We start from the raw sequence: 57,671 nt of genomic DNA, 5'->3' as shown, positions 1-57,671 counted from the left end.
TGAAGTGCAAGACTTTCCTCGCCCAATTCCGCCATATTACCTAAAATCAGCCAGCGTTGACCTGGGAAAGCGGCCAATAAATCAACTGCCGCTTTCATGGCTGGCACGCTCGCGTTGTAGCTGTCGTCAATCAATTTTATCTTTTCGCTCAGCGCTTCAACCTCGACGCGACCTTTCACTTTGTTCAAATGTTTAAGGCCAGCACGAACCTCTTCTAATGTGGCGCCCATTTGTAACGCAATAATAGAAGCAGCGATCGCATTCGCAACGTTGTGTTGACCTATAATACCCAGAGACAGTTCAATTTCTTGTGAGCTTGCTGCGATATGTAAGTCAAAGCTTGCTTCACCTGCGGCGTTCAATACGATGTTAGAAGCGAAGAAGTCTGCATCAGTATTACTTTGTGAAAAAGTAATGACTTTCTTATCTGCTAACACTTCATCCCACTTGGCTTCACCATTGCTGTCTAGGTTAACAATCGCAATACCACCAGCTGAAAGGCCTTGGTAGATTTCACCTTTGGCTTGTTTCACGCCATCGATAGAACCAAAGCCTTCAAGGTGAGCGGCGGCTACATTGTTCACTAACGCGATATCTGGTTTTACTAACTGAGTCGTGTAAGCAATTTCACCGATATGGTTAGCACCAAGCTCAATCACGGCATAATCATCATCCTGCTGTGAGCGCAATAATGTCAACGGAACACCAATATCATTATTGAAGTTACCCGCCGTGAATAACACTTTGCCTTTCAATTGCAGGATACTCGCAACCATTTCTTTTACGGTCGTTTTACCGCAACTTCCGGTGATGGCAACGGTAGGTGTTTTGCATGCTTGATGCACCCAAGAAGCAAACTCACCCAATGCAAGCTTGGTATCCGACACCACAATTTGCGGCACATTCACATCTAAGCGTTTTTCTACGAGTAAAGCACCGGCACCTGCATCTACCGCTTGTTGGCAAAAGTTGTGCGCATCAAAGCGCTCCCCAACTAACGCGACGAATAAAGCCCCACGCTCAATCGCTCGTGTATCAGTAGAAACCGCGTCGATAAGTAGATCGTCGCCGAATCGCTCGCCACGTGTGATGTCTGCAATTTGAGATAACGTTACTTTGATCATGAGGTCAATCCTAAAAGTTGCATTGCGGACTCGCGGTCGGAGTAATGAATCGTTTCGCCATTACGAATCTGATAATCTTCATGACCCTTCCCAGCTAACAAGATAATGTCGTTTGGCGAAGCATTTTCAATGGCATAAGACAGTGCTTTGAAGCGGTCATGCTGAACAATCGCTTCAGCAGGTTTTGACAGCCCAGCTAACATGTCTTTCACAATCTGAACCGGGTCTTCGCTGCGTGGGTTATCGTCAGTCAACACCACTCTGTCGCCTAGACGCTCTGCAATTTCCGCCATCATTGGGCGCTTACCTGCATCGCGATCGCCACCGCAGCCAAAAATAGCCCACAGCTGGCCTTCACAATGAACTCGTAAAGCTTGCAGCGCTTTTTCTAAAGCATCAGGAGTATGGGCATAATCAACCACGACTTTGGCACGATCCTCAGTTTGGAATAACTCCATTCGGCCGAGTACAGGTTGCAGTTGACCTGCGGTTTCGAGTAACGCTTGTTTCTCTTTACCTAAGCTTAATAAGGTCGCAAAAGCGAGCATTAAGTTGGTTGCATTAAACTCACCAATCAATGGCGCGTGCAATTCACCTGAGCCAAATTTACCATCGAACTTAATAGTAATCCCTGACTCCGCGTAACTGACTTCCGTCGCCCAAATTGCGCTTTCAAATTCAGTGTTCGGCTTGAGCGAAACAGCGATCGCATTACTTAACTGCGACGCCCATTGATGACCTACTTCATCATCAACATTGATAATGGAACGTTCACATTGGTGTTGCGTGAACAACCCAAGCTTTGCATTGGCATACTCTTCCATCGTGCCATGATAATCTAAGTGGTCACGACTTAAGTTAGTAAACACGCCCGCCGCAAATGATAATGCTTTGACACGACCTTGCGTCAGGCCATGAGAAGATACTTCTAGCGCGGTGTATGTGGCTTGTTGATTTGCGAGAGAGGAGAGCGTTTTCTGAATTTCAACGGCATTCCCCGTTGTATTCGCAGCTTGTTGCAAGTTATTGAGGAAGCCATTTCCTGTTGTTCCCATTACCGCCGCTTTATGGTCAAGCAGTTCTAGCCATTGCGCTATTAACTGGGTAATGGTGGTTTTGCCGTTGGTGCCAGTGACACCAATCAAATCCATATTAGGGTAAGCATAGAGCTTTCCAGCAATTGCGGATAAACGTTGGTCCAACCTATCGATGTAAATGACGGGAACATCATCAATGATTTCCACCGTACCATGTGTTTTGACATCGCAGGCTTGCGCCAGGGCTGCATTTGCACCTTGCTCAATTGCAGAAGCAATGAATTTACGCCCATCCACAACATGGCCAATCACTGCTACAAACGTGGTTCCAGGTTGAACTCTTCGGCTGTCGAGCTCCAATTCAGAAACAAGAACGGACGATAAGCTAGGGCAATCCACCCAAGGGGAAAGCAGCACGTCCATACTGATGGCTTTAGTCATATTTGTTCTCCGAGCTTTGGCTCAGGTTTTCTTAATTTTGTTTGCTCAGTAAACCACAGGGCTTACTGTTGGAATTTGTTTTCGTCAGGTGCAACATTGAGTATTTGTAGCGCGCCTTTCATGATTTCAGAGAAGACAGGAGACGCTACCGAACCACCATAGTAGTCATCGCCTTGAGGCTCATTTACGATCACCACCAAAGCAATTCGCGGATCGCTAACCGGAGCAAGCCCAGCCGTGTAGGTGATGTACTCATCGCTGTACCCACCAGCAGAAGCTTTACGTGATGTACCCGTTTTCGCTCCCACTCGATAACCAGGAACTGCCGCTCTGCGAGCCGAGCCCCCTTTTTGAGTTACGGTTTCCAACATGTCTAATACTTGACGCGCATACTTCGCACTCACCACTTGGCGTGACATGTCATGATCATTGCTTTCGATAATATGAATAGGCTCGTATTTGCCAAGGTTTCCAAGCGTCGCATAAGCATGGGCTAGCTGGATTGGTGTAATCGATAGACCATAACCAAACGCAATCGTGGCGCGCTCAATTGGCGACCAACGAGTTCGTGTAGGAAAAATACCCGTCACTTCCCCAACTAGGTTTAGGCCAGAAAGCTCACCAAAACCCACTGAACTGTACAGCCCAAGAAGCGCCTCTACCGGCATTTGCATTGCTAGCTTCGTCACACCGATATTACTCGACTTTTTAAGGATCGTGGTCAAGCTCGCTTTGCCTACGCGAGAGACATCTCTGACTCGACTACCACCTAAACGTAGGACACCATTACCGGTATCTACGATGGTATCTTTATCGGCTATCCCATTTTCTAAGGCGGCTAAAATAACGAAAGGCTTAATGGTCGAACCGGGCTCCATTGAGTCCGTGATCACTCGGTTACGCATTTGATAGCTTTGCCAATCGCTACGATTGTTAGGGTTGTAAGAAGGAGCATTAACCATGGCCAATACGGCGCCCGTTTTTACATCCAACATGACAACGGAACCTGAAGTGGCGCGGTGGTCCGCAACGGCTTGCTTAATCGCACGATACGCAATCGCCTGTAGGCGCTGATCGATGGTTAACTGAAGTGATTTACCTTCTTGCTTGTCTTGCCAAGCAATGTTTTCCACAACACGACCATAACGGTCTTTACGAATAGTTTTCTTACCCGCCGCGCCAGTGAGCCACTCATCGTAGCTACGCTCCACACCTTCTAGGCCATGCCCGTCAATGCCTGTCACACCGACTAAGTGAGCACTGACCTCACCTGCAGGATAATAACGACGAGATTCCGACTTAAGGCCAACACCTGGCAGCTTTAGCTCACGAATATAGTTCGCCATGGCCGGACTGACCTGGCGCTGCAAGTAGATAAAGCGGCGTTTTTCATTGCGCTTGATTTTGTCTATTAACCCTTGTCGGTCAATACCAAGAACATCCGCTAATGCATGCCAACTTTTGGTCTGGCTTAACGCGTTTTCTTTAAATATCGTGGCAGGATCTGCCCAAACCGCCTCAACCGGTACACTGACAGCAAGCGGCTCACCATTTCGATCCGAAATAATACCGCGAGCAGAAGGAATGGATTTAACACGAACCGAACGTAGGTCACCTTGTTTAATCAGGTTATCTGGCTCAATGATTTGGATGTAGGCTACGCGTGCCACCAAAAGGGCAAATGCACAAAAAACAAAAAACAGTAATAGATGGAAGCGCCAACGAATCAAGAAAGATTCTTCGACCGCCACTTTCACTGCTTTGTTATCGTTTTTCTTTTCCCCCGTAGCCGCTTTCTCTTTTGCTACAGGTTTACGCTTATTGGCTTGTTTCGTGTTGGATTTTTTTCTAATCATTTGAGCGTGACAACCACTTCTTTATCGCCATCAGGTCGTTTCATTTCAAGTTCTTTTTTGGCAAGGTCTTGAACACGACTGTGTTCCGCGAGGGCAGTTTCTTCCAACATTAAGTTACGCCATTCGCTATCTAATCGTTCTCGTTCAACCAACGTATGGTCTTTCTCGGTGATCGCTTGACGCGCATGGTGGGTAGCAAATACCACTCCCATTGCCGATGCCACGATCAATAGCAACAACAGTAATGGCCAGCGACCAACAGTGAGGAGATCTGTTGCAATCAACTTAGCAAGATTAGGAGTGGATTTCGTCATAATAATTAAAGCTTTTCCGCAATTCTTAACACAGAGCTGCGCGAGCGAGGGTTCATTTCAATTTCTTGTTTGCTTGGCTTAATCGCTTTGCTCACCGCTTTCATATTCGCACTACCAAGAGCACGAATTTGCTCTTCCGTCATTGGAATACCGTGTGGCACTTCAGGCCCTTTGCTCTCTTTACGGATAAAACGTTTGACCATACGGTCTTCCAGAGAGTGGAAGCTAATCACAGATAAACGGCCTTCAGGAGCCAGAATGCTCGCCGCGCCTTTAAGTGCCGTATCAATTTCTTCTAACTCACTGTTGATGTAAATACGAAAAGCCTGGAAAGCACGAGTCGCAGGGTGTTTTTTCTCTTTAAAACTTTTCGGTGCGGCATCTGAAATCAATTTTGCCAGCTGACCAGTGCGAACCATTGGCTCATTTTCTTCGTCTTCACGGTAGGCAACAATCGCTTTTGCAATACGGCGCGCATGTTTATCTTCCCCAAACTCGCGAATGACCCAAGTGATATCATCGAGGTCTGCTTCCATCAACCATTGAGATACTGGAACACCTGATGTCGGGTCCATACGCATATCTAGCGGACCGTCTTTCATAAAGCTAAAGCCACGCTCTGCGTCGTCTAACTGAGGAGAAGAAACGCCTAAATCCAGCAGAACACCATCCACTTTTCCAACTAGTCCATACTCTTCAGCATACTCAGCAATACCAGAAAATGGACCATGAATAATGGTGAAGCGAGGGTCATTGATTTTGCCTGCCTCAGCGATCGCTTGAGGGTCACGGTCGATACTGTACAGTCGGCCATTTTCACCGAGTTTAGATAGAATTATCCGGCTGTGACCGCCACGGCCAAATGTTCCATCAATATAGACGCCGTCTGGTTTGATAGCTAAGCCATCAATGGATTCATTTAATAACACGGAAATATGTTGGAAGGTTTCGGTCATAGCTTTCTCGTTGAATGATCTTGAAGCGATTCTTTAGTGTACTGATTTCCTACATCATCGCCACCACAAGTCTAAAGTTAGACGTGATTTACGCCAAGTTTATTGGTAATGACATAGTTTGCGTCAATTAAATGCAAAAAACCCATCACTACCGAAGTAGAGATGGGTCTCGAATAGGTGGAGCCGACACATAAGCCGGGTTCTGTTCCGCTTGCGCGGCGGTAGCCATTCGTCTAGGCCAGCAATCACTCACTGGCTCGAGCAACCTACCCGCCTCCTTACGCGAGCAACGCAATGTGGAGGCCTATTTGGTCTTGCTTCAGGTGGAGTTTACCCTGCTACGAACTATTGCTAGTCGTCCGGTGCGCTCTTACCGCACCCTTTCACCCTTACCTGTACCCTTACGGGCCATCGGCGGTCTTCTCTCTGCTGCACTTGTCGTAGGCTTGCGCCCCCCAGGCGTTACCTGGCACCTTGCTCTATGAAGCCCGGACTTTCCTCCCCTTTGTCAGTCTCCCGAAGGACGTCAACGTCAGTCTCCCAAAGGGACTTCGACGTCAGTCTCCCGAAGGACATCAACAAAGCAGCGACTACCCAGTCAGCTCCGAGGGCGGATTGTATAGAGTTCTAACTTCAGAGTCTAGTTAGATCACAGATATGATGAAATGAATGCACTAAGTGATGACTTTTTAGTCAAGGTGCCAAAAATAGATAATAAAAAGGCCGATGCCTAAACATCAGCCCTCATTGACCATTTATCTCGCTAGCGGCACTTAGTCTAAGTTTTCTAAGCCCCATTTATATAACGCATTCTTCTTCAAGTTATGTATTTCTGCCACCAAAGCAGCTGCTTTTTTCAAAGGCAGCTCTTTGGTCAAAATGCCTAACGTGCGTAAAGCATCTTCAGGTAGTGAGTCGTCTGTTGTTTCACGATGGCCATGTACCAACAATACCATTTCACCACGCTGTTGGTTATCGTCACTTTTCACCCATTCAATCAGCTCACCTAACGGCATGCCTTGAATGGTTTCAAAGGTTTTTGTTAGCTCTCTTGCCAACACAACTTCTCTATCTGGGCCAAGAACGTCTAACATGTCTTGTAGAGAGTCTAAAATACGGTGCGGTGACTCGTAAAAAATACACGTACGCTCTACCGAAGCAATCTCTAGGAATTTATCCTTACGACCTTTGCTTTTCGGTGGTAAAAAACCTTCGAAGCTAAAGCGATCCGATGGCAAGCCAGAGGCACTTAACGCCGTAATGACCGCACAAGCACCTGGAAGAGGCACAACTCTAACGCCCGCTTGACGACATTTTGTCACCAAATGGTATCCTGGGTCGCTGATAAGTGGCGTACCAGCGTCAGAAACTAATGCGATAGACTGACCGGAAAGCAGCTTTTCTACCAAAACTTGTGCTTTTTGCTGCTCATTGTGGTCATGTAGAGCAAAAGTTTTGGTTTGAATATTGAAGTGAGACAGTAATTTGCCCGTATGTCGAGTATCCTCAGCGGCAATGATGTCCACAGTCGACAGAATTTCGATAGCACGTTGGGTGATATCCGCTAAATTTCCGATTGGAGTCGGTACGATATAGAGAGTTGGCCCCTCATTCGGCAACTTATTTTTATCTGTCATTTGTTTACCATCACTTCAACGATTAATATAGAGACAATTTTGTACAAAATTATAGAGAACTCACGGCAATGATTAACCATAAGAGACTCAGTGTACCACGCATACTTACTCCTGTTGCACTAGCAATTACGCTCGCCGCCTGTTCTTCAGGTCCAAGACAGCCTGATGGCGTTGATGTAACACTTGAGCCTACTCAGTCTGTTCAGAACTATATGATCCAAGCTGATAGCACGGAAGGCAGTTTACAAAATGACTGGTTGATCATGGCAACCAAAGCCGCGATTCAAGCAAACCAGTTTGATCAAGCAGAAATGTTGATCAAGCGCCTGGCTCGTCAACAGTTAACCGAAGTTCAGCAAGCAGAGTGGCAACTAGCGCGTGCGACCATACAGCAAAAACAGGGTAATTACTCTCAGTTGCTGCAATTGTTGAATTTTAAACCTTGGTGGAAGTTGCCAAATGAGCAATGGAAAGACTATTACTTGATGCGTGCCGACGCTTATCAAGGTCTTAACCAAGCGTTTGAGGCAAACCGCCAACTGGTTGCATTTGGTCAATATGCATCGTCCGCGGAGCAGAGAGAGATTTCTAGCCGTATTTGGATGAACTTTGGCAGCTACTCCGAGTACGAACTGACCTCATTAGAAACAGAGCCAAATGAAGATGTTTTAGATGGTTGGCTACAACTCGCTATTTATGCGAAAACGCTGTCGGGCAACTTATCCCAACTAAAAAATACCCTAGAACGCTGGTTAAACGAGAACCCATCTCACCCAGCCGCTATCTACACACCAGAAGAGATTCAAAACATTCTCTCTCTAGACATTGTTAAACCAAACAACACCGCTTTGTTACTGCCGCTTACTGGTAAATTCTCGCCACAAGCGCAATTAATTCGTGATGGTTTTGTGTTTGCGATGATGAATGATCGTAACCGTGATCCAAGCGCTACCCTCACGGTAATAGACACTAATGCGTATAACGCCGACCAAATTAAACAACGTTTGATCAATGAAAACATCGATTTTGTTGTTGGTCCTCTAGAAAAAGAGAACGTTGAGCTATTGCACACAACCATGGATGGCTCAGAAAATGGTCCTACGATTCCAGCCCTTGCGCTAAATATTCCCGAAGATGTGCAACCAGATAGCAATATTTGCTACTTGGCATTATCACCGGAACAAGAAGCCGCACAAGCAGCGAAACACTTGTTCAGCGAAGGCTATAACTTCCCTCTGATTCTGGCACCAAAGGGCAGCTTTGGTGAACGTGTAACTGAAGCGTTCAACAAAGAGTGGCGCAAGTACAGCTCTAATAAAGTCGCAGCAAGTTATTTTGGTGACAAGCGCCAACTTCAAAAAGACATCAATGAAGTATTTGGTCTGCAAGAAAGCAAACAACGTATTGCTCAGATGCAATCACTAATGCGTATCAAGCTTGAAACACAGCCACGTAGCCGTCGTGATGTCGATGCGGTTTATATTGTTGCTAGAAGCACGGAACTGACTTTGATTAAGCCGTTTATTGAGGTAGCGATTAATCCAGACGCCAAAGCGCCACAAATTTTCTCTAGCTCGCGTAGCAACAGTGGCGGCGCGACTTACGAAGATCTAACAGGCATCATCTACAGCGATATTCCATTGCTGATTGACCCAGACCCTAGCGTGACCGCTGAAATGAACGAGTTGTGGTCAGAGCAATCTAACATGGAAAAACGTTTGAAAGCACTGGGTATGGATGCGTATAAATTGATTGGGGAGCTGCCACAAATGAAGGTCGTTCCGGGCTACTCAGTTGGCGGCCAAACCGGTATTTTAAGTATCGACAATAATTGTGTTGTACAGCGTGAGCTAAGCTGGGCTGAGCGTGGGGCTCTTTAGCAAGCGCCAAATCGGAAATCAATATGAAGCTCTGGCGAAGCAGTATTTACAACGCCAGGGCTTAAACTTTATTGAACAAAATTTTCTGACTAAGGTCGGTGAGATTGATTTAATCTTCCAACAAGGTGAAACTATTGTGTTTGTTGAAGTCAAATACCGTAAGAACAATCACTTTGGCTCGGCAGCAGAAATGGTGACGCACGCTAAAATGCGCAAGCTAGTCAAAACCGCACAAGTTTGGCTTAGCCAACAAAAGCGCTTAAAACACAATATCGATTATCGATTTGATGTCATCGCCATTCATGATAATGGTCGAGATATCAACTGGATAGAAAACGCAATCTCTGAAGGATAAGCGATGCTAGACAGCATTAAAGACAGCTTTACAGAAAGTATTCAAATTCAAATCGCAGCAGCAGAGGCGCTGCCTGATGCCATTACTCATGCAGCTCAAGCGATGGTGTCGAGCCTGCTTAATGGCAATAAAATTTTATGTTGTGGTAATGGCGGCAGTGCTTCAAACGCTCAACAATTTGTTTCTTGTCTTTTAAACCGTTTTGAAACTGAGCGCCCTAGCCTACCAGCAATGGCCTTAACCGCCGATAATACCACCCTAACCGCAGTGGCCAACGATTACCACTACCAGGAAATCTTCTCAAAACAGGTACGAGCGTTTGGTCAACCAGGCGACATTTTGCTTGCCATGTCGACTAGCGGTAACAGTAAAAATATTATCAAAGCGATGGAAGCAGCCGTAACTCGAGACATGACGATTATCGCGCTAACAGGAAAAGATGGCGGAGAGATGGCAGGACTGCTCGGTGAGAACGACGTCGAAATTCGTATTCCATCACACCGCACTGCACGTATTCACGAAGTACATATGGTAACACTCCATTGCCTTTGTGATCTTATTGACCAGGTGCTTTTCCCTGCTCACGAAGAGTAACCAAGACTGAGAGTCAGAATTATGATACGTAGCCTTGTTATCTTATTAACAGCATTGAGTTTAAGTGGTTGCGCAGGTTTGTTTATCGCAGGTGCAGCAACCACAGCGAATATTGTCACGGACACACGCACGACAAAACAAATCTGGCAGGACAATAACATTGAATTCGAAGTTGCGGCGATCGGCAATAAAGCACCGTTTAAAGGTGAAGTACGTGTCGTTGCCAGTTCATATAATGGGACTGTAGTCCTTATGGGACAAGCTCCGACACAAGACCTTATCCTTGCTTTAGAGCGAAGGGCTCGAGAAGTTAGTGGTGTAAAAGTCATACACAATCAAATCAAACAAAAAGAGCCACTCACTGTTACCCAGATTAGCAATGACAGCTGGATCACAACCAAAGTAAAGTCAGCTTTGCTTACTGATTCTGAGCTTAATGGTGTTAAGGTTAAAGTGATCACCGAAGATGGCGACGTTTTTCTGTTTGGTTATGTCACGCCAGAGCAAGGCGATCGAGCGACAGAAATCGCGCGTAATATCTCAGGCGTAAAACAAGTCATTAAAGGGTTCCAATACGGCGAAATGGAGCCTGTTGAAGTAGACTTACCGAGTGACGGTGTACAAACAATAGAAAGTGAGGCAAGTACAGAAAGTGAAGAGAACGTCGAAGTCTTTACGATTAGTGAGTAATTTCCAAAGTCTGGCTTGAAATCATCTTCAACAAGTTAAAAAGAAAAAAGCAGCGTTACGCTGCTTTTTTATTATTTAATCACTCTTAAGCTTGGTTTGCCTTTTGGTCGAGGAGCATCGTCCTCTTCGGCATCTGAATCAGAAACTAACTCAGAAGGCTCATCGCTAACCGTTGTGAACGATGGGGATGATTCTTCCTCGGTCATCGCTTCTTCTTCGATGTGAGTGTACGCTTCTTCTGGTTCAAACATAGTACCAGCACCATTCTCACGTGCATAAATAGCTTGAACAGCATACACAGGCACGATCACTGAGTGCGGACGACCGCTAAAGCGAGCATGGAAGGTAATCGCATCATTACCTAACTCAAGATTACCCACTGCACGTGGCGCAATATTCAAAATAATTTGACCATCTTGAATAAATTCAACCGGGACACGCACCCCTGGCATTGTTGCATCCACAACCAAGTGAGGAGTCAAGTCATTGTCTACTAACCAATCGTAAAATGCGCGAAGCATATACGGGCGGCGAGCAGTCATTTTTGCAATATCCATAACGTGTTTTAAATCGCTTAGCGAACTAGGCGCATTTCACGTTCAGCTTCAGTCAAAGAAGCAAGGAACGAATCACGTTCAAATACGCGGTTCATGTATACCTTGATTTCTTTTGAACCAGGGCCAACAAGATCGATACCAAGTTGAGGCAAACGCCACAATAGTGGTGCTAGGTAACAATCGATCAAGCTGAATTCTTCGCTCATGAAGTACTCATATTCAGCAAAAATTGGCGCTAACGTCAGAAGATCATTACGCAGCTTTGTGCGTGCTTTTTCTGATTCTTCCGCATTACCTTTCATCACTTTTTCAGCGAGTGAATACCAGTTGCGTTCGATACGGTACATCATCAAGCGGCTGTTGCCACGAGCAACAGGGTAAACCGGCATTAGAGGTGGATGAGGGAAGCGCTCGTCCAAGTACTCCATGATGATTTTTGAATCGTAAAGAGCTAGCTCACGGTCAACAAGAGTTGGCACTGATTTATATGGGTTTAGCTCAACAAGCTCAGCAGGAAGGTTTGCTTCGTCAACAAGCTCAACTTCAACACTTACGCCTTTTTCAGCTAGTACAATGCGAACCTGATGGCTATACAAATCTGATGCACTTGAGAAAAGAGTCATCACAGAACGTTTATTGGCAGCTACAGCCATGGAGCCCTCCAGTACACTTACAAATAAAAACAATGGAGGCTAAGCCTCCATTGTACATCAATTAAAATTGGGAATTAGCACGGTATTTTAGCACAATTAATGCACATCGCGCCAATACTCTTTCTTGAGCATCACAACAACGATGGTTAGAAGCACTAAGAAGCCCATTACCCACCAGCCTAGAGCATGACGCTCAAGCTGCACTGGGTCACCTGAATAAACTAAGAAGTTAACGAGATCGCCAACCGCTTTGTCATATTCGCCTTCACTCAGCTCACCGGTGCCATCGGTTTCAGTACCAACAACAACTTGTACTTCTTCGCCATCTACGATTTTCGTATCGTAAATCGGCGTCGGGATGCCCTGTAGCTCTTCAAGCACATGCGGCATACCAACACTCGGGAAGACGATGTTGTTCACGCCGAATGGACGAGATGGATCAACATAGAAAGAGCGTAAGTAAGTGTATAACCAATCAGCACCACGAACTCGTGCAACCAACGTAAGATCTGGTGGTGGAGCACCAAACCAGTTTGCCGCTTGCTTCGGTGGCATAGCATTGACCATTAGATCACCGATTTTCGCTTCAGGATTGAAAATCAGGTTTTCTTTCATTAAGTCTGTTGGAATTTCCAAGTCTGTTGCTACACGCTCGTAACGCTGGTATTGCGTAGAGTGACAAGCAAAACAGTAGTTCATGAACAACTTCGCGCCGTTTTGTAGCGAAGCTTTATCCGTAAGGTCAACATTCGCTTTATCCAGCGGAACATTGGCCCCAGCTGCCATCGCTAGTGATGGCAACATAGCAAATAGAATTACAATCCACTTCTTCATTTGAATGTCACCCTCTCTGGTAATGGTTTGGTTGCTTCATTTTTGCTGTAGAAGAACAGCAACACAAAGAACATGAAGTAACACAAGCTAAAGATCTGAGATAGTAGTGTGTACGTTGGTGTCGCTGGTAACGCACCTAAAATACCTAGAGCGATAAAGGCGATAGTGAACTGTACAATATTCAATAGATGAAGTTTGCTACGGTAACGGTATGAACGAACTTTACAACGATCCAACCAAGGTAGAACAAACAGCACTGCAATTGACGCACCCATTAGGATAACACCTAATAGTTTGTCTGGAACCGCACGTAGGATTGCGTAGAACGGCGTGAAGTACCATACCGGAGCAATATGCTCTGGTGTCTTCAATGGGTTTGCAGCTTCAAAGTTAGGCGGCTCAAGGAAGTACCCACCCATTTCTGGGTTAAAGAACAGCACGTAACAGAAGAAGAACAAGAAACCAGCAACACCGACCAAGTCCTTAACCGTGCCGTACGGATGGAAAGGAATCGAATCAATGATGTCATATTTCTTCGTGTAGTAATCGTGGAACTTGAATTGCGTTTTGTAATCGTCGCCCATTGAGCCTTTTGGCAGCTTAGTTTCGATACCATCCGGGTTGTTTGAGCCTACTTCGTGCAGCGCCAATACGTGCAGAACAACAAGAAGAAGCAAAACAATAGGCAGTGCAATAACGTGTAGTGCGAAGAAACGGTTTAGCGTTGCACCAGAGATGATGTAGTCACCACGAATCCAAAGCGTTAGGTCATCACCGATAACAGGAATAGCGCCAAACAGGGAAATGATTACCTGCGCACCCCAGTATGACATCTGACCCCATGGAAGTAGGTAACCCATGAACGCTTCAGCCATGAGAACAAGGAAGATCAACATACCGAAGATCCACAATAGTTCACGAGGTTTTTGGTATGAACCGTAGATCAAACCACGGAACATGTGAAGATACACAACAACGAAAAACGCTGACGCGCCAGTGGAATGCATGTAACGCAGAAGCCAACCGTACTCTACATCACGCATAATGTATTCGATAGACGCAAATGCACCGTCACCTGAAGGAACATAGTTCATCGTTAGCCAAATACCCGTTAGGATTTGGTTAACAAGAACCAGCATCGCCAGAGAACCGAAAAGGTACCAAAAGTTGAAGTTCTTAGGCATTGGGTATTCAGACAAATGCTTTTTATAAGCATTCATTGCAGGAATACGCTTTTCAACCCAATCTAACATTGCTTGCATTATGCATCTCCCTCATCAACACCCACAATGAGCTTGGTATCGCTCAAATACATGTGCTTAGGAACGACAAGGTTCAACGGAGCAGGTACTCCTTGGAACACTCGACCAGCCATGTCGAACTTAGAACCATGACAAGGACAGAAGAAGCCAGATCTTACGCCCTGCACCTGCTCAGAGAAAGAGTCAGGTAGATAGGTTGGTGAACAACCTAAGTGGGTACAGAAACCAACTGCGACGAAAAACTCTTCCTTAATCGAACGAAACTCATTCTGAGCGTACTCAGGCTGCTGCTCCATTTCAGATTGTGGATCGCGAAGCTTATCACCGATCGATTTTAAGTTATCCAGAACGCTTTGAGTGCGGCGAACAATCCATACAGGTTTTCCCTGCCACTCAACACGAACCAGCTGACCTGGTTCAATTTTACTTATATCCACTTCCACCGGTGCGCCCGCCGCTTTGGCTTTAGCACTCGGATTCCATGATTTGATAAAAGGCACGGCGACGGCGACTGCCCCTAACCCACCAACAACTGCCGTTGTAGCGGTTAGAAAACGCCTGCGACCGTTATTTAAAGGCGCGTTGCTCATCCAAACATTCTCCCATTTGCTCCCTTTGGATCGTTATTATTCCGCTTATAAGAGCATGGCTAACAAATAATGAATTTAGTTCTATTTATTGGAGGGAAATGATAAAGAAAACCCTACTTTTTGACAAGATAAAGCTACCTTTTTGTAACATTTGTGAGGCAAATCGCTCGCGTCGTCACAAAAGCGGCAGAATTATAAAAAATTGATGTGATTTGTAACAAGAAAGCACCACATAGAAGCCCCGCTGAAAGCAGATAAAACCTTTTATCTTGGTAGTTTTCAGTTAATTACACAGAGAAATATTTCGTATTACGCGTTCAGCTTACTGTGTTTATATTTTCAATTTTGTAGCACGCAGAATGCTCAAAAAGGAGCGTAAGTCATTTTAAAACATGTTACAGGAAGAATAAGATACAAAGACATTCTTGCTGATGAATACATCTATGCTGCATCGCAAGAGAAAGCGTGGTGAGTCGCGATTAAATAAGGCACACATATAAAACGGCACTGGCAACCTTTCGACGAAGAGGACGAACAAGAAGGCCTACTCGGAATGTGATGATAAGTGAAGGTTGTTCGTTGCTTGAAGACAAGTATGATGTATTTAAATACAAAAAAGCCCGGCATAGAGCCGAGCTTTTGGTACACAGTTTCCAGAGTAACTCTGAAAAGCATAATTCCCGATAAGAGGAAATTAACGCTTAGAGAACTGTGGACGACGACGTGCTTTACGTAGACCAACTTTCTTACGTTCAACGCAACGAGCGTCACGAGTAACGTAGCCAGCTGCGCGTAGAGCAGGACGTAGAGACTCATCGTATTCCATAAGCGCGCGAGTGATACCGTGACGGATAGCACCAGCTTGACCAGAAATACCGCCGCCTTTAACTGTTACGTAAAGGTCTAGCTTTTCAGTTAGTTCAACTAGCTCTAGAGGTTGTTGTACAACCATACGTGCTGTTGGACGACCGAAGTATTCGTCAAGGTTACGCTTGTTTACTACAATGTTACCGCTGCCTGGTTTAATGAAAACACGTGCAGCTGAGCTTTTGCGACGGCCAGTGCCGTAGTATTGATTCTCTGCCATTTTCGAAATCCCCAATTAGATGTCTAGTACTTGTGGTTGTTGAGCAACATGGTTGTGCTCAGCGCCCGCGTAAACTTTTAGCTTACGGTACATAGCACGGCCTAGAGGACCACGTGGAAGCATGCCTTTAACTGCAAGCTCAAGAGCCATCTCAGGTTTACGATCGATCAACTTTTCAAAAGTGATAGATTTTAGACCACCTGGGAATTCAGAGTGACGGTAGTACACTTTGTTCTTAGCTTTGTTACCAGTTACAGCAACTTTCTCAGCGTTGATAACGATGATGTAATCACCAGTGTCAACGTGAGGAGTGTATTCAGCTTTATGTTTGCCACGTAGGCGAGATGCAATTTCACTTGCTAGACGGCCAAGAGTTTTACCTTCAGCGTCTACAACGTACCAGTCGCGTTTTACAGTTTCTGGTTTAGCAACGAAAGTTTTCATGCTAACAATAACCCGTTAATTAAATTTTAAACTTTAAAGGAACACCCAATAGTGCTCCCACACTGTCTAAGAGCCCAGTCATCACCCCTTCGAGTCGTTGGTACTCTCGACCTTCAATTTCGAAATAACTTCGATAATCAGGTCTGCAGTAACGGTGGGTCGCAGGATTATAGAGAAGAGCGAAGAAAAAATCACCTTTTTTTGCGCCAAATCACTAATTTTTTCTTCACTTTTTTAAGAATCCATTGGATCTAGGCCAAATGTTCACGCGCGAGATACTCATGACTTTGCATCTCAGTAAGCCGAGACAAACAGCGCTTAAATTCGAACTCTAACTGCCCGTCAGTATATAAGTCGGCCATTGGCACTTCAGCAGAAATAATCAACTTAACATTGCGCTCGTAAAACTCATCGACCAGCGCGATAAAGCGTCTCGCCGCATCATCTATTTTTCGGTTCATTTGTTGAACATCTGCCAGTAATACCGTGTGGTAAATACGAGACAATTCAATGTAGTCATTTTGACTGCGAGCAGTTTGACACAACTGAGCAAACGACGCATGCAGCACCCCGTCGCTTGCCTCAATCACCACCAGTTGACGGTGGTTAACTTCGATTTGATGAGCAACAAACTTACGCTCTCCAGTCAGCTGCTGATAATATTTGTTAAGGTTTATGCTAGCCTGCTCATCAAGCGGGTAATGGTATATTTCAGCCTGTTCTAACGTTCTTAAGCGATAATCAACGCCACTATCGACATTCAACACTTCACAACGCGCCAAAATCATATCGATCGCGGGCAAAAAGCGCGCTCTTTGCAAACCGTTACGATATAAGTTCTGCGGCTCAATGTTTGAAGTCGCGACTAGGATCATCTGCCGCTTGAACATTTCTTGAAGTAGCGTTGCAAGGATCATCGCATCAGTAATGTCGGAAACAAAAAATTCATCAAAGCAAACCACATCGGCTTCTTCTTTAAATTTATCCGCCACTTTTGATAGAGGATTTTCGACATCACCTAACAGCTTCAACTCATCATGTACTCGATACATAAATCGATGGAAGTGGACGCGCATTTTTCTTTGGGTCGGTAAAGCATCAAAAAATGCATCCATAAGGTAGGTTTTACCGCGACCTACGCCCCCCCAAAAGTAAAGGCCTTTTGGTGGTTCAGGCTTGTCGATTTTTTTCCCTATTAGCTTTTGCCATTTGGAAAGCTGAGGCACAGGCGCTGACTGAAATTCAACGATAGCATGGTAAAGCTTGTCTAATGCAACGACCGCTTGATACTGAGCTTCATCACGCTGAAACCCGTGTTCTGCTATGTCTTTTTGATATTGTTGTAGTGGTGTCATCGTATTAAGTCGTATAGAGGTATAGAGAAAAGGGTTACCTCGGGGTCAACTTTGAGAATAGAGAGAAGTAGTTATCAGTCCCCGAAGACATACTGCTATTTTTCTTTATCGGCTGTTCAAGCCATAGTAACATGGACGAGCACCGCGTGTAACTAAGTAGTAAAAGACTTGTTAAAACAACTATAAGGAGCAGTTATGCCTTGGATTTATGCCATTGTGGGTTTGCTGGTCGGTACAATCGTAGGCGTAGTCATTAGTAGACTAACCACCCCTGAATACAAGAAACAAAAGTCTGTGCAGAAAGAACTTGAAGCGGCCAAGTTTGAATTAGAGCAACAACGTCAAGAGCTCGTCGATCATTTTGCACAAACCGCAGAAATGTTGGACACCCTAGGTAAAGATTACACCAAGCTATACCAACATATGGCCAAGACCTCTTCTGAGCTTTTGCCAAACTTACCAGAACAAGACAACCCGTTTGATAAGAAAACGGCAATGTCGTCTGAAACTATTGCAGAAGATCAACCAGAGTTTAACGAACAACCAAAAGACTACGCTAATGGCGCCACCGGTCTTTTGAAGGATCAAGAGAAAGAAATCATTAATGCTCCCGAAGCGGTAACCGCAAAAGCATCATAATCCTCTCTTACTTCTATCTAGGGCCGATACATTTGTATCGGCCCTTTTTTGAACTTTTTCACCTCACCTTCGCTCTAACTTGGATGTGCACTGCCTCCCCTTTTGATTGTCCGAACTAGACCCTATATTAGTTATTAACAAAGTGAACTAACCGTTCGGATATTTCTTTTTGGCAGACATGTTTCAAGAGGAGTTATTGGATGAAAAAACCACTGCTTGCGCTCACCGTTCTATCTCTGAGTTTGGGTTCGATTATTGCCCCAGTTCAAGCCACTGCCGCATTACCTTTGAATGTGGATGGCCAACAGTTACCTAGCTTGGCACCAATGCTTGAGAAGGTGACCCCAGCTGTTGTGAGTATTGCTGTAGAAGGTAAACAAGTACAAACCAGCCGCATTCCCGAGCAATTTCAATTTTTCTTTGGCCCAGACTTTCCTATGGAACAAAGGCGAGAGCGCCCGTTCAGAGGTTTAGGGTCTGGTGTCATTATTGATGCGAAGAAAGGCCATATTGTCACTAACTACCATGTGATCAAGGGCGCAGATGAGATTCGAGTTCGCCTCTTTGACGGGCGCGAGTATGACGCTACGCTCGTTGGCGGTGATGAAATGGCCGATGTTGCGTTACTTAAATTAGAGAAAGCGAAAAACTTAACGCAGATTAAAGTCGCGGATTCCGACAAACTGCGTGTCGGTGACTTTACGGTTGCGATTGGTAACCCATTTGGGCTCGGTCAAACCGTAACTTCGGGTATTGTTTCAGCCCTTGGTCGTAGTGGCTTAAACGTTGAAAACTTCGAAAACTTCATCCAAACCGATGCCGCAATTAACAGCGGTAACTCTGGTGGTGCATTGGTCAACCTTAATGGTGAGCTGATCGGTATTAATACTGCAATTTTAGGCCCTAACGGCGGTAATGTGGGTATTGGCTTTGCGATTCCATCAAACATGATGAAAAACCTCACTGATCAAATTCTAGAGTTTGGTGAAGTCAAACGCGGCATGTTGGGTGTGCAAGGTGGCGAAGTAACCTCTGAGCTAGCTGATGCATTGGGTTACGAGTCGAGTAAAGGGGCCTTTATTGGTCAAGTCGTACCGGACAGCGCAGCCGATAAAGCAGGGTTAAAAGCCGGTGACGTAATTGTATCGGTGAACGGCAAAGCGATTAATACTTTCTCAGAGCTCCGCGCAAAAGTGGCAACACTGGGCGCAGGTAAAGAAATCACATTAGGTGTGGTTCGAGATGGTAAGAATAAAACCTTTGATGTAACGCTTGGCGAATCTACGAATATGAAAGCTAAAGCGGAGACATTACATGAGGGACTCAAAGGTGCGGAGTTAAGCAATACAACACCAAGTGATGTAATCCAAGGTGTTAAAGTATCGAGCGTTACAGATAACTCTCCAGCGGCTCAATATCAATTACAACAAGGTGACATTATTATCGGTGTGAACCGTCAACGAGTGAAAAACCTTGCCGAGCTTCGTACAATCGTAGAGAAACACAAAGGTGTACTGGCTCTTAATATTCAACGTGGTGAGCGTACTATTTATCTTGTCATTCGTTAACCACTTTCAAAGTGATAGGAAATAAGGTTTTCGATGCATAGTACTGAGTGATAAGACTCGATCACTTTTCCTTATCGCTCAATAACTAATGAAAAGGGCAGCGCGATGACGTGCTGCCCTTTTGTTATTTTTCAATGTAATGCTATTCTTCATCTTCGATGCCATTTTGGCGCTCACGCATGGAGAGGATATGCTCAGCTTTTTATTACGTTCTGTCTTTTTAGGCTTGGCTACTGCCGCAGTGGTATTACTGGCGGTTCCATCTTTGCGCAACAACGTAATTCCTGCCGCGCTTGATCCTCAACCTGTTAATATCGCATCAGTCGAGTTGACGTTTAATCAAGCGGTCCGAAGAGCAGCGCCTGCCGTGGTAAACATCTACAGCCGTAAGTATGTTGAGAACGATCGCAGTAAACTCTCGACTCAAGGCCTGGGGTCAGGTGTCATTGTTAGTGAGAAGGGCTACATCATTACTAACTATCATGTGGTTGCTCAAGCTGATCAAATTGTTGTGGCATTACAAGACGGCAGAGCCGCAGCGGCTCAGCTCGTAGGGACAGATAAACGTACTGATATAGCCGTACTGCGTGTCGAAGGTTCGAATTTGCCCGTAATCCCTCTGAACTCTAATTACAAACCACAAGTGGGCGATGTAGTACTAGCCATCGGTAACCCATACAACCTTGGACAAACCACAACGTTCGGCATTATTTCTGCCACAGGTCGTTCATCTATTAGCGATGGTCGTCAAGCATTCATTCAAACCGATGCCGCCATCAATGAAGGTAACTCTGGTGGAGCCCTAGTGAACACACAAGGCGAGCTCGTCGGCATTAATACCGCCTCTTTTCAGCAAGCGACAGACTTAGAAACTTACGGTATTTCTTTTGCTATCCCTGCGCCGCTAGCCAGTAAGATCATGCAGAAAATCATCGCTGATGGCCGCGTGATTCGTGGTTACATTGGAATCGACGGCCAAGACATTAATGCGGTCACTGCTCGCTTACTTGGAAATGAACACATAGGTGGTATTGTCGTACTTGGTATTGATCCAAATGGTCCAGCCAATGCGGCAGACTTCCAAAAGCAGGACATCATTATCAGTATTGATGGCAATAAAGTGCAAGGGCGTCAGAGCGTTATGGATATCGTCACCGATTTACGTCCTGGCACCACCGTGGACGTCGGTATCATTCGCAAAGGAAAAGAGATGACCTTGAAAGTCACCATTGCCGAAGACAAGCAAGAAGCATAAAAAATCCCAGCCATTGGCTGGGATTTTTATTTGTGCGTTACTCGCTATCGCTCGGTGTTTCCGTCGTATCGGAATCATCTAGCTCAACTTCAATGCGAGTGACTCGCTGCAAACCTCTCGGTAATAACCCACCTCGGCGACCACGTTCGCCACGGAAGTTATCAAGGTCAGACGGTTTAAGACCCAACTTTCGCTTACCCGCGTACAGCGTTAACGATGCACCTTTTGGTAAAGACATTAAGTGAGATAGTACTTCTTCTCGCTCTTTTGCTTTAGCTGCAGGAATGTTGATGATCTTATTCCCTTTACCTTTCGCCAGTTGTGGCAAGTCTTTGATTGGGAACAGCAGCATGCGACCTTGGTTAGTGATTGCTAAGATTTCATCAGAGTCTAAATCTTCAATCTCTTTTGGCGTCATGATCTCAGAGTTGGCAGGTAAAGTGACGAGCGCTTTACCGCTGCGGTTTTTAGACAGCAAGTCCGCGCCTTTACATACAAAGCCGTAACCTGCATCTGAACCCACCAGCCACAGCTGATCTTCTTCACTCATGATGACTTGGCGAATACTGCTACCAGCCGTAATATTCAAGCGACCGGTAATCGGCTCACCTTGACTACGAGCAGAAGGCAGTGAGTGCGATTCCAGAGAGTAACTTCGACCGTCACTACCTAGGAATACCGCAGGCTGATTACTCTTACCTCGAGCATGCGCTAAATACTTATCACCCGACTTATAGTTTAAGCCTTCGGCATCCACGTCATGGCCTTTCGCGTGACGAATCCAACCTTTCTCAGAAAGCACAACCGTGATTGGCTCACTTGGTACGAGGTCACGTTCAGTCAGCGCTTTTGCTTCTGCACGCTCAACCATTGGAGAGCGACGGTCATCACCGTATTTCTCTGCGTCTGCTTTGATTTCTTTTTTCAGTAGTGTGTTCAGACGACGCTCAGAACCGAGTAGCTGTTCTAGCTTCTCACGCTCTTTCTCTAGCTCGTCTTGCTCACCACGGATCTTCATCTCTTCTAGTTTCGCTAGATGACGAAGTTTGGTATCTAAAATTGCATCCGCTTGGATATCGGTAATACCAAAGCGTTCCATCAGCACCGCTTTTGGATCGTCTTCAGTACGGATGATCTCAATCACTTCATCTAGGTTGAGGTAAGCAACTAACAAACCTTCCAAGATGTGTAGACGAGCCATTACTTTGTCTAGACGGTGTTGTAAACGACGACGCACAGTCGTACGACGGAACTCGATCCACTCAGATAGAATTTGCACCAGACCTTTAACTTGAGGACGGTTATCCAAACCAATCATGTTCAAGTTAACGCGGTAACTGCGCTCAAGATCCGTTGATGCGAACAAGTGGTTCATCAACAAGTCACAATCGACACGGTTTGACTTAGGCACCACAACGATACGCGTTGGGTTCTCGTGATCCGATTCGTCACGAAGATCGTCAACCATTGGCAGCTTCTTCGCACGCATCTGGTTAGCGATTTGCTCAAGCAGTTTGGCACCCGATACTTGGTGAGGCAAAGAAGTGATAACAATATCAGAACCTTCTTTATGCCAAACCGCGCGCATTTTGATGCTGCCACGACCGTTGCGGTAAATCTTCTCGATATCCGCTTGCGGCGAGATAATTTCTGCTTCTGTTGGGTAATCCGGACCTTTGACATACTGCATCACGTCCGGCAGTTCTGCTTTCGGGTTGTCGATCAAATGAATAGTCGCATCTGCGATTTCACGAACGTTGTGCGGTGGGATGTCTGTTGCCATACCAACGGCAATGCCGGTTACACCGTTAAGCAGGATATGAGGCAGACGTGCTGGCAACATTTGTGGCTCTTTCATTGTGCCATCAAAGTTAGGTTGCCATTCAACCGTGCCCTGACCAAGTTCGCCAAGCAATACTTCAGCAAACTTAGACAGTTTTGCTTCGGTATAACGCATTGCCGCAAATGATTTCGGATCATCTGGCGCACCCCAGTTACCTTGACCATCCACTAATGGATAGCGGTAAGAGAATGGCTGAGCCATCAATACCATCGCTTCGTAACACGCTAAATCACCGTGCGGATGGTATTTACCTAGCACGTCACCAACGGTACGTGCAGATTTTTTGTATTTTGCTGATGCAGAGAGACCAAGCTCTGACATCGCATAAATGATGCGTCGTTGAACCGGCTTTAAGCCATCACCAATGTATGGCAAGGCGCGGTCCATGATTACGTACATCGAGTAGTTCAGATAAGCGTCTTCAGTGAACTTGCGCATTGGCAATTGTTCGACGCCATCGTAGGTAATTTCTGTAGACATCCGTTACACCTCTGCCAAGTCGCCGTTGTTTTGTAGCCAAGAACGACGGTCATCTGCACGCTTTTTACCTAGCAGCATGTCCATCATTTCCATGGTCGCCGTAGAGTCGTCAATGGTTAACTGCACTAAGCGACGCGTGTTCGGATCCATGGTGGTTTCACGCAACTGAAGTGGGTTCATCTCACCCAGACCTTTGAATCGTTGCACATTGATTTTGGCTTTCTTCTTCGACAAGCGCTCTAAAATGCCATCTTTTTCATCATCATCGAGGGCGTAGAACACTTCTTTCCCGCAGTCGATTCGATACAGAGGCGGCATCGCCACATAGATATGACCCGCTTCCACTAGTGCGCGGAAGTGACGAGTAAATAGAGCACAAAGCAGCGTTGCGATGTGAAGACCATCCGAGTCCGCATCGGCAAGGATACAGATCTTACCGTAACGAAGACTCTCGAGGTTGTCGCTATCTGGGTCAATACCCAAAGCAACGGAGATATCGTGTACTTCTTGAGACGCAAGAACTTGATCGGCAGAGACTTCCCACGTGTTCAAGATCTTACCACGTAGTGGCATCACGGCTTGGAATTCACGGTCACGTGCCTGTTTTGCCGAGCCACCCGCAGAGTCACCCTCCACAAAGAAGATTTCAGTGCGACTTAAGTCCTGTGCTGAACAGTCGGTCAACTTACCTGGCAGTGCTGGGCCGGACGCCACTTTCTTACGTACGACTTTTTTCGCTGCACGCATACGACGGTGTGCGTTAGCGATACAGACTTCTGCCAATTGCTCTGCAAGCTGAGGCTTTTCGTTCAACCAAAGACTGAACGCATCTTTTACAACGCCAGAGACAAATGCGGCGGTTTGACGAGAAGACAGACGTTCTTTGGTCTGGCCTGCAAATTGCGGGTCTTGAATCTTAACCGACAGCACGTAAGAACAGCGGTCGAAAACGTCATCACCCGTTAGCTTCACACCACGAGGTAATAGATTACGGAACTCACAGAATTCGCGCATCGCTTCCAACAAGCCTTGGCGTAAACCATTAACGTGCGTACCACCTTGAGCGGTTGGGATTAGGTTAACGTAGCTTTCGGTGATCATCTCACCGCCTTCTGGCTGCCAAATTACCGCCCAGTTTGCCGCTTCAGTATCCGCCAAGAACTCACCAGTAAATGGTTCTTCAGGAATAACTGGATAGCCTTTTACACCTTCCGCAAGATAGTCTTTCAAACCATCTTCGTAGTACCACTTATAGTCTTTGCCATTAACTTTGTCGGTTAATGTGATTTCTAAGCCCGGACACAAAACCGCTTTTGCGCGCAGGTTGTTGACTAGGCGCGTCACAGAGAAGTTAGCCGAATCGAAGTACTTCGCATCAGGCCAGAAATGTACGCTGGTACCGCGATTGCGACGACCACATGTGCCAGTTACGGTCAGATCAGACACTTTCTCGCCGTGTTCAAATGCAATTTCATACACTTGACCATCACGACGAACTGTTACTTCAACGCGTTTTGACAACGCGTTTACTACAGATATACCTACCCCGTGCAAACCACCAGAGAATTGGTAGTTTTTGTTAGAGAACTTACCACCCGCATGTAGCTTACATAGAATTAGCTCTACGCCTGATACTTTCTCTTCTGGGTGGATATCAACAGGCATGCCTCGACCATCATCGATCACTTCGAGTGATTGGTCAGCATGTAGGATGACTTGTACTTTTGAGGCATGTCCGGCTAGCGCTTCATCGACACTGTTGTCGATAACTTCTTGGCCCAAATGGTTTGGGCGCGCTGTATCCGTATACATCCCTGGTCGGCGACGTACTGGCTCTAAGCCATTCAGTACTTCAATGGCACCAGCATTATATTGTTCAGTCATAATACGGAATTATTCTCAAAGTTTACTTGTTGCCTGAGTATCACCAATGGGCGTACCCATACTCAGGAAACGAAAAAGCCACCCTGTTCACATCACTAAGAGTTTGTAAACATGATGCATAACAAAGTAGCCAGGGTCCTCGACCCTTAAGATCTTTTGGCAAAACATAGTCGGAAAGCATACCGCCCATGTCAAGAAACGGTTGGATATATCAATAAAAACTATGAGCCTTTTCCAATCGCTTTCGAATTACAGTTCTAGAAATTCGATAATCTGTGCAGGATAACGCTCAAAGCCTACAAAACTGTGATCACCGCCTTGTTCTACTGTTTGCTTAGCGTCTGCAAACTTATCTACCGCTTGTCGATAGTCTAAAACCTCATCTTCTGTTTGTTGCAATAACCAAAAAGAATGTGGCGACGCGATGCTTTGTACATCAAGAGCTTTTAACTCGTCAATATGACAAGCTTCAAGTGTATAGGTTTCATGCGTATATGGGTTAGTTTGCTTACCCAAATAATCTACTAGCAACTCATAAGGCTTGACTGCGGGGTTGACCACTACCGCTTTAAACCCAAACTTGTCATTTAGCCACGTTGACATAAAACCGCCTAATGAACTGCCCACTAGACCAATTTTATAGTCGTCTTTATATTGCTCGATAATATACAACAACATTTTCGCCGCTTGCTGAGGATAACAAGGTAACTGGGGAACAATCACCTTAATATCAGGCCTATGTTGCTCGCAGTAGGCTCTCATCACATTCGCTTTCATGGAGAGTGGAGAGCTATTAAAGCCATGGATATAGAGAAGAAGTGAAGGTTTACTCATAGATATCTCGCACAAAAAAGCGAGCCCGAACAGAGAGCTCGGGCGCGTTAGTAGCCGTTAGAAGAGAAGTCTGGTTGGAACTGGCCATCAGGAAGCCGACCTACTTGGGTCGTAATATCGCCACAAGCGTGTAGTTGCAGCTCCCGCCAACCAGGCGAAGTGGTATCAAGGGCAAAATCATCCGAGTTAGGCTTAAACTGAACACAAGTTGAGGGTGTTGCCATCACTCGAATACCCTTGTGAAGCACATTCATATCTTGATGAACATGGCCACAGAGAATGCCTTTCACGTTATCAAAACGCTCGACAACCTGCCAAAACGCTTCGGCATCTTTTAAAGTATGTTGATCAAGCCACGCGCTTCCCACCAGTAACGGGTGATGATGCAACAAAACAAGTGTGTGTCTTTCTGGGTGTTCGGCTAGCTTTTCTTCGAGTAGCGTTAATTGCTGATCACTCAAGCGCCCATGAGGAACGCCAACCACTTGCGAGTCTAAAAGAATTAACTGCCAATGCTCGCCAAGCAATACATGCTCTGCGGCTTTGATTTGTGGCGAAGGCAAAACACTGCCCATATTAGGCTTGTAATCATGATTACCAGGTAGCCAAAAACAGTCTTTCTCTAGCGGTTCAATGCCGTTGGCAAAGCGCTGATAAGATTCTGCACTATGGTCTTGGGAAATATCCCCCGTCGCCAAGATGTAATCAAACGCCACGTTGCGGCGTAAAACATCAGCAACAACAGCATTGAAGCTATCGACTGTTTTTACGCTTAGCAAACTTCCCTCATCGGCAGCAAACAGATGAGTATCCGTAATTTGTAAAAGTTTGATGCTGTCACTAGATGATTGCAAAATGAAAACCTGATTCGTCCACTATATCGTTATTTGTTATTTTCCTTTAGTGACGTGACGATCAATTGAAGGCAAGTGGTGTTCTACTGATACCACTTCGTAAACAAAACGTCAGCCATTCACCGAGGAATGTGTTTAATTGATGCTTTTCATCTTTCTGCATCAGTTGGTCATTGGGATAATCATACTTAGCTTTTATGCGAGAGAACTCTCCGCTTGAGCATACTTCGGCTACTCTCGCATCATGATAAAGCCTGACAGACATCGTCGGTAAAGGAAACACTGGCGTTTCATCACTCTGACATATCTCAACAACTGTGGTGTATTTTGTGATTTCATTCACGGTCAATTGGTAAACCATGTTCGCCGCTTGGTAGCAACGTACATCCCCAACTTCAGCAGAAGCAGGCAATAAGGCATTCAATTTAGCGTAGTTGGTCTCATAGGTTCTCATAAGACCAGCTAAATCAACATGATATTGTTGTTTTTCAGCCAATTGTGCCATTACTCACTCTCCACCGTTTGGGATTGTCCCCATTCTGACTTTAACTCTTGATGGTGTAATTGCAGCCATTGCAACGCAATAATCGACGCACCATTTTCAAATTTCCCGTCCTTCACCCATTGATACGCCGTTTCACGACTCATGACATGAACCCGGATATCTTCATTCTCATAGTCTAAACCATGAATGCCGTGCGCTTTAGACGCATCCACTTCACCAACAAAGACGTCTAGCTTTTCCGAGCAACCACCAGCCGAAGGATAATAGGAAGTAACAGGTACAACGCGCCCCACCTGAATCCCCGCTTCTTCGACAGCCTCTCGACGAATTACGGCTTCAGCAGATTCATCGCGGTCAATCATACCGGCGACAATTTCTAGCTGCCAAGGGTGTTCATGTTCCAACGCGCCAATACGAATCTGTTCAATGATTACGACCTGGTCCGTCTTTGGATCATAAGGAAGCATCGCTGCTGCGTGACCACGCTCGAACATTTCTCGTTCGACAACTCCACTCCAACCACCAGCAAATAGCCTATGCTGAAAGCGGTATTTCACCATTTTGAAAAAACCTTCAAATAAGGTTTCTTTCGAGATGACTTTTACATCTCGCGAAGTAAAATCTTGTTGTTGTTTGTCACGCTGTTGCATTCAACACCTCTCTGAGTGAATCCTGTAGTTTACTCATTGTTATTCGCTTGCTCAAAGGACTTGGCTCAACTTTTTGTATAATAGTTACAAATTAATTTAAGTCTTTGCTAAAAATTTATTGCACAAGTGGATAATTACGTGTAAAAAAGTGCAAACTTTAGAGTAAATATCGTGCAAATTGAGTTAAACTACTGAGAATTAACCAATCTATGGACCGCGGGAATAGAAAATGAAAAAATTGCTTCCACTATTTATCAGTGCAGCGCTAGGTAGCATGAGTACGTCTGCGTTCGCAGACTCTTTGGCTGAAATCTACGACTTGGCAAAACAAAATGATCCACAATTGCTCAGTGTAGCAGCACAACGTGACCAAGCTTTCGAAGCAATCACCTCAAGCCGTAGTGCTCTATTACCACAAATTAACCTTACTGCGGGTTACAATTTAACTCGTGGTGATACTGAATACGATTCAAATCTAATTAGCGACGTATCAAACGATGGCAACGCACTAACCGCTGGCGTTAGCTTTTCACAAGCACTTTACAACCGCGCATCTTGGATCTCTCTAGATACTGCTGAGAAAAGTGCTCGCCAAGCAGACGCAACTTACGCAGCGACGCAACAGGCACTGATTCTTCGCGTGTCACAAGCGTATTTTGAAGTTCTACGCGCACAAGATAATCTTGTTTTCGTACGTGCAGAAAAAGCCGCGGTTGGCCGTCAACTTGAGCAAACTAAACAGCGTTTTGAAGTAGGTTTGTCTGCAATCACTGACGTGCATGACGCACAAGCTCAGTACGACCAAGTGCTAGCGGACGAAGTGTTGGCAGAAAACGCGCTCACTAATAGCTACGAGTCACTGCGTGAAATTACAGGCCAAGAGCACAAAGATCTCAACATTTTGGACACTGGCCGCTTCACTGCTAGCCCATCGACCGTACCTGCTGAATCGCTCATTGATGAAGCAAAAACCAAAAACCTGACCTTGCTATCTTCACGTATTCTTCAAGACATTGCGCGTGACAATATTTCACTAGCAAGCTCTGGCCACCTACCAACGCTCTCTCTAGACGGTGGTTACAACTACGGTGATACTTCTCATAGCTCTCGTGACAACACGACAGACAACTTCAATATTGGTGTGAACCTTGCAGTACCGCTATACACAGGTGGTAACGTAACCTCTCAAACCAAACAAGCTGAATACGCATACGTGGCAGCAAGCGAAGATCTTGAAGCACAGTACCGTAGCGTAGTCAAAGATGTTCGCGCACAAAACAACAACATTAACGCCTCTATCGGCGCATTACGTGCGTATGAGCAAGCGGTTATTTCTGCACGCTCTGCACTAGAAGCAACAGAAGCTGGCTTTGATGTAGGTACTCGTACTATCGTTGATGTACTGGACGCGACTCGTCGTCTATACGATGCGAACAAAAACCTATCGAACGCTCGTTACGACTACATTTTAAGTGTTCTTCAGCTACGCCAAGCAGTTGGTACGCTAAGCGAACAAGACATCTTGGACGTTGATGCAGGTTTGAAAGCGGCAAAATAACCGCGAACTGAATACTTCAGGTCTTAATAAATAAAAAACGCCAGTTGAGTTATCAGCTGGCGTTTTTTATTACTTGTAGTTCAGAGCTTAAAAGTGCCTCTGAACTACAAGTATCAAAAAGGCCGCACTTAGCGACCTTTATGAGCAAATAGCATTTCAATGCTAACAAACAGCAGCCTTAGCCCTTACCGCCTTTGATTGCATTAATGATTTCACTGGTCGAGCAGCCATCTTCAAAGTTCAATACACGAACTTCACCACCCGCCGCAATGACTTCTTTACCACCAGCAATCTCTTCTGGTTTGTAGTCACCGCCTTTTACTAGCAAGCTTGGTAGAACTTCTGAGATCAAACGCTGCGGCGTATCTTCACTAAATGGTACAACCCAATCCACAGCGCCCAAACCTGCCAACACCGCCATGCGGCGATCGGTTGGGTTTACCGGACGACCAGGGCCTTTAAGGCGTTTTACTGACTCATCGGTATTAACCGCAACGATTAGGCGATCGCCCAGTTCAGCAGCATGGTTTAAGTAAGACACATGCCCAGCGTGTAGAATATCAAAGCAGCCGTTTGTCATAACGACTTTCTCGCCACGAGCACGTGCTTTTTTCACCGCTTCGATCAGTGCTTTTTCTGAAATCACACCGTAATCCGTGTCTTGGCTGCCATGTACCGCTTCTGCTAATTCAATCTCAGAAAGCGTTGACGTGCCTAGTTTACCAACCACAACACCTGCCGCTGCGTTTGCTAGTGCACACGCTTCTTCAAATGATTTGCCTGCGGCAACAGACGCTGCCAATACAGAGATAACCGTGTCGCCCGCACCTGTCACGTCGTACACTTCTTTCGCTTGAGTTGGAAGGTGGAACGGTTCCTGGCCACGACGAATCAAGGTCATTCCGTTTTCGCTGCGTGTCACTAAAAGCGCTTCAAATTCAAACTCTTCAACCAAAGCCAGTGCTTTCTCTACTAGCTCTTGGTCAGATTTCACTTTACCTACAACGTCTTCGAACTCTTTCATGTTTGGCGTAAGAAGTGTTGCGCCACGGTAGCGTTCAAAATCCGCACCTTTCGGGTCAATGAAAACCGGAATATTTGCTGCGCGCGCTTTTTGAATGTATGCCTGAACATGCTCTAACGAACCTTTTGCGTAGTCAGACATAATCACGGCTTTAACGTTTGGCAGTGCGGCATCCATACGTGATAGCACAGGTGCAGAATCTGTGTTTTCAAACTTGTCTTCGAAGTCGAGACGAATAAGCTGTTGTCCACGGCTCATTACGCGAAGCTTCGTAATCGTTGGGTAATCAGGCAGTGCAACGAAATCGCACTTCACATTGAGTGAGCTCAGCGTCTCCGTCAGCACTTTTGCAGGCTCATCTTCCCCAGTTAGACCAACAATGTGAGCATGGCCACCTAGTGATGCGATGTTCATCGCAACGTTCGCAGCACCACCAGGACGCTCTTCATTGTTTTCTACTTTTACAACAGGAACCGGCGCTTCAGGAGAAATGCGCCCGGTTGGGCCATACCAGTAACGATCTAGCATGACATCACCGATGATGAGCACACCAGCGCTGTTGTAATCAGGTAGAATTGGTTTCATTGTTGGTCTCCAAAAATTAAATCGAAGTGAGTTTATCACAGCCCTTATCGAGGCTAAATATATGGTCTTAACTGAACCACTGATTCCAAGCCTGTTTTACCCACTCCCTTTCGGCAACAAACTTGTCTTCCACCACATCAGCGTCTAAATTGAGTAGATTTCGTCGGTGTATTTCGTTGCGCATTGTCGTGTAAGCACGTATCAACTGCATTGCTTGGTCTTCGTCCATGACATTTTGCGCAATGAGCGTTTCAAAGATGCGCACATTATCACACCAACGCGTCAATTTCGGCTTATCGTGACTATAGTTGAGCACTAGGTACTGAGCGAGAAATTCGATATCGGTAATCCCACCCACATCTTGCTTGAGCATAAAGCGGCCTGGCTTTTTCCCCCCAAGATGACCGCGCATTTTTTCTCTCATTTCGACAACGTCTTTTTTCAGTTCAGCTTGATCGCGTGCTTTGCACAGCACATCATGCCGCGTATTGTGAAATGCGATCGCCAGTGGTTCATCACCATAAATCATGCGCGCGCGGACAAGTGCTTGATGCTCCCATGTCCACGCGTCTTGATGTTGATAGTCGTCGAACGCGTCCGTTGGGCTAACCAACAAACCCGATGCACCGGACGGACGCAATCGGGTATCGACCTCGTATAAAATACCGGAAGCGGTGCGAGTGGAGAAAATATGAATGATACGCTGTGCTAAACGAAGGTAGAACTGACGACCATCAATCTCTTTTTTGCCGTCAGTGTAGACATTGACTGGGCAGTCATGCATGAAGACAATATCCAAATCGGAGTTATAGCCGAGCTCCCACCCTCCGACTTTACCATAACCAATTACAGCAAAGCCTTTGCCTTCACGATCTTTCACATGCGTTGGCTCGCCATACTTTTCAGATACTTGCAACCAAGCCTGACTGATCACCGCATCCACGATAGCTTCCGCTAAATAAGTTAAATGGTCACTCACTTTCATCACTGGCAATGCGCCAGCAATATCTGCCGCTGCAATACGCAAAATACAAATTTGCTTAAACTGACGCAACGCTTCCATTTGCTGTTCCATATCATCTTCAGGAATACGCGCCAAATAATCACGCAGCTCTGTACGGTAACTGTCTAATGGAATGGGATTGTACAGCTGCGCAGGGTCGATCAACTCATCAAGCAAGATAGGATAACGAGACAGCTGCTCTGAAATCATTGGGCTTGCGGTACACAAACGTACGAGCTGCACCAGAGCCGCTGGATGCTCATCCAATAATTCCAAGTAAGTCGTGCGAGTGCAGATATTGTGTAGCAAGTGAAGTACACGAGATAAACCAAACTGTGCATCAGGATGGGCAAAGACCGCATCAAACACTTTCGGCATCAAACGATTGAGCACTTCGCGTCCACGTGGGCCTAACGTTTTTTTGGCCAGATCGGTTTTAAAGTTGATGATGGTTTTCGCGCATGAAGCAAAGTCTTCAATCTGAATATCCTGCTGCAAGATATGCTCAAGAACATCTTGTTTGTCGGCCATATCCCATAGCTCATGAAAATGACGAGCAACGGTAGTCCCCTCGTCTTCTTCATCATCACCAATTAGTGATTCAAAAACTTGGTGAACATTTGCCATATGCTGCTGGGTTTGCTCAATCAATTGCTCCCAACAGCTCATTTTCATCGCGGTGGCGAGCTTTAAGCGTTCGGTTTCGCAATCAGGCAGCGTCTGGGTTTGCTTATCCGCCATTGCTTGCAACAAGTTTTCTAATTGACGCAAGTACTTGTATGCGGCTTCTAGATCGCTGACTTCTTGTGGAGTAAGCAATGCCAGTTCTTCAATGCCTTGCAGCGTTTCCAACAGCCCTCGATTACGCAAAGAAGGTTCTCGACCACCTCGAATCAATTGAAAAACTTGAGCGATAAATTCAATTTCTCGGATGCCACCCGCACCTAGCTTAATGTTGTTATTCAACCCTCGGCGGCGAACCTCGCTACTGATCATCGACTTCATTCGTCGCAAAGATTGAATCGCACTGAAATCAATATAACGACGAAAAACAAAAGGGCGCAGCATTTGGCGTAGCTCTTGATACTGCGGGTACATCTCACATCCCATCACCCGAGCTTTGATCATCGCGTAACGTTCCCAATCTCGCCCCTGTTCTTGGTAATAATCTTCAAGTGCGGCATAGCTCATTACCAAAGGGCCACTTTCTCCAAATGGGCGAAGTCGCATGTCGACGCGGTAGCAAAAACCATCGAAGGTTTGTTGGTCGAGCGCTTTGATGATGCGTTGACCAAGACGAGTAAAGAACTGGGCATTGGCAATGCTGCGGCGTGCGCCTTGGGTTTCGCCATTCTCTGGATACGTGAAAATTAGATCAATATCGGAAGAAAAGTTTAACTCGCCACCACCTAGTTTCCCCATGCCGATAATTAACATCGGCTGCACTTCACCGTCCTCACTTGTTGGCGTGCCCCACTCCTGACAACACACTTGATATTGCCATTGATAGGTTTCAAAAATCATCGCTTCTGCCAACTCAGATAAGTGGCTTAAAGACGTCTCTAGCGACCATGCATGCGTGAAATCCTTCCACGCAATGTACACCATTTCTCGGTTGCGAAACTGACGCAACACGCGATGACCAGACATCTCATCAGGACATTGTTCCAACAGTTCAGCAAGACGTGAGCGGTAAGACTCCTGACGACTTGGCTGCGCTAACATACTTGGCAACTCACGGGCTAGGACTTCATCGCGATGAATGGCTTCGGTTATAAATTGGCTTAAGCCCGCCACATAACGAAATTGCTGCGCAACCTCATCGGGCCAAAAGGGAAAATAACCTGCGTCTTGGGCGTTTTGTACGGCAGATTCAGCGATAGAAATCAGTGGCGAAGGCAGCTGCATTTTTCTTCCTTGTTTGAAAAGCACGGTAACTCATTCTTTATACCAGACTGAAAGCAAATAAAAACGCCCACAAAAGGTTTGTGGGCGTTTTATCAAAAGTTCGGGATCGAATATTAAACTTGGAAAGATTTGATCTTCTTGTCTAGCTCACCTGCATTATTTTGCATCATTTCAGAGGTTTCTAGCAGCTCGGTAACAACAACAACTGAGGCTTCCACCAACTCACGTACATTGGTGAGGTTTTGGCTCATCTCTTCTGCAACACTGCTTTGCTGACCAGACGCCGTCGCGATCTGGAAGTTCATGTCATTGATTTGCGTCACTTGCCCAACAATACCATCGAGCTCAGATCCAGCATTAGAAACCAGCTCGTTTCCATCTGCCGCTTCTACAACGCTTTTTTCCATGAGTTCTACCGCAGATTCAGCACTGGTTTGCAGCTGTGCGATCATCTCTTGAATTTCTACCGTCGCTTGTTGTGTACGTTGGGCAAGGTTACGAACTTCATCTGCAACCACAGCAAAACCCCGCCCAGCCTCGCCAGCTCGCGCCGCTTCAATCGCCGCATTCAGTGCAAGCAGGTTGGTTTGTTCAGAAATGCCTTGAATCGTCCCCACAACGCTACCAATAGCTTCAACACGTTCTTCAACTTGGTTAACCGCTTGTGCCGATGAAGCGATATCCGACGAAAGTTCACTCATTTTCGCCATTGTACTTTGCAAGAACTGCTGACCAGAAATTGCTTGCGCGGAAGCTTGCTCTGTTAGAGAAGATGCCGTCTGGGCATGTTCCGCAACCGTTTGGACCGTCGACGACATTTCACTCATCGCCGTAGCAAGTTGATCAATTTCGTTAAACTCTTCTTGCGCCGATTCCTTCGTTTCCGACATGCTCAGTGTCATGACTTCGGTGAGCGTTGATAATTCATCAGACGCATTAATTTGCATTTGAATCACATCGTGCAATTGTCGACGTGTCTTTTCTAATTCACGTGCCACGTCTCCGTATTCATCTTTACAATCCATACCAAATGGAACAGAGAGGTTCTTGCTCGCCATCAGTTTGATCGCGTCGCTCAGATACTGTGTTTGACGCAACATCACTCTAGCCGCCGCTAATAAGAGCACGACAAAAACCACTATCAATAAGGCGGTTTGCCAAGCAACTTGCGTTAAGTATGCTTCATAATGCTGTTGGGCAACTTGCGCGTTTTGTGTCGCCGCTAAAAGTGAGTCGTAAAAAGTGTTTGCGTCCCACAGTTGTTTTGCCACGATCAGGACAGTACTGAAGACCATCAACATGACCATTTTAGGCACCAGTCGAATGTCGGATATGACCCTTTCCCATGGCTTAAATGCCAGCTTTTCCATTGTCAGTTCTCCACCGAGTCTTATATAGTCTTTATCTATAATCTTTATATTACTTATAGTTATGTTCGCGCTTTGCGTGGTTACGCGATTTATTTTGAGCTTCGTATGAAAAACAATGATATCAAAGACAGCACACGACCGATGGGCCTGTTGTCACTAATATTGTCTTTTATGGCACTATTTGTGATCTCTGGCTTGTTGTTTTTCCCGATCGATCACGAAACCCGTCAAGTTCTTATCGGTCTGGATTTCATAATCTGTAGTATTTTTCTACTACAGCTCACCATTGATTTGATCCGGTCCACAGATCGCTGGTTATTCCTTAAACGTCATTGGATAGATTTCGTGGCGAGCATCCCATTGATAGAGCCCCTGCGCTTTGCGCGTATTTTTCATATTATGCGAGTGGTATTAGTACTGCGTTCGTCAAAGTTCATTTTGCATCAGCTCAAAGAAAACCGCCGCGAAACTACGGTCGCCTCTATACTGCTATTGATGGTTATCCTCATAACGCTCGGTTCTAGTGCAATGCTGTTTATCGAAGCGAAAAACCCAGAAGCGAATATTCGCACTGGCGCCGATGCTTTGTGGTGGGTATTTGTAACGATCTCAACGGTTGGTTACGGCGATCATTATCCAGTGACCTCCATAGGAAAGTTTTTGGCTGTCATCATCATTGTTTGCGGGGTGGGTATCTTTGGTATGATCTCGGGTCTTATCACCTCTATCCTTACTGCCCCAACGAAACAACAGACGCACAGTTCAATCAATAAAGAACGTATGCTCGAGCAGCTCCTAACCCAACAAGCGCAAATACTAGAACGACTCGATTTCATGGAAAAAGAGCTACAACAACGTAAAACAGAGACAAAAAAATAGGACCATGCGGTCCTATTTTTTTGTCGTTACCACCAGAACGATCATTCACGCCAATAAGGCTGTACTTCCACACTGATCGCTCGGGTTTGATCCATTGCATGCAAAATTGAGCGCTCTTGACGGTGCAACCAGCGTTCTAACTGCTCTTTTTCTGCGTCTTCCAGCATATCAACCAACGGGAGCAAGTGGTTCAGCATTAGCAGATCATCGATACCATGCACCAGATCCGCCCATGGTAAACGGAAGCTGTTACGCTCATCCGAGTTATACAAACTCGCGAAACCAATGCCGGTATAGAGATTACGCAATAAGCGATAACGCTGATCAACGTACTCTTGCGCCGTCAAATCGCGCTCTGCTGGGAAAGCTTCCATTAGCTCAGCCCAAGTGCGATCGAGCTGAGTAACTGAAAACGGCATGATGTTACTTGCCATTTTTTCACGTGCTTTTTCATCAAGAAATGGCTGCCAACCGCGCGCCAAGATCCAGCGGCTTAGATCCAGCAGTAACCCTGTGTAACGCGCGGAATTGAGCAACCCTAGCACTTCTTCACGGCTTGGCAACTCTTGTAACTGCTGAGTCAGCTCAGATACTAAGAACTTACGCGCATCCAACTTACGCAGCACATTGCCTTTGTCATCTAAGAGCTCTTCAAGGTGTGCATGCTCATCTAACCAACTCAGTTCTTCTTCCAACCATTTAAGCTCTTGGCGCAGAATCGCACTCGCGCGACGAGGGACAATCCCGCCAAAAATAGTCAATGTTTGACGAATGAAACGAATGGCATTACTGATTTCACGCAGTGCTTCCACGCTGTCACGCTCAGCATAAATTTGCTCGTGATAATGCCAATGAGACAAAGCGTGCTCTAAAGAGTTGATCAAGCAAAATTCAACGGTATCCGTCGGACTACTGTCCACAAGTGCCAATGATTTTACTTCATCACCCGCATAACCGCTTGCAAGTCGATAACCTTTCGCCGCTTTGCTCAAGTTACCCAAACGCATACCGCCTTGCTCGCAAAAGCTGCGTGCCAGCGTGAATAAAGCTTCGGTTTGGCCAGACTTAAGTTCCAGTTCAACTTCGCAAATCGGCTCTTGCTTCTCTTCTTCGTCTTCACCTTTGGCTACAACTAAGCCTTGGTCAAAGGCAACTTCAATCTGACTGCCATCGGGCATGCCAATCAGCCATTGTTCACGTGTGAAGTTGGTCGAGAATAATGGCATAAGCTCGGATTGCAGCGTTTCTGCATCTTTACCTGGAGGCCAAATATCTAGAGGATGAAGCGACAGATTAGGCTCGTCGCTAGTGTGCTCAGCATTGTATTCTGGTCTTTGATGTAAGCCTGCGACGACGCGTCCTGCTGTCTTTACGGTTTGGACGAATACATCATCAAAACGGCGAATTCTTAAACCAATGTCGTGCTTTCTAAGCCATTTATCGGCAGTATCAAAATAGGTGTTACCCAAGTCACGACAACTATGCTGAAGTACTTTTGTCTCAGAAATTTTTTCTTTTAAAGTTTCTGAAAATTCAGGAGAAACAAAAAACTTCAGTTCTATTTCGGTTTCCATAGCTATACCTTTCAAAGCAGATAGAAACAGGATATTGCGTAATTTCTCACACGGCAAGAGAGAAATATCGCCGGAATGATGATCTAAAACAGTTTTAATGAGCGATTTAATGCGTTACCATGCGCGCCTTTATAGCCATCGTTCAACATTTCGCCAAGCACTCAGAAATGGTGTATGTTTTTTTAAGGTTATAGTTATTAGGTTGAATGACCATGCCAGTAAATACAATTATGGGGTTATTTGCAAAGTCCCCAATTAAGCCTTTGCAACGCCACGTTGTGTGTGTCAACGAATGTTGTTCACACTTGGTGAAATTCTTTGAAGTATCTTCAAAGGGTGATTGGGAAAAAGCAGCAGAAATCCGTGCACAAATTTCTCACTTAGAGAAAGAAGCGGATGTGCTGAAACGTGAAATCCGTCTAAAACTGCCTCGCGGTTTGTTCATGCCAGTCGACCGTACTGACATGCTTGAGCTTTTGACTCAACAGGACAAACTTGCAAACCTGGCAAAAGACATTGCTGGCCGTGTATATGGTCGTCAACTTGTCATCCCTGAGGCTCTCCAACCAAACTTCCTCGCTTACGTTCAACGTTGTCTTGATGCTGCCGATCAGGCGCAAAAGGTAATCAATGAACTTGATGAATTGCTAGAAACCGGCTTCAAAGGCCGTGAAGTGACGCTCGTCGCTGAAATGATTCATCAATTAGACGTTATCGAAGATGATACCGATGCCATGCAGATTGAACTTCGCCAACAGTTGATGGTGATTGAAGCTGACATGAACCCTATCGATGTCATGTTCCTGTACAAGATTCTTGAATGGGTAGGTGGTATTGCCGACCAAGCGCAGCGCGTAGGTGCTCGTTTGGAAGTCATGCTATCTCGATCTTAAAACATAAAGTTAACGACATAACGAAGAGCATAATTAACACGTGTCATAGGGACGATGACTATTTTCATCGTCTTATGGTTTGGCGCGCGTAAAATTTTGTTCCGCTTGTTATAAAACAACTAGGTATTACGATGGATATCCTTGCGAACTACGGCACTGTCCTGATTATTGTTGCAGCGATTTTTGGTTTCATGATGGCGATTGGTATTGGCGCGAACGACGTTGCTAATGCGATGGGTACATCTGTAGGTTCAAAAGCGCTAACTGTAAAACAAGCTATCATCATTGCGATGATCTTCGAATTTGCAGGTGCTTACCTTGCAGGCGGTGAAGTAACCGACACTATCCGTAAAGGTGTAATCGAAACTTCTTTATTTGCTAGTCAACCAGATGTTCTTGTCTACGGCATGATGTCTGCGCTTTTAGCAGCAGGTACATGGCTGCTTCTTGCTTCTTACATGGGCTGGCCAGTATCAACGACTCACTCAATCATCGGTGCAATCATTGGTTTTGCATGCGTATCAGTAGGTACTGAAGCGGTTGACTGGGGCAGCGTTCAAGGCATTGTTGGTAGCTGGATTATTACGCCAGTGATTTCAGGTTTCTTTGCTTACGTTATCTTTGTCAGCGCACAACGCCTGATTTTTGATACAGAGAACCCTCTGTTTAATGCGAAACGTTTTGTACCTGTTTACATGTTCATCACAACAATGGTGATTGCACTTGTAACCATCAAAAAAGGTCTAAAACACGTTGGTCTTCACCTGACCAATGGTGAAGCCTGGATGTGGGCAGCAGCAGTTTCAGCACTTGTGATGATTGGCGGCTACGTATACATCCAGAAAAAATTCGCTAATCGCGAAGAAGACCGCAGCTTTTCTGGCGTGGAAGGTATCTTCAGCGTTCTGATGGTTATCACCGCTTGTGCGATGGCATTTGCACACGGTTCAAACGACGTTGCAAACGCCATTGGTCCACTGTCTGCTGTCGTATCGACTGTTGAACACATGGGCGAAATCAGCACGAAAAGCACCATCGCTTGGTGGATTCTACCTCTTGGTGGTATTGGTATCGTGGTCGGTCTTGCAACACTGGGTCACAAAGTAATGGCAACCGTTGGTACAGGCATCACTGAGCTAACGCCTAGCCGCGGTTTTGCAGCACAGCTAGCAACAGCATGTACGGTAGTTCTAGCGTCTGGTACAGGCCTGCCAATTTCAACCACTCAAACATTGGTTGGTGCGGTTCTCGGTGTTGGCTTTGCTCGTGGTATCGCAGCACTGAACCTAGGCGTAGTTCGTAACATCGTGGCATCATGGATCGTTACACTACCAGCGGGTGCGTTATTAGCCGTAGTATTCTTCTACGGACTTCAAGCGATGTTCGCTTAAGACACTCGTCAATAGAATGTAAGCGCTTTGTCATTATTGACTCAAACGCACAGAAAGGGAGGCTTTGCCTCCCTTCTTTGTTGCACCGAGGTTTGAAACTGCATACTATTCGTCTATTTCCGGCTCCAATCATTCGGTGCCAACGCTGTCTCCAAGAAAAATCGTTAAGGGATTTACTGTGAAAAAACTAATCATCACGGTTTTGTTTACTTTGCTAGCAGCGCCAGCGGCCCTAGCAGCAGACCGTTATATTTCTGATGACCTCTTCACTTTTATGCACTCAGGTCCAAATAACACCTACCGTATTATTGGTAGTGTTAACGCCGGTTCTAAAGTACAACTGATTAAAACCAACCGAGATACTGGCTACACGCAAGTTCGTGATGACCGTGGTCGCACTGGTTGGGTACAAAGCAAGTTTGTGACAAACCAAGAGAGCATGGCAATTCGCCTTCCTCGCATTGAGAAAGAGCTAGCCGAAGTAAAAGAGCAGCTTGCTAATGCTCGTCAAACTTCTGATGCAGAGAAAGCCGGTCTTGTTACCTCTCTCGAAACACGTAACCAACAAATTTCAGATCTAGAAAATAAATACTCTGAGATCAGTGATCAGCTTACTTCTGTTGAAACAGAAAACCGCGAGCTACGCGCAAAACTGGATACACAAAAAGATGACATGCTGCTTAAGTACTTCACTTATGGCGGCGGTGTCGCAGGTTTAGGTTTACTATTTGGTTTGATTCTTCCGCATGTCATGCCTCGTAGAAAGCGCTCTCCTGCGGGTTGGGCATAAACCCTTACGCTTTTATCTTTAAAAAGAACGCAAAAGCCAGTCGATATTGACTGGCTTTTTAGTTTGCTTCGTTTGATAGAAGTGAGTACTACTCCCCCATTGAACTAGAGGCTCGACGACGATCCGTTGCGCCATAAAGCTTGCCATTTTTTAGCTCAATTGCATTCAAACCGCTTACCACTGGAATAACGTGCACTGGGTAGCCAAGCTCCATAAACTCAGGCACCAACATTTCTGCGAACGTTTTCTTTTCCACCAGCAAACCAGTCGGGTCATAAGACTTGGTGCGGTCTATCTTAGTGCCATACTGGATGTTTGGTAAGTCAATAGCCTCTTGCGCTGATAAGTTCCAATCCAGCACCCCAACCACGGTTTTGAGTACATACCCCGGGATTTGTGAACTACCTGGTGACCCAACCACCAAACGCAAATTATCATCACTGTCCATCACCATTAATGGCGTAATAGCCGAACGTGGACGCTTGCCCGCTTCAATTGAGTTTTGCGTAGGTTTGCCGTTAACCGTTGGCAGAGGTGAGAAGTTAGCCATCTGCGCGTTCAAGATAACGCCATCGACCATCACACCCGAGCCCATACCTGTTCCTACCGTACTAGTCATTGCTATTGCATTTCCATCTCTATCGACGATAGAAATATGCCCTGTATCTTTGCTCTCGAAGCCTTGATATTGCGCATACTGAGTTTGCGTTATCTGTCCTGCTTTTGGATCCTCTTTTGAAGTGCCATTATCGGGGATTAAATCACGTCTCTGATCTAGATAGGCTTTAGACAACAACTGTTCAACTGGCGCTTCCACATAATCCGGATCTCCGGCATACGCAATACGATCGGCTTTTGCAATTCGCATCGCTTCAGTCATGAGACGCCAAGGTTCCACATCCGTTTTCGCCATATGGGCAATGTCATAGGGTGCAAGCAGTTCAAGACTCTGAGCGACCATCACACCGCCCGAAGCTGGGTAACCAAAAGAGACGATTTTATTCCCACGGTAGTCGCTCTCAATGATGTCACGCTGCTTCACTTGGTAATGTTTAAAATCTTCTAAAGACAACTTCTCGTGTTGGTCGTCAATACGACTATTAACCGTCTCTACGATGTGCTGACCAAGCTCACCACCATAAAGGTAACTATCGCCTTGTTGCGCGATCTTCCTCAGCGTCTCAGCCATCTTAGGGTTCTTCATCAAGGTTCCCGTCGGCTTAATATCGTCCCCTTGCCAATACAAGGCTTTCACTTCCGGATCTTGCTCAAGTCGGCTTTGCTCTCTTACTACGATGTCGTAGGTGTAGCTGTTCATCGCGTACCCATTGCTCGCCAATGTAATCGCCGGCTTAATCAGCTCTGCCCATGGCAACTTGCCGTATTGTTCATGAGTGGTGTAAAGCAACCGCAACGTGCCTGGAACCGCAACAGAACGAGGGCCTAATATTTCGTTGCGACTGAGTACTTCCCCATTCTCAACAAACATTTCAGGGTTCGCGCTAGAGGGCGCTTCATCTCGACCATCAAGGGCCAGAAATTTGTTCTCGTCATGTTGATAAAACAGCGCGAAAGTCCCGCCGCCAATTCCGGTCATATCTGGCTCAACGACAGACATCACCATCTGCATCGCGACCATAGCATCAACAGCGTTACCGCCTTCTTTCAATATTGAGTAACCGGTACTGCTCACGTAAGGATTCGTCGCACTGACCATGAAATCTTGCCCGCGACTATCTGGTGTAACTGGGAATGGGTCTGGCTTTGCTGCATAGCTTGTCGATGCAACAATGCTTAAAGAAAAAATCAGAATACGCATGTGTCTCTGTTTAGACTCCTATTATGTGATGGGGTCTAACGTGGACCAAGTCATTACTCCGAAGTTCGTGAAAATGGTGTCTTTTTACACAACGCTGACTGGAATCGCGCTATCAATAGATGAATGATATTGGTGCTATTTAAACGACTGAGAAAAGCTATATTTTGCTTGTTTGAGTATCTAAAAATCATCACCAGAATAGATGCAAAAGATGCTCTGAAAAATAAAAAGCCAGCGATATGATTTCGCTGGCTTGATGTGTTTCTACAAGAGTTAGCCTTTCCACTCATACAACGCTGGTATACGAATTTGCTCACCTTGGAACTCAACAATCACAGCTTGCGGTTGTATTTCTCTTAGAGTGACCTGATCATCAACGACATCCCCTTGATGATACTCAACATTGTTAATTTTCACCCAACGGCGATTTTCATCACTAGCGTACATATGGGTTTGCAAATTAAGCGCAGGTAGACGCCCTTGCCACTGGTGAGCGTTGCGCTCTAAATCGTTCACGCGTGCCGTTTGTGATGAAGAGTTGTCATCATCTCGGGATAAGGCATTTTCGACCTTCCTAGCTAAATCAGGAGATAATGAGGATAAATCCAGATCATCCAAAGACAACCCGAGGTCCTCTTCAGCAGCAGAAGTCGTTTGGGTTGATGCTGAGTTGCGTGTTTCATCTCTGCTTGGTGTATGGCTCGTGTATTCATCGGGGGTGGTAAATGTACCAAAATCACGCGATAGCTCTGCACTTGGCCACTCTCTTGGCAATTGGGCCAACTGGGTGTTCTCTGGATAGTCTAATACTTTGAAAGGTGATACCACTTCGACCTTTTCTATCGGGGACGTTGTATCTACTTCAACACTCGGTGCAAAGAGATCTAAGTACCAAGCGACTCCAATAGCAGAAGCAGTGATTGGCAGCAAGAACAGACCTATATGTTTCACAGCTGACATTATGCGTCCTCCTTCTCTATTCTCGCCAGTTGAGGCGCATCTGGCTGAACATTTTGCTGAAGTCGGTCTAGCGTTCGCTTACCTGCAATACCATCGACACCAATTCCTTGCCAGCGTTGAAATAACTCGACTCGCTCTTTCATCGCACCATCAAAAATAGACGTTTCAAGCAGTGGCTCACTCACCGCTTCTGCTAATAATCGGTCTAATACTTCAATCGCAGGGCCTTCCATGTCTAAACGTAATGTTTCATTCAGCGGAGCATGCCACAGTTCGATAATATTGCCCTGCCACAACGGCTTTAACCATGAAATTGGCAGACGGAGACGCTGCTTACCATTGAGCACTTCAGCTTGGTCATTACCGACGGCATATAGAATGACATACCCAACATCACCTTGATAATTCAACTCCAAGATCACAGGGCGATTTTGTTGCATCAACAGCGGCCAAGTCGCCATTTTACGCTCACAACGCATAGTCGACTGCGGTTCTGACAAACAAAGGTTATCGCGAACCGATGCTTGATACCCCCACAAACGATACAAATCATTTACAGCGAGGTTCGACTGTTTTTGTGTTAACAATAAAGCACGCTGCTCATCCGTTAACTGTTGGCTGACGACGGTTGGTGTTGGCTCTACTCTTGGCTCCGTCACTTGTGTCAACACTGACGTCGCTTGAGCTGGCATATAATTCACGATCGCCCACCCCGTACTTAATGCAGCAATAAGGCCTACCGTGACAGAGCCCCAAGCAGGCCAACGGAAAGTCCGGCGCTCTTTTTTATCTTGCTGATAAATATCTGCCTGAAACTGCATCACCTCTTCACAGGCCTGCTGAACGGTTTGCTTATCCACAACCACATTACCCTGGTGATAACTGATGTTGAGGGATTTGTCACAGATAAGGTTGATGAGCCGCGGTATACCGTGACTGTATTTGGCTATAAGTTTACAAGAAGCACGATTAAACAGTTGCTGGTCGCCACCAGCTGTATGTAGTCGAAATGCGATGTAATCTTCTGTCTCTTTTTCATCCAACGGCAACAGGTGATAACGCCCGGTAATACGCTGGGCAAGTTGGCGTAGTTGTGTTGTTTGTAATAACCGCTGCAATTCAGGCTGCCCGACCAACAACACTTTGAGCAGTTTTCTGGTATCGGTTTCCAAGTTAGTCAACAAGCGCAACTGCTCTAAAACGTCGGCAGCAAGGTGTTGAGCCTCATCAATGACCAGCAATGTCTGCCAGCCTGAACGATAATTACGCAGCAAATATTGATGGATAACCTGGTTTAGCTGTTTGAGGTTTGCGTCTGGCGGATAGGTGATTTTGAACTCATCACAAATGGCTTCGAGCAAGTCTCTACTCGAAAACGTGGGATTGAGAATAAGACCCGCTTTGGTGTTATCACCCAAATTCGCCAGCATCGCTTTTGCGACGGTCGTTTTGCCTGTACCTACTTCGCCAGTAAGCATAGCAAAGCCACCGCCATCGCCTAGCCCAGCTTGGAGATGTGTGATTGCCTCTTTGTGACGTTGGCTTAAATACAAATAACGTGAGTTTGGAACAATCGAAAATGGTTGTTCGACAAACCCAAAAAAGTCCTTATACATTAGGCTCTCCAGCTAAAAAACCACCTGAGAATAGTCAGATATAATATAAACATAGCCGCATCTACTCTCGGGAGTAAAGAAAAGTACCATTGCTTGCTACAATGTCCAACGGCATATCCATAAATTAAGAGGTAATTCGTGCAAGTTTATTTAGTAGGTGGCGCAGTTCGAGATAAATTGCTCGGAATTGATAATTATGACAATGATTGGGTGGTCGTAGGCGCGACGCCTGAGATGATGTTGTCCCAAGGGTACACCGCCGTTGGTAAAGACTTTCCTGTATTTCTGCATCCCAAAAGTAAAGAAGAACATGCCCTTGCACGAACAGAGAGAAAGTCAGGTTCTGGTTACACTGGTTTTGAATGTTTCTTCGATCAAAACGTCACCTTAGAAGAAGATTTGATACGTCGTGATTTAACCATTAACGCGATGGCAATGGAGAGTGATGGCACGATCCATGACCCATATGGTGGCCAGCAAGATCTCAACGATAAACTGCTACGCCATGTATCAGACGCCTTTATTGAAGACCCTCTACGCGTTTTACGTGTCGCTCGCTTCGCTGCAAAGCTTGCTGATCTAAACTTTACGGTTGCCGACGAAACTATGCGGTTAATGCGTCACATGGCAGAGTCCGGAGAGCTGAGCACACTGACTCCCGAGCGTGTTTGGCAAGAATGGCATAAATCTCTCTCTACTCCTCGCCCTGATATTTTCTTATCGGTTCTACGAGACTGTGGTGCATTAACCGTGGTGTTACCTGAAATTGATGCACTATTTGGCGTACCTCAACCTGAGAAGTGGCATCCAGAAATCGATACTGGCATCCATACTTTGATGGTGGCAGAGCAAGCCGCAAAATTGAGTAACTCACTCCCCGTCAGGTTTGCCGCCCAAGTGCATGACTTGGGTAAAGGCGTGACGCCAGAGAGCGAATGGCCAAGCCACAAAATGCATTGCCATACAGGATTAAAACTGATCAAAAAGCTGTGCGAACGTGTCCGGGTACCAAATGAGTTTCGTGATTTAGCCTTGATGGTGTGCGAACAGCATTCCAATATTCATCGCGCGGCTGAACTTAAACCACAAACCATAATTAAAATACTCAATAAGCTTGATGTGTGGCGTAAGTCCGAACGTCTGCAAGATATCTTGCTTTGCTGTCAAGCGGATCATGCTGGTCGTAAAGGACTGGAAACGCAACCATATCCACAGGCGGATATTTTTAGGCAAGCCTACCAAGCAGCAGCGGCAGTTGACGTTCAAATCATAATCAAAGAGGGCTTTAAAGGCCCTGCGATTCGTGACGAGCAAGAAAAACGACGTATTGAAGCAGTGAAAGCAGCACTTAAGAAGTAACGAACAAACAAAAACGCCCGCGGATTTCGCGGGCGTTTTTCGTTAGCATCAATTATGAACTTAATAGAAAAGCGAACAAACCGATGCCCAAAATCAGACGGTAAATCACAAACGGTGTCATGCCCATGCGTGAAATCATCTTCAAGAAGAAGTGTATACAGATGTACGCACTGATAAACGATGTGATAATGCCAGTCAGTAAGAAACCAACATGGACAGGTTCACCACTGGTCACTAACTTCATACCTAAGTAGCTACCAGCTAATGTAATGATTGGGATCGACATTAAAAATGAAAAGCGGGCAGCCGCTTCTCGAGTAAAGCCAAGGTAAAGCGCTGCTGTAATGGTCGCCCCTGAACGTGAAGTTCCAGGAATCATCGCTAAGGCTTGGGCAATACCGATAAATACAGCTTTCTTCCAACCCGTTTGGTATTCATCGGCAACGAGTTCAGCGTTTTTGTCTACCCACCATAGCAACAAGCCAAATACGATCGTGGTAGTCGCGATGACGTAAGCGCTACGTAGATACACTTCAATGATGTCTTTCATCAATAGGCCGAACACACAAGCTGGAATCGTCGCAATCACGATCATCCAAGCCAATTTAGCTTCTTTACTGCGATCTCCTTTAAAGATCGAAGCAAATAACGCTTGAAACAAAGTGATTACTTCATGACGAAAATAGATCACGACAGCCATTAATGTACCGACGTGAACAGCAACATCAAAGGCTAGACCTTGGTCTTCCCATCCTAAAATAGCGGAAGGCAGGATCAAATGGGCAGAGCTTGAGATAGGCAAAAACTCTGTCAGCCCCTGAATCAGAGCCAAAATAAAGGCTTCAAAATAACTCATGTAAACAACTCAAATTAAAAATGAAAGGAAACGGGTTTGAGCGAATCGACTGGCTGCATAGCATGCCAAATGTCTGCGACTGTGCGTCCATCGCCTGGGATCACTAATTGCGGTTCGAGATCATACAGCGGCTTTGTGACAAAAGGATATTTGTAGATATCACTGCGAGGTAGCTCAGGTTTTTTCTTGGAGACGCGCTCACCGAACAACACTATATCGAGATCCAGTGTTCGATCCTGATACTTTTGCGCGTTTTCTTCGCGTCCCCACTTAAATTCAATCTCGCGTAGTTGATGGCTCAACTCTTCTAATGACAACTCGGTACGCATTGCAACGACAAAGTTGTAGAAATTCTTGCTGCTAAAACCAATAGGTTCGCATTCATATATCGGTGATACGAGGAGATTTTCTCCAAGCCGTTGCAGCTCCTGATACGCAGCAAGCACATGTTGCTCTCTTTCTACGTTCGTCCCAACACCGATATAAGTGGTGATCATGCTCGGCCTCGCTCAATCACCACACCAACAGCACGTGCTTGCGGTACGGCGCCAGGCTTCGCTAGGCGGATTTTCACCCAAGGCACAGAGAAACGCTGCATGATAAGCTCTGCTACTTCTTCAGCCACGCGCTCGACCAGTAAGAAACGACCATTTTCAATGTGGTTAAGTACCGCCTCACTCACCTGCGAATAATCCAGTGCATCTTGCACATCATCACTTTTGCCCGCAGGTTTATTATCGTGTGCCATTTCAATATCTAGAACCAACTTTTGTTTGATTTGTTGTTCCCAGTCGTACACGCCAATTGTGGTGATTACTTCTAACTGTTCAATAAAAACTTTATCCAGAGCCATCTTATGTCCTTCTGTTACAGAGGTCGGATACCCGTGAGGGGTAATTTGATCGTAGTATTCTATACCTAAGTAACATTTACTTTGGTCATCACAATGTTACTTAGGTATAAACTGCGAAAGCATCTTTATATACAAGAAATCACATAATGCAAGCTCTATCACAGTGAGGATTTCTGCATTATGTAAATTCGGGGTATGATAGCAACTACGCGGGAACCGAGCATTAAATTCCAATCCATCAAGGACTTCTATGGACGCACTGGCACTGATAATGACAATGGCCGCCTATTTATTAGGTTCGGTTTCCAGTGCGGTTTTGATCTGTCGACTCTTAAAACTGCCAGACCCACGCAGTGTGGGATCTAACAATCCTGGAGCAACGAACGTATTGCGTATTGGCGGACGAGGAGCCGCTGTTTCAGTCTTGTTGTGCGATATGCTCAAAGGCACTATCCCCGTGTGGGGCGGATACTTTCTTGGTATCGACCCTATCATTCTTGGTGTCATCGCCATTGCTGCCTGTCTTGGCCACATGTACCCCATCTTTTTCCACTTTAAAGGCGGAAAAGGTGTCGCAACCGCGCTTGGCGCTATCGCTCCGATTGGTTTGGACTTAACAGGATTGGTAATGTTAACTTGGCTGTCAGTAGCCGCGCTATTCCGCTATTCATCCTTAGCGGCTCTCGTCACGGTTTTGGTCACTCCGTTTTATACTTGGATGTTTAAACCGCAATACACGTTACCTGTTGCTATGCTGTGCTGCTTAATCGTATTTAAGCATCATCAAAATATTCGTCGGCTTTTGTCTGGCGACGAGCCAAAAATCGGCGAGAAAAAACTGACACAAAAAAACTCGGCTTAATGCCGAGTTTTTCGTTTAAAGAAGGATGTATTGGTTACGCATGAACTCGATTCAGGAAGTTCAACAACATCTGGTTGACGAACTCCGGCTGTTCTAAACAACTGATGTGTCCCGCTTGCGGAATTTCTACCAACTCACTGCCTGTGATACAGTCTTTCATTAAATAAGATTCAAAAACTGGACGGGGTTTATCTTCACAGCCCACTGCAATTAACGTCGGCAGAGCAAATTTTTCCGAATCCTCAATCACATCACGGCGACCAAACACCATGCGCCCTATGCGAGCTACTTCCACCGCACGCTCACCGTTCAGCTCTTCTAAACTGCGTTTGAATGCAGCGACCAACTCAGGATTCACCTGCTCAGCGTTATCAGCAAAAAACAATGGCACAACGGCTTCAATAATTGGCGCAGGCACTGCTTGGACTTGGCTGATGGTATCAAGCATTGCAAAATACTTCTTATACGTAACTTCTGGCTCCCAGCCAATGAAGGTATCCATCAATACCAGTGACTTAACACGTTGCGGCGCTTGAGCCGTTAGCTCTGCTCCCCACATGCCGCCAACAGATAAGCCCACTATCGAGAACTCTTCGATATCTAAATGATCCATCAATGCCAACATATGTTGTGCATAGTCGGCCAATGACTGTGTCGATGCAGGTGCAGCGTCCGATTCACCATGTGCCCAAAGATCTGGCACAATACAACGGAATGACTGGCTTAAAACCTCAACTTGTGGCGCCCACATTTGGCGATCCCAAAGGTAACTATGACCAAATAGAAGCACAGGGCCCTCACCTTTATCTAGATAAGCAAGTTGCTGACCTTCAATTTCAAACTTATTCATTGTTATATCCATTTCTTATTCTTCCACGTCATCCTAGCACTGAAACAATAGCGAACTGATCGCATCAGTCAGAATGTAAAACGAGGCGGTTCATTGAATAATTAAAAATAAAGGCCTCTGAGGAGCAGAGACCTTTATTACACAGAACCGGTTTCAAACTTACCGCATAAATTTGATTAAGCGACAGGTGTTAGTTGATCAATTGGCCAACGTGGACGAGCCTCTACTGACATATCAGCCACTTCGCCATTCTTCAAGCGCTGCATGCCTGCGTAAGCGATCATCGCACCGTTATCTGTACAGAACTCAGTACGTGGGTAGTAAACTTCGCCGCCAACTTTCTTCGCTAACTTCTCTAACTCAGCTCGCAAACGACGGTTAGCACTCACACCACCAGCAATAACAATGCGTTTCATGCCTGTTTGCTCAAGCGCGCGCTTACATTTAATAGCCAACGTAGCACACACAGCCTCTTCAAATGCCAATGCGATGTCCGCGCGGGTTTGCTCGTCATCACCGTTTGCAGCAATCGTGTTAGCCGTAAAGGTTTTTAGACCAGAGAAACTCATGTCCAAACCTGGCACATTCGTCATTGGGCGTGGGAACTTAAAGCGGCCCGGTGTACCTTTTTCCGCAAGTTTAGATAATAGTGGACCGCCTGGGTAATCCAAACCCATTAGCTTCGCTGTTTTATCAAACGCTTCGCCCGCCGCATCATCAATCGACTCACCTAGAATTTTGTACTCACCGATGCCTCTCACTTCCACCATCATAGAGTGGCCGCCCGATACTAATACCGCCACAAACGGGAACGGTGGAGGGTTATCTTCCAACATTGGGGCCAATAGGTGACCTTCCATATGATGAACAAGTACCGCTGGCACTCCCCAAGCATAAGCAATACTGCGACCGATAGTCGCACCCACTAATAGCGCCCCAACAAGACCAGGCCCCGCGGTATACGCGACACCATCGATGTCTTTTGAAGTTAAGTTCGCTTCTTTTAGTGCCTCTTTAATAAGAGGAATGGTTTTCTTTACGTGGTCACGTGAAGCCAACTCAGGCACCACACCGCCGTAATCTGCGTGCAGTTTTACTTGGCTGTATAGCTTGTGTGACAAGAGACCGTTTTCATCGTCATAAATTGCGATGCCAGTCTCGTCACAAGAGGTTTCAATACCAATAATGCGCATGGTTTTCTCAGTATGCTTTCTGTATAGAGGAAATTTGGGCGTCATATTACCTTGCCTTGGTGCTGCAAACAAATTTTGTACAGACAATAATCGACAAAAGGCTTTACAAAGTAGTTGTGATCGGATTAAAATTCCGCACCATTTTTGATCAAGCTGGTAAGAGACCTAACAATTGTGATTTGGTCTGTTGAATACCAGCGTTAACGAATAACCCCTGAGGTGAAAGGCATATGCCAGTAGTTAAAGTACGTGAAAACGAACCGTTCGACGTTGCTCTACGTCGTTTTAAGCGCTCTTGCGAAAAAGCAGGTATCCTTTCTGAAGTGCGTCGTCGTGAGCACTACGAAAAACCAACTACAGTTCGCAAACGCGCTAAAGCAGCAGCTCAAAAGCGTCACGCTAAGAAGCTAGCTCGCGAAAACGCTCGTCGCGTTCGCCTGTACTAATAACTGAGCTCCAAAAGGAATTTAGTTATGGCTCTGATTGATCAACTCAAAGAAGAGCAAAAATTAGCGATGAAAGCCAAGGACAAATTACGCCTTGGTACTATTCGTTTAGCCCTATCAGCAATCAAGCAACGTGAAGTTGACGAACAGATTACTCTGAACGATGACGACATTCTTGCAGTATTGACCAAGATGGTTAAACAACGTCGCGACTCTGTAGCGCAGTTTGAAGCAGCGGGTCGTCAAGATCTTGCTGATGCGGAACAAGCAGAAATTACCGTTCTTGAGGACTTTATGCCTCAACCACTGACAGACGAAGAAGTAGCGGCTCTCATCGAGAACGCGATTGCTGAATCTGGCGCAGCTGGCATGCAAGACATGGGCAAAGTAATGGGCGTTCTGAAACCGCAAATTCAAGGGCGTGCAGATATGGGTAAAGTAAGCGGTTTAGTTCGCGCTAAATTGGCTTAAGGTACCCCACCCAATTGCAGCAAGCCGTGCTATCCTTTGGAGCGCACGGCTTGTTTGTATCTGGATGGATGGAATGAAATCAATGGGCAATACGCTCATTCTTTTAAGGCATTCACTCCACTCATCATCTTCTTTTTTTGTTAGGTTTTATGGCTGGACACATCCCTCGCAGTTTTATCGATGACCTTCTAGCTCGACTTGATATTGTCGATATCATCGACGCACGTGTGAAACTTAAGAAAAAAGGCAAAAACTACGGCGCATGCTGCCCTTTCCACAACGAAAAGACACCCTCATTCAGTGTCAGTCAAGAAAAGCAGTTCTACCATTGTTTTGGTTGTGGCGCGCATGGAAATGCCATCGATTTTTTGATGGAATTCGACCGACTAGAATTCGTCGAAGCTATTGAAGAACTCGCTTCATACTTGGGTTTAGATGTTCCTCGCGAACAACGTAGCGGCGGTAATGGTTCGTTTCAGTCAGGCCCACAAGCAAGCAGCAGTGAAAAACGTAACCTATACGACTTAATGGGCAGCATTGCTCAATTTTATCGTAACCAACTCAAACAGCCAGCAAGTAAGGTGGCGATTGAGTATCTAAAAGATCGCGGCCTGTCTGGTGAAATCGTCCAGAAGTTTGGCATCGGCTATGTGGCTGATGAATGGGATTTAGTTCGTAAGAACTTTGGCCAGAATAAAGAAAACCAAGACATGCTCGTCACTGGCGGCATGTTGATTGAAAACGATAAAGGCAATCGCTACGACCGATTCCGTGGTCGAGTGATGTTTCCTATTCGAGACAGACGCGGCCGAGTAATAGGCTTTGGTGGTAGAGTATTAGGTGATGGGACACCAAAATATCTCAACTCACCCGAAACCCCGATATTTCATAAAGGTAAAGAGTTGTATGGCCTTTATGAAGTACTACAAGCGTACCGTGAGCCACCACAAATTTTAGTGGTTGAAGGCTATATGGATGTTGTCGCGCTTGCTCAATATGGCGTAGATTATTCCGTTGCCTCATTGGGAACCTCGACAACGGGCGATCACTTGCAAGTGTTATTCAGGCAAACAAGCACCGTCGTGTGTTGTTATGACGGTGACCGCGCAGGCCGTGAAGCCGCGTGGCGTGCCATGGAAAATGCATTGCCTTACCTAACGGATGGTCGCCAGTTAAAATTCATGTTTTTGCCGGATGGAGAAGATCCCGACTCTTATATCCGACAAAACGGAAAACAAGCATTTGAGCAGCAAGTGTCTAATGCGATGCCCTTGTCTGAATTCATGTTCAGCTCATTGACTCAGCAAGTCGATATGAGCACGAAAGAAGGCATGGCAAAACTGAGTACTCTTGCGGTTCCTCTCATTGATAAAGTCCCTGGCGGCACTTTAAGACTATACTTGAGAGAATTGCTTGGCCGCCGTTTGGGTTTGGTTGATGAACGCCAACTACAGCAGCTAATTTCAAAACAAGGTAAAGAGGATAAAAGGCCTCAACCTCATAAAGAAATCAAGCGAACGCCGATGCGAGAAGTGATCGCGTTACTGATTCAAAACCCACAATACGTAAGTATGGTGCCAGATCTAACTAGCGTTAGAGATTTGCCCATTCCTGGTCTAAGTTTATTTGTTGATGTACTTGATAAATGCCAAGCGCATCCCCATATCAACACAGGCCAATTATTAGAGCATTGGCGAAACAGCCAAAATGAGACCCTTCTGTCTCGTCTCGCGAGTTGGGACATTCCACTCGATGAGGACAACCAAGAAGAAATCTTTTTAGACTCACTGGATAAAATTATTGCCCAGTGCGTAGAAAAACAAATTGAAAACCTGCAGGCCAAAGCAAGAAGTGTCGGTTTATCAGCCGAAGAGAAAAGGGAGCTGCTAGCACTTATGCTAGATTTAAAAGCGTAACCCTGTTTAATTAGTCAGCAACGATTTAATTTGTTATAGTAAGTGGTTTGCATTTCGCATACTGATTCCTTCACCAGATTACGAAGTTGGATACCGTCTATGGATCACAATCCGCAGTCACAGCTAAAGTCACTTGTTATTAAAGGCAAGGAACAAGGCTATCTGACCTACGCCGAAGTAAATGACCACCTACCTGCTGAAATCGTAGATTCAGAACAGGTAGAAGACATCATTCAGATGATCAACGACATGGGCATTAAGGTAGTAGAAACTGCTCCTGATGCTGATGATTTAGCACTGAACGATGACACAAATATTACCGATGAAGATGCAGCCGAAGCTGCAGCCGCTGCACTTTCTAGCGTAGAGAGTGAGATTGGTCGTACAACAGACCCAGTACGTATGTACATGCGTGAGATGGGTACTGTCGAACTTCTAACTCGCGAAGGCGAAATCGACATCGCAAAACGTATTGAAGAAGGTATTAACCAAGTTCAATCGTCTGTTGCTGAATACCCAGGCACAATTCCGTACATTCTTGAGCAATTTGACAAAGTTCAAGCTGAAGAACTACGTCTTACAGACCTAATTTCAGGTTTTGTAGATCCAGATGCTGACGACACCGCTGCACCAACGGCAACACACATCGGTTCTGAACTGACTGAATCTCAGTTAGAAGAAGAAGACGATGAAGACGTTGATGACGACGAAGATAGCGATGACGATTCAGATGATTCTGAAGAAGATGTAGGTATCGATCCAGAATTAGCGCTAGAGAAATTCAACCAACTACGCAGCACCTATCAAAATCTTCAATTAGCAATCAACGAGTACGGCTATAACAGCCCGAAAGCAACCGTTGCTAATGAAATGATGCTAGACGTATTCCGCGAGTTTCGTCTAACGCCTAAACAGTTTGATCACCTAGTGAATGAACTGCGTACTGCTATGGATCGCGTTCGTACTCAAGAGCGTCTGATCATGAAGTCAGTGGTTGAATACGGCAAAATGCCGAAGAAATCATTCATCGCGCTGTTCACTGGTAATGAATCAAGTGAAGCTTGGCTGGATGAAGTTCTTGCTTCAGACAAGCCATACGCTGAAAAGATCAAACGTAACGAAGAAGAAATCCGTCGTTCAATCGCTAAGCTAAAAATGATTGAAGAAGAGACTTCTCTAAACGTACAGAACATTAAAGACATCAGCCGTCGTATGTCTATCGGTGAAGCAAAAGCTCGCCGTGCGAAGAAAGAGATGGTTGAAGCGAACTTGCGTCTTGTAATTTCTATCGCGAAGAAATACACCAACCGTGGCCTACAGTTCTTGGATCTGATCCAGGAAGGTAACATCGGTCTGATGAAAGCGGTAGATAAGTTCGAATATCGTCGTGGTTACAAGTTCTCGACTTACGCAACGTGGTGGATCCGTCAGGCAATCACTCGTTCAATCGCGGACCAAGCACGTACGATCCGTATCCCGGTACACATGATCGAAACGATCAACAAGCTAAACCGTATTTCTCGTCAAATGTTGCAAGAGATGGGTCGCGAGCCACTACCGGAAGAACTGGCAGAGCGCATGCAAATGCCAGAAGACAAGATTCGTAAAGTTCTAAAAATCGCTAAAGAGCCTATCTCAATGGAGACACCAATCGGTGACGACGAAGATTCGCATCTAGGTGATTTTATCGAAGATACAACGCTAGAACTTCCGCTAGATTCTGCAACTGCAACTAGCCTTAAGGTGGCAACAAAAGACGTGCTTGCAGGTCTAACGCCACGTGAAGCGAAAGTACTTCGTATGCGCTTTGGTATCGACATGAACACTGACCATACTCTAGAAGAAGTTGGTAAGCAGTTCGACGTTACTCGTGAGCGTATCCGTCAGATCGAAGCAAAAGCACTACGTAAACTTCGTCACCCAAGCCGCTCAGAGACTCTGCGCAGCTTCCTAGACGAATAATCGCAGCGCATACAAGCTTTTAGAAATCAAAAAAGGTGACTTTAGGTCACCTTTTTTATTATCTACTGTTCTAAGTGGATAAAAACTAAGCGCAATTGCCCTAGTTGGTATCTAGACACCTTGCAACGCTTCCCCTATAATCGTTGTCCTATTAAGGCCCCTTAGCTCAGTGGTTAGAGCAGTCGACTCATAATCGATTGGTCCCCAGTTCAAGTCTGGGAGGGGCCACCAAATTCCAGAAGGTTAGTAAGCGTAGTGTTTACTAACCTTTTTTTGTACCTGACGATTTTGGGTCAGGTAATGGGTCAGGTAAGCCCCGATCACGCACTCTTCTCTGTCTTCTTCCAATACTAATCTGAATACTACGCTGTTGCCAAATATCCCTTCTGGCTGATGAATATCTTTCATAGAGAACAAAGAGAGGTATTAAACTCGCAAACCAACCATGAGTGACTTAAATTGCACTTATAGATAATTTCTTATACAGTCACTACAAAAGTAACTTATAGTGAACTTATATATTAAGACGAACCCAATAGTGACAAAAGTACATTAAAAGGCACTTATGAAAAAAGGTAAGATGGTAAAGGCACAACCTATGCCTGATTTGAATACCGAGTTCAGTATGGAAACACTGGGGAGCGCCATTCGCTCAAAGCGCACCGATAGAGGCTGGCGTATTGATGATCTCGCTTCAAAAGCCAACTTATCTCGTAGAACCGTCATGAAGGTAGAAAAAGGCGATACCAGTGTCACCTTTGCCAATGTACTCGTCCTCATGGACATCTTAGGACTATCGCTACGCCTTATCGATTTAAACATATTTGTTCGTCCACACAGCCAGATAACCTCCCAAGCTGAAAACAGCGTGAGAAGCAATGAGGACGGTTGGTATGAGTAAGTTACAACAGTTAGACGTGTTTATCGGTACGAATACCAAAATTGGTCGTTTGATTCTTCCTGCAATGAAGATAATGAATTCTAATTTACGTGTGAAGATGATTGGATTCTAAACAGAGAGTGAGTATCTGCTCGAAGCCACGATTGGAGACCTTGGTGTAAAAATTGAAGATGTACTGAAAATTTAAAGGATAGTGAGACTTGAGGAACAAGGTTAATCGACCAGTATTGTAAGGTTCTGTTCATTGCCATATGCGCTTCACACCATGTAATATAGAGCACAAATCAACGCATTTTTGGATTCTGAAATGCGAACATCATAAAAAACAACTGGAAAAACTTACCATAATGGTAAATAATCAACTCAACGTTAGTGCTTTTGAACAGGAACCACCTACTGCCACAACAGATAAACGTATCCATATCGATGGACCATTGTATATGGTAGACGACGT

At 45.6% G+C, this 57,671-nt stretch carries 51 protein-coding genes, 1 tRNA gene and 1 other RNA gene (1 of these 53 cut by a window edge); 20 read left to right on the top strand and 33 right to left on the bottom strand.

Annotated elements, in window-relative coordinates; genetic code table 11:
- The 7 genes from R7P74_RS08595 to rsmI form a co-directional block, all read right to left on the bottom strand.
- Nucleotides 1–1,124 carry the 5' portion of a UDP-N-acetylmuramoyl-tripeptide--D-alanyl-D-alanine ligase gene (locus R7P74_RS08595; protein ID WP_262635633.1) on the bottom strand. Its footprint begins 241 nt before the window's first position, so only the first 1,124 of its 1,365 coding nucleotides appear in the window; the start codon lies at nucleotides 1,122–1,124; its stop codon lies off the left edge, out of view.
- Nucleotides 1,121–2,602 carry a UDP-N-acetylmuramoyl-L-alanyl-D-glutamate--2,6-diaminopimelate ligase gene (gene murE / locus R7P74_RS08590; RefSeq protein ID WP_213868523.1) on the bottom strand — a complete coding sequence of 494 codons (1,482 nt, stop codon included), beginning with the start codon at nucleotides 2,600–2,602 and terminating at the stop codon, nucleotides 1,121–1,123. The genes R7P74_RS08595 and murE overlap by 4 nt, the downstream gene beginning before the upstream one ends.
- A 62-nt stretch (nucleotides 2,603–2,664) precedes the next feature.
- Entirely contained in the window at nucleotides 2,665–4,458 is a 1,794-nt protein-coding gene (locus tag R7P74_RS08585) for a penicillin-binding transpeptidase domain-containing protein (protein ID WP_318122804.1), read from the bottom strand.
- Entirely contained in the window at nucleotides 4,455–4,772 is a 318-nt protein-coding gene (gene ftsL / locus R7P74_RS08580; RefSeq protein WP_005372920.1) for a cell division protein FtsL, read from the bottom strand. The genes R7P74_RS08585 and ftsL overlap by 4 nt, the downstream gene beginning before the upstream one ends.
- A gap of 5 nt (nucleotides 4,773–4,777) precedes the next feature.
- Nucleotides 4,778–5,728, bottom strand: coding sequence for a 16S rRNA (cytosine(1402)-N(4))-methyltransferase RsmH (gene rsmH / locus R7P74_RS08575; RefSeq protein ID WP_262635635.1), 951 nt, complete (start codon nucleotides 5,726–5,728; stop codon nucleotides 4,778–4,780).
- Nucleotides 5,729–5,903: 175 nt separating this feature from the next.
- Nucleotides 5,904–6,334: RNase P RNA component class A (gene rnpB / locus R7P74_RS08570), an RNA gene on the bottom strand.
- A 167-nt stretch (nucleotides 6,335–6,501) separates the two neighbouring features.
- Entirely contained in the window at nucleotides 6,502–7,365 is an 864-nt protein-coding gene (gene rsmI / locus R7P74_RS08565) for a 16S rRNA (cytidine(1402)-2'-O)-methyltransferase (protein WP_005372907.1), read from the bottom strand.
- A gap of 68 nt (nucleotides 7,366–7,433) precedes the next feature.
- On the opposite strand from rsmI, the gene R7P74_RS08560 reads away from it, so the two are divergent.
- The 4 genes from R7P74_RS08560 to R7P74_RS08545 are packed head-to-tail and all read left to right on the top strand — an operon-like array spanning nucleotide 7,434 to nucleotide 10,884.
- Nucleotides 7,434–9,245 (top strand): penicillin-binding protein activator, encoded by a 1,812-nt coding sequence (locus R7P74_RS08560; RefSeq protein ID WP_005372905.1) that lies wholly within the window; start codon nucleotides 7,434–7,436, stop codon nucleotides 9,243–9,245.
- On the top strand, nucleotides 9,232–9,600 hold the full coding sequence (locus tag R7P74_RS08555; RefSeq protein WP_005372903.1) for a YraN family protein: 369 nt from the start codon (nucleotides 9,232–9,234) through the stop codon (nucleotides 9,598–9,600). Before R7P74_RS08560 ends, R7P74_RS08555 begins: the two co-directional genes overlap by 14 nt.
- A 3-nt stretch (nucleotides 9,601–9,603) precedes the next feature.
- The gene (locus tag R7P74_RS08550; RefSeq protein ID WP_005372901.1) at nucleotides 9,604–10,194 is read left to right on the top strand and encodes a phosphoheptose isomerase; all 591 of its coding nucleotides are present in this window, start codon (nucleotides 9,604–9,606) and stop codon (nucleotides 10,192–10,194) included.
- A 21-nt stretch (nucleotides 10,195–10,215) separates the two neighbouring features.
- Nucleotides 10,216–10,884 (top strand): BON domain-containing protein, encoded by a 669-nt coding sequence (locus tag R7P74_RS08545; protein ID WP_017633609.1) that lies wholly within the window; start codon nucleotides 10,216–10,218, stop codon nucleotides 10,882–10,884.
- A 71-nt stretch (nucleotides 10,885–10,955) separates the two neighbouring features.
- On the opposite strand, the gene sspB is transcribed toward R7P74_RS08545, so the two are convergent.
- The 8 genes from sspB to zapE all read right to left on the bottom strand — a co-directional run bounded on the left by sspB (nucleotide 10,956) and on the right by zapE (nucleotide 17,666).
- Complete coding sequence (gene sspB, locus R7P74_RS08540; RefSeq protein WP_005387408.1) at nucleotides 10,956–11,441, bottom strand: ClpXP protease specificity-enhancing factor; 486 nt, start codon at nucleotides 11,439–11,441, stop codon at nucleotides 10,956–10,958.
- 17 nt (nucleotides 11,442–11,458) lie between these two features.
- A complete protein-coding gene (gene sspA, locus R7P74_RS08535) occupies nucleotides 11,459–12,094 on the bottom strand; it encodes a stringent starvation protein SspA (protein WP_005372897.1) in 636 nt (211 codons plus the stop codon).
- A 96-nt stretch (nucleotides 12,095–12,190) separates the two neighbouring features.
- Nucleotides 12,191–12,928 (bottom strand): cytochrome c1, encoded by a 738-nt coding sequence (locus R7P74_RS08530; protein ID WP_005372881.1) that lies wholly within the window; start codon nucleotides 12,926–12,928, stop codon nucleotides 12,191–12,193.
- A complete protein-coding gene (locus R7P74_RS08525; protein WP_005372880.1) occupies nucleotides 12,925–14,190 on the bottom strand; it encodes a cytochrome b in 1,266 nt (421 codons plus the stop codon). The genes R7P74_RS08530 and R7P74_RS08525 overlap by 4 nt, the downstream gene beginning before the upstream one ends.
- Nucleotides 14,190–14,780, bottom strand: a complete 591-nt coding sequence (petA, locus tag R7P74_RS08520; protein WP_005372877.1) for a ubiquinol-cytochrome c reductase iron-sulfur subunit — start codon at nucleotides 14,778–14,780, stop codon at nucleotides 14,190–14,192. Before petA ends, R7P74_RS08525 begins: the two co-directional genes overlap by 1 nt.
- Before the next feature lie 694 nt (nucleotides 14,781–15,474).
- Nucleotides 15,475–15,867: a 30S ribosomal protein S9 gene (rpsI, locus tag R7P74_RS08515; RefSeq protein ID WP_005372876.1), complete on the bottom strand. Its 393-nt coding sequence runs from the start codon at nucleotides 15,865–15,867 to the stop codon at nucleotides 15,475–15,477.
- A gap of 15 nt (nucleotides 15,868–15,882) precedes the next feature.
- A complete protein-coding gene (gene rplM, locus R7P74_RS08510) occupies nucleotides 15,883–16,311 on the bottom strand; it encodes a 50S ribosomal protein L13 (protein ID WP_005372872.1) in 429 nt (142 codons plus the stop codon).
- A 251-nt stretch (nucleotides 16,312–16,562) separates the two neighbouring features.
- Nucleotides 16,563–17,666, bottom strand: coding sequence for a cell division protein ZapE (gene zapE / locus R7P74_RS08505; protein WP_064376559.1), 1,104 nt, complete (start codon nucleotides 17,664–17,666; stop codon nucleotides 16,563–16,565).
- A 195-nt stretch (nucleotides 17,667–17,861) separates the two neighbouring features.
- Here zapE and zapG point away from each other — a divergent pair, with 195 nt between their 5' ends.
- The 3 genes from zapG (at nucleotide 17,862) to degS (ending at nucleotide 21,128) form a co-directional block, all read left to right on the top strand.
- Nucleotides 17,862–18,305 carry a Z-ring associated protein ZapG gene (gene zapG / locus R7P74_RS08500; RefSeq protein WP_005379861.1) on the top strand — a complete coding sequence of 148 codons (444 nt, stop codon included), beginning with the start codon at nucleotides 17,862–17,864 and terminating at the stop codon, nucleotides 18,303–18,305.
- A gap of 200 nt (nucleotides 18,306–18,505) precedes the next feature.
- A complete protein-coding gene (locus R7P74_RS08495) occupies nucleotides 18,506–19,873 on the top strand; it encodes a Do family serine endopeptidase (protein ID WP_064376558.1) in 1,368 nt (455 codons plus the stop codon).
- Between the two features lie 190 nt (nucleotides 19,874–20,063).
- Nucleotides 20,064–21,128 (top strand): outer membrane-stress sensor serine endopeptidase DegS, encoded by a 1,065-nt coding sequence (degS, locus tag R7P74_RS08490; RefSeq protein ID WP_318122803.1) that lies wholly within the window; start codon nucleotides 20,064–20,066, stop codon nucleotides 21,126–21,128.
- Between the two features lie 37 nt (nucleotides 21,129–21,165).
- On the opposite strand, the gene parC is transcribed toward degS, so the two are convergent.
- The 6 genes from parC to nudF form a co-directional block, all read right to left on the bottom strand.
- On the bottom strand, nucleotides 21,166–23,451 hold the full coding sequence (gene parC, locus R7P74_RS08485) for a DNA topoisomerase IV subunit A (protein WP_206959305.1): 2,286 nt from the start codon (nucleotides 23,449–23,451) through the stop codon (nucleotides 21,166–21,168).
- A gap of 3 nt (nucleotides 23,452–23,454) precedes the next feature.
- Nucleotides 23,455–25,335, bottom strand: coding sequence for a DNA topoisomerase IV subunit B (gene parE, locus R7P74_RS08480; RefSeq protein WP_005387417.1), 1,881 nt, complete (start codon nucleotides 25,333–25,335; stop codon nucleotides 23,455–23,457).
- Between the two features lie 249 nt (nucleotides 25,336–25,584).
- Nucleotides 25,585–26,169 carry an esterase YqiA gene (yqiA, locus tag R7P74_RS08475; protein ID WP_213917032.1) on the bottom strand — a complete coding sequence of 195 codons (585 nt, stop codon included), beginning with the start codon at nucleotides 26,167–26,169 and terminating at the stop codon, nucleotides 25,585–25,587.
- Nucleotides 26,170–26,216: 47 nt separating this feature from the next.
- Nucleotides 26,217–27,023: a 3',5'-cyclic-AMP phosphodiesterase gene (gene cpdA / locus R7P74_RS08470; RefSeq protein WP_005387419.1), complete on the bottom strand. Its 807-nt coding sequence runs from the start codon at nucleotides 27,021–27,023 to the stop codon at nucleotides 26,217–26,219.
- A 61-nt stretch (nucleotides 27,024–27,084) separates the two neighbouring features.
- Entirely contained in the window at nucleotides 27,085–27,528 is a 444-nt protein-coding gene (locus R7P74_RS08465) for a DUF1249 family protein (protein WP_017633603.1), read from the bottom strand.
- Nucleotides 27,528–28,178 carry an ADP-ribose diphosphatase gene (gene nudF / locus R7P74_RS08460; protein ID WP_017820247.1) on the bottom strand — a complete coding sequence of 217 codons (651 nt, stop codon included), beginning with the start codon at nucleotides 28,176–28,178 and terminating at the stop codon, nucleotides 27,528–27,530. The genes R7P74_RS08465 and nudF overlap by 1 nt, the downstream gene beginning before the upstream one ends.
- Before the next feature lie 229 nt (nucleotides 28,179–28,407).
- Here nudF and tolC point away from each other — a divergent pair, with 229 nt between their 5' ends.
- On the top strand, nucleotides 28,408–29,736 hold the full coding sequence (gene tolC, locus R7P74_RS08455) for an outer membrane channel protein TolC (protein WP_005379884.1): 1,329 nt from the start codon (nucleotides 28,408–28,410) through the stop codon (nucleotides 29,734–29,736).
- A 178-nt stretch (nucleotides 29,737–29,914) separates the two neighbouring features.
- Here the strand turns inward: tolC and hldE are convergent, their stop codons facing one another.
- The 3 genes from hldE to R7P74_RS08440 form a co-directional block, all read right to left on the bottom strand.
- On the bottom strand, nucleotides 29,915–31,345 hold the full coding sequence (gene hldE / locus R7P74_RS08450; RefSeq protein WP_017633601.1) for a bifunctional D-glycero-beta-D-manno-heptose-7-phosphate kinase/D-glycero-beta-D-manno-heptose 1-phosphate adenylyltransferase HldE: 1,431 nt from the start codon (nucleotides 31,343–31,345) through the stop codon (nucleotides 29,915–29,917).
- 67 nt (nucleotides 31,346–31,412) lie between these two features.
- Complete coding sequence (gene glnE / locus R7P74_RS08445; protein WP_262628068.1) at nucleotides 31,413–34,256, bottom strand: bifunctional [glutamate--ammonia ligase]-adenylyl-L-tyrosine phosphorylase/[glutamate--ammonia-ligase] adenylyltransferase; 2,844 nt, start codon at nucleotides 34,254–34,256, stop codon at nucleotides 31,413–31,415.
- Between the two features lie 113 nt (nucleotides 34,257–34,369).
- Nucleotides 34,370–35,626 (bottom strand): methyl-accepting chemotaxis protein, encoded by a 1,257-nt coding sequence (locus R7P74_RS08440; RefSeq protein WP_005379890.1) that lies wholly within the window; start codon nucleotides 35,624–35,626, stop codon nucleotides 34,370–34,372.
- Between the two features lie 105 nt (nucleotides 35,627–35,731).
- Here R7P74_RS08440 and R7P74_RS08435 point away from each other — a divergent pair, with 105 nt between their 5' ends.
- A complete protein-coding gene (locus tag R7P74_RS08435) occupies nucleotides 35,732–36,505 on the top strand; it encodes a potassium channel family protein (protein ID WP_025768395.1) in 774 nt (257 codons plus the stop codon).
- 41 nt (nucleotides 36,506–36,546) lie between these two features.
- On the opposite strand, the gene R7P74_RS08430 is transcribed toward R7P74_RS08435, so the two are convergent.
- A complete protein-coding gene (locus tag R7P74_RS08430; RefSeq protein ID WP_005379894.1) occupies nucleotides 36,547–38,079 on the bottom strand; it encodes a CYTH and CHAD domain-containing protein in 1,533 nt (510 codons plus the stop codon).
- Between the two features lie 212 nt (nucleotides 38,080–38,291).
- On the opposite strand from R7P74_RS08430, the gene R7P74_RS08425 reads away from it, so the two are divergent.
- The 3 genes from R7P74_RS08425 (at nucleotide 38,292) to R7P74_RS08415 (ending at nucleotide 41,153) form a co-directional block, all read left to right on the top strand.
- Complete coding sequence (locus R7P74_RS08425) at nucleotides 38,292–38,972, top strand: TIGR00153 family protein (RefSeq protein ID WP_005379896.1); 681 nt, start codon at nucleotides 38,292–38,294, stop codon at nucleotides 38,970–38,972.
- A gap of 131 nt (nucleotides 38,973–39,103) precedes the next feature.
- Nucleotides 39,104–40,363, top strand: coding sequence for an inorganic phosphate transporter (locus tag R7P74_RS08420; RefSeq protein ID WP_005379898.1), 1,260 nt, complete (start codon nucleotides 39,104–39,106; stop codon nucleotides 40,361–40,363).
- Between the two features lie 178 nt (nucleotides 40,364–40,541).
- Nucleotides 40,542–41,153, top strand: a complete 612-nt coding sequence (locus tag R7P74_RS08415) for a TIGR04211 family SH3 domain-containing protein (RefSeq protein WP_005379900.1) — start codon at nucleotides 40,542–40,544, stop codon at nucleotides 41,151–41,153.
- A gap of 88 nt (nucleotides 41,154–41,241) precedes the next feature.
- Here R7P74_RS08415 and ggt read toward each other — a convergent pair whose 3' ends face one another.
- The 3 genes from ggt to R7P74_RS08400 all read right to left on the bottom strand — a co-directional run bounded on the left by ggt (nucleotide 41,242) and on the right by R7P74_RS08400 (nucleotide 45,548).
- A complete protein-coding gene (gene ggt / locus R7P74_RS08410) occupies nucleotides 41,242–42,972 on the bottom strand; it encodes a gamma-glutamyltransferase (protein WP_318122802.1) in 1,731 nt (576 codons plus the stop codon).
- 273 nt (nucleotides 42,973–43,245) lie between these two features.
- On the bottom strand, nucleotides 43,246–43,932 hold the full coding sequence (locus tag R7P74_RS08405) for a general secretion pathway protein GspB (RefSeq protein WP_005387437.1): 687 nt from the start codon (nucleotides 43,930–43,932) through the stop codon (nucleotides 43,246–43,248).
- Nucleotides 43,932–45,548 carry an ExeA family protein gene (locus R7P74_RS08400; RefSeq protein ID WP_154204851.1) on the bottom strand — a complete coding sequence of 539 codons (1,617 nt, stop codon included), beginning with the start codon at nucleotides 45,546–45,548 and terminating at the stop codon, nucleotides 43,932–43,934. The genes R7P74_RS08405 and R7P74_RS08400 overlap by 1 nt, the downstream gene beginning before the upstream one ends.
- 138 nt (nucleotides 45,549–45,686) lie before the next feature.
- Here R7P74_RS08400 and R7P74_RS08395 point away from each other — a divergent pair, with 138 nt between their 5' ends.
- Entirely contained in the window at nucleotides 45,687–46,907 is a 1,221-nt protein-coding gene (locus R7P74_RS08395) for a multifunctional CCA addition/repair protein (RefSeq protein ID WP_154204852.1), read from the top strand.
- Nucleotides 46,908–46,959: 52 nt separating this feature from the next.
- Here the strand turns inward: R7P74_RS08395 and R7P74_RS08390 are convergent, their stop codons facing one another.
- From R7P74_RS08390 to folB, 3 genes are read right to left on the bottom strand one after another with little or no spacing between them, the layout of a single operon-like run.
- Nucleotides 46,960–47,763, bottom strand: a complete 804-nt coding sequence (locus R7P74_RS08390; RefSeq protein ID WP_167415005.1) for an undecaprenyl-diphosphate phosphatase — start codon at nucleotides 47,761–47,763, stop codon at nucleotides 46,960–46,962.
- A gap of 14 nt (nucleotides 47,764–47,777) precedes the next feature.
- Nucleotides 47,778–48,260, bottom strand: a complete 483-nt coding sequence (gene folK / locus R7P74_RS08385; RefSeq protein WP_005387457.1) for a 2-amino-4-hydroxy-6-hydroxymethyldihydropteridine diphosphokinase — start codon at nucleotides 48,258–48,260, stop codon at nucleotides 47,778–47,780.
- Nucleotides 48,257–48,616: a bifunctional dihydroneopterin aldolase/7,8-dihydroneopterin epimerase gene (gene folB / locus R7P74_RS08380; protein ID WP_005387458.1), complete on the bottom strand. Its 360-nt coding sequence runs from the start codon at nucleotides 48,614–48,616 to the stop codon at nucleotides 48,257–48,259. Before folB ends, folK begins: the two co-directional genes overlap by 4 nt.
- 250 nt (nucleotides 48,617–48,866) lie before the next feature.
- Between folB and plsY the strand changes: the two genes are divergently transcribed.
- The gene (plsY, locus tag R7P74_RS08375) at nucleotides 48,867–49,478 is read left to right on the top strand and encodes a glycerol-3-phosphate 1-O-acyltransferase PlsY (RefSeq protein WP_005379857.1); all 612 of its coding nucleotides are present in this window, start codon (nucleotides 48,867–48,869) and stop codon (nucleotides 49,476–49,478) included.
- Nucleotides 49,479–49,512: 34 nt separating this feature from the next.
- Here the strand turns inward: plsY and R7P74_RS08370 are convergent, their stop codons facing one another.
- Together R7P74_RS08370 and tsaD are read right to left on the bottom strand one after the other, a co-directional pair.
- On the bottom strand, nucleotides 49,513–50,328 hold the full coding sequence (locus R7P74_RS08370; protein WP_171344386.1) for an alpha/beta fold hydrolase: 816 nt from the start codon (nucleotides 50,326–50,328) through the stop codon (nucleotides 49,513–49,515).
- Between the two features lie 176 nt (nucleotides 50,329–50,504).
- Nucleotides 50,505–51,521: a tRNA (adenosine(37)-N6)-threonylcarbamoyltransferase complex transferase subunit TsaD gene (tsaD, locus tag R7P74_RS08365; protein ID WP_318122811.1), complete on the bottom strand. Its 1,017-nt coding sequence runs from the start codon at nucleotides 51,519–51,521 to the stop codon at nucleotides 50,505–50,507.
- A gap of 230 nt (nucleotides 51,522–51,751) precedes the next feature.
- Between tsaD and rpsU the strand changes: the two genes are divergently transcribed.
- The 6 genes from rpsU to R7P74_RS08335 all read left to right on the top strand — a co-directional run bounded on the left by rpsU (nucleotide 51,752) and on the right by R7P74_RS08335 (nucleotide 57,217).
- Nucleotides 51,752–51,967 carry a 30S ribosomal protein S21 gene (rpsU, locus tag R7P74_RS08360; RefSeq protein ID WP_001145625.1) on the top strand — a complete coding sequence of 72 codons (216 nt, stop codon included), beginning with the start codon at nucleotides 51,752–51,754 and terminating at the stop codon, nucleotides 51,965–51,967.
- A 27-nt stretch (nucleotides 51,968–51,994) separates the two neighbouring features.
- The gene (locus R7P74_RS08355; RefSeq protein ID WP_005379720.1) at nucleotides 51,995–52,438 is read left to right on the top strand and encodes a GatB/YqeY domain-containing protein; all 444 of its coding nucleotides are present in this window, start codon (nucleotides 51,995–51,997) and stop codon (nucleotides 52,436–52,438) included.
- Nucleotides 52,439–52,587: 149 nt separating this feature from the next.
- On the top strand, nucleotides 52,588–54,354 hold the full coding sequence (dnaG, locus tag R7P74_RS08350) for a DNA primase (RefSeq protein ID WP_005379719.1): 1,767 nt from the start codon (nucleotides 52,588–52,590) through the stop codon (nucleotides 54,352–54,354).
- A 99-nt stretch (nucleotides 54,355–54,453) separates the two neighbouring features.
- Nucleotides 54,454–56,316: an RNA polymerase sigma factor RpoD gene (gene rpoD / locus R7P74_RS08345; RefSeq protein WP_005395986.1), complete on the top strand. Its 1,863-nt coding sequence runs from the start codon at nucleotides 54,454–54,456 to the stop codon at nucleotides 56,314–56,316.
- A gap of 155 nt (nucleotides 56,317–56,471) precedes the next feature.
- A tRNA-Ile gene (locus R7P74_RS08340) sits at nucleotides 56,472–56,547 on the top strand.
- Between the two features lie 334 nt (nucleotides 56,548–56,881).
- Entirely contained in the window at nucleotides 56,882–57,217 is a 336-nt protein-coding gene (locus R7P74_RS08335; protein ID WP_025500616.1) for a helix-turn-helix domain-containing protein, read from the top strand.
- The last annotated feature ends 454 nt before the right edge of the window (nucleotides 57,218–57,671 follow it).

The sequence above is a fragment of the Vibrio sp. 2033 genome (assembly GCF_033339735.1).
Note: the sequence above shows the minus strand (reverse complement) of the source record. Positions and strands in the feature narration are given on the sequence as shown.

Coding starts and splice junctions, on each gene's coding strand:
- murE (WP_213868523.1), bottom strand. CDS start 2,602: ATGACTAAAGCCATCAGTATGGACGTGCTGCTTTCCCCTTGGGTGGAT.
- R7P74_RS08585 (WP_318122804.1), bottom strand. CDS start 4,458: ATGATTAGAAAAAAATCCAACACGAAACAAGCCAATAAGCGTAAACCT.
- ftsL (WP_005372920.1), bottom strand. CDS start 4,772: ATGACGAAATCCACTCCTAATCTTGCTAAGTTGATTGCAACAGATCTC.
- rsmH (WP_262635635.1), bottom strand. CDS start 5,728: ATGACCGAAACCTTCCAACATATTTCCGTGTTATTAAATGAATCCATT.
- rsmI (WP_005372907.1), bottom strand. CDS start 7,365: ATGACAGATAAAAATAAGTTGCCGAATGAGGGGCCAACTCTCTATATC.
- R7P74_RS08560 (WP_005372905.1), top strand. CDS start 7,434: ATGATTAACCATAAGAGACTCAGTGTACCACGCATACTTACTCCTGTT.
- R7P74_RS08550 (WP_005372901.1), top strand. CDS start 9,604: ATGCTAGACAGCATTAAAGACAGCTTTACAGAAAGTATTCAAATTCAA.
- R7P74_RS08545 (WP_017633609.1), top strand. CDS start 10,216: ATGATACGTAGCCTTGTTATCTTATTAACAGCATTGAGTTTAAGTGGT.
- sspB (WP_005387408.1), bottom strand. CDS start 11,441: ATGGATATTGCAAAAATGACTGCTCGCCGCCCGTATATGCTTCGCGCA.
- sspA (WP_005372897.1), bottom strand. CDS start 12,094: ATGGCTGTAGCTGCCAATAAACGTTCTGTGATGACTCTTTTCTCAAGT.
- R7P74_RS08530 (WP_005372881.1), bottom strand. CDS start 12,928: ATGAAGAAGTGGATTGTAATTCTATTTGCTATGTTGCCATCACTAGCG.
- R7P74_RS08525 (WP_005372880.1), bottom strand. CDS start 14,190: ATGCAAGCAATGTTAGATTGGGTTGAAAAGCGTATTCCTGCAATGAAT.
- petA (WP_005372877.1), bottom strand. CDS start 14,780: ATGAGCAACGCGCCTTTAAATAACGGTCGCAGGCGTTTTCTAACCGCT.
- rpsI (WP_005372876.1), bottom strand. CDS start 15,867: ATGGCAGAGAATCAATACTACGGCACTGGCCGTCGCAAAAGCTCAGCT.
- rplM (WP_005372872.1), bottom strand. CDS start 16,311: ATGAAAACTTTCGTTGCTAAACCAGAAACTGTAAAACGCGACTGGTAC.
- zapE (WP_064376559.1), bottom strand. CDS start 17,666: ATGACACCACTACAACAATATCAAAAAGACATAGCAGAACACGGGTTT.
- zapG (WP_005379861.1), top strand. CDS start 17,862: ATGCCTTGGATTTATGCCATTGTGGGTTTGCTGGTCGGTACAATCGTA.
- R7P74_RS08495 (WP_064376558.1), top strand. CDS start 18,506: ATGAAAAAACCACTGCTTGCGCTCACCGTTCTATCTCTGAGTTTGGGT.
- degS (WP_318122803.1), top strand. CDS start 20,064: ATGCTCAGCTTTTTATTACGTTCTGTCTTTTTAGGCTTGGCTACTGCC.
- parC (WP_206959305.1), bottom strand. CDS start 23,451: ATGTCTACAGAAATTACCTACGATGGCGTCGAACAATTGCCAATGCGC.
- parE (WP_005387417.1), bottom strand. CDS start 25,335: ATGACTGAACAATATAATGCTGGTGCCATTGAAGTACTGAATGGCTTA.
- yqiA (WP_213917032.1), bottom strand. CDS start 26,169: ATGAGTAAACCTTCACTTCTTCTCTATATCCATGGCTTTAATAGCTCT.
- R7P74_RS08465 (WP_017633603.1), bottom strand. CDS start 27,528: ATGGCACAATTGGCTGAAAAACAACAATATCATGTTGATTTAGCTGGT.
- nudF (WP_017820247.1), bottom strand. CDS start 28,178: ATGCAACAGCGTGACAAACAACAACAAGATTTTACTTCGCGAGATGTA.
- tolC (WP_005379884.1), top strand. CDS start 28,408: ATGAAAAAATTGCTTCCACTATTTATCAGTGCAGCGCTAGGTAGCATG.
- hldE (WP_017633601.1), bottom strand. CDS start 31,345: ATGAAACCAATTCTACCTGATTACAACAGCGCTGGTGTGCTCATCATC.
- glnE (WP_262628068.1), bottom strand. CDS start 34,256: ATGCAGCTGCCTTCGCCACTGATTTCTATCGCTGAATCTGCCGTACAA.
- R7P74_RS08440 (WP_005379890.1), bottom strand. CDS start 35,626: ATGGAAAAGCTGGCATTTAAGCCATGGGAAAGGGTCATATCCGACATT.
- R7P74_RS08435 (WP_025768395.1), top strand. CDS start 35,732: ATGAAAAACAATGATATCAAAGACAGCACACGACCGATGGGCCTGTTG.
- R7P74_RS08430 (WP_005379894.1), bottom strand. CDS start 38,079: ATGGAAACCGAAATAGAACTGAAGTTTTTTGTTTCTCCTGAATTTTCA.
- R7P74_RS08425 (WP_005379896.1), top strand. CDS start 38,292: ATGCCAGTAAATACAATTATGGGGTTATTTGCAAAGTCCCCAATTAAG.
- R7P74_RS08420 (WP_005379898.1), top strand. CDS start 39,104: ATGGATATCCTTGCGAACTACGGCACTGTCCTGATTATTGTTGCAGCG.
- ggt (WP_318122802.1), bottom strand. CDS start 42,972: ATGCGTATTCTGATTTTTTCTTTAAGCATTGTTGCATCGACAAGCTAT.
- R7P74_RS08405 (WP_005387437.1), bottom strand. CDS start 43,932: ATGTCAGCTGTGAAACATATAGGTCTGTTCTTGCTGCCAATCACTGCT.
- R7P74_RS08400 (WP_154204851.1), bottom strand. CDS start 45,548: ATGTATAAGGACTTTTTTGGGTTTGTCGAACAACCATTTTCGATTGTT.
- R7P74_RS08390 (WP_167415005.1), bottom strand. CDS start 47,763: ATGAGTTATTTTGAAGCCTTTATTTTGGCTCTGATTCAGGGGCTGACA.
- folK (WP_005387457.1), bottom strand. CDS start 48,260: ATGATCACCACTTATATCGGTGTTGGGACGAACGTAGAAAGAGAGCAA.
- folB (WP_005387458.1), bottom strand. CDS start 48,616: ATGGCTCTGGATAAAGTTTTTATTGAACAGTTAGAAGTAATCACCACA.
- plsY (WP_005379857.1), top strand. CDS start 48,867: ATGGACGCACTGGCACTGATAATGACAATGGCCGCCTATTTATTAGGT.
- R7P74_RS08370 (WP_171344386.1), bottom strand. CDS start 50,328: ATGAATAAGTTTGAAATTGAAGGTCAGCAACTTGCTTATCTAGATAAA.
- tsaD (WP_318122811.1), bottom strand. CDS start 51,521: ATGCGCATTATTGGTATTGAAACCTCTTGTGACGAGACTGGCATCGCA.
- rpsU (WP_001145625.1), top strand. CDS start 51,752: ATGCCAGTAGTTAAAGTACGTGAAAACGAACCGTTCGACGTTGCTCTA.
- R7P74_RS08355 (WP_005379720.1), top strand. CDS start 51,995: ATGGCTCTGATTGATCAACTCAAAGAAGAGCAAAAATTAGCGATGAAA.
- dnaG (WP_005379719.1), top strand. CDS start 52,588: ATGGCTGGACACATCCCTCGCAGTTTTATCGATGACCTTCTAGCTCGA.
- rpoD (WP_005395986.1), top strand. CDS start 54,454: ATGGATCACAATCCGCAGTCACAGCTAAAGTCACTTGTTATTAAAGGC.
- R7P74_RS08335 (WP_025500616.1), top strand. CDS start 56,882: ATGAAAAAAGGTAAGATGGTAAAGGCACAACCTATGCCTGATTTGAAT.